29 protein-coding genes, 2 tRNA genes and 1 pseudogene (1 of these 32 only partly in view) are annotated in these 57,671 nt (G+C 29.0%); 11 read left to right on the top strand and 21 right to left on the bottom strand.

The genetic code is table 11. The annotated features are described in order from the left end of the window. Positions 1–751 precede the first annotated feature (751 nt). The 3 genes from uvrD to icd all read right to left on the bottom strand — a co-directional run bounded on the left by uvrD (position 752) and on the right by icd (position 6,663). Positions 752–2,923, bottom strand: coding sequence for a DNA helicase II (gene uvrD, locus ERCIPICE3303_RS00520; protein WP_157990812.1), 2,172 nt, complete (start codon positions 2,921–2,923; stop codon positions 752–754). Between the two features lie 1,213 nt (positions 2,924–4,136). Further along, the gene (gene trhO / locus ERCIPICE3303_RS00515) at positions 4,137–5,123 is read right to left on the bottom strand and encodes an oxygen-dependent tRNA uridine(34) hydroxylase TrhO (protein WP_157990811.1); all 987 of its coding nucleotides are present in this window, start codon (positions 5,121–5,123) and stop codon (positions 4,137–4,139) included. A 289-nt stretch (positions 5,124–5,412) separates the two neighbouring features. Continuing rightward, positions 5,413–6,663, bottom strand: a complete 1,251-nt coding sequence (gene icd / locus ERCIPICE3303_RS00510) for an NADP-dependent isocitrate dehydrogenase (protein WP_157990810.1) — start codon at positions 6,661–6,663, stop codon at positions 5,413–5,415. Positions 6,664–7,938: 1,275 nt separating this feature from the next. Here icd and ERCIPICE3303_RS00505 point away from each other — a divergent pair. From ERCIPICE3303_RS00505 to ERCIPICE3303_RS00480, 6 genes and pseudogenes are all read left to right on the top strand, one after another. Then, positions 7,939–9,129, top strand: a complete 1,191-nt coding sequence (locus ERCIPICE3303_RS00505; RefSeq protein ID WP_157990809.1) for an amino acid aminotransferase — start codon at positions 7,939–7,941, stop codon at positions 9,127–9,129. 652 nt (positions 9,130–9,781) lie between these two features. Beyond that, positions 9,782–11,080, top strand: a complete 1,299-nt coding sequence (locus tag ERCIPICE3303_RS00500) for an adenylosuccinate synthase (RefSeq protein WP_157990808.1) — start codon at positions 9,782–9,784, stop codon at positions 11,078–11,080. A gap of 485 nt (positions 11,081–11,565) precedes the next feature. After that, a pseudogene (rnr, locus tag ERCIPICE3303_RS00495) lies at positions 11,566–13,833 on the top strand (ribonuclease R); the annotation flags it as partial. Positions 13,834–14,175: 342 nt separating this feature from the next. Beyond that, entirely contained in the window at positions 14,176–14,934 is a 759-nt protein-coding gene (gene rlmB, locus ERCIPICE3303_RS00490) for a 23S rRNA (guanosine(2251)-2'-O)-methyltransferase RlmB (protein WP_157990806.1), read from the top strand. Between the two features lie 807 nt (positions 14,935–15,741). Next, positions 15,742–17,130 carry an asparagine--tRNA ligase gene (gene asnS / locus ERCIPICE3303_RS00485; protein ID WP_157990805.1) on the top strand — a complete coding sequence of 463 codons (1,389 nt, stop codon included), beginning with the start codon at positions 15,742–15,744 and terminating at the stop codon, positions 17,128–17,130. A gap of 316 nt (positions 17,131–17,446) precedes the next feature. Continuing rightward, positions 17,447–18,550 carry a porin gene (locus ERCIPICE3303_RS00480; RefSeq protein ID WP_157990804.1) on the top strand — a complete coding sequence of 368 codons (1,104 nt, stop codon included), beginning with the start codon at positions 17,447–17,449 and terminating at the stop codon, positions 18,548–18,550. Between the two features lie 3,183 nt (positions 18,551–21,733). On the opposite strand, the gene fmt is transcribed toward ERCIPICE3303_RS00480, so the two are convergent. From fmt to ERCIPICE3303_RS00465, 3 genes are all read right to left on the bottom strand, one after another. Beyond that, a complete protein-coding gene (gene fmt / locus ERCIPICE3303_RS00475) occupies positions 21,734–22,672 on the bottom strand; it encodes a methionyl-tRNA formyltransferase (protein WP_157991274.1) in 939 nt (312 codons plus the stop codon). 31 nt (positions 22,673–22,703) lie between these two features. Further along, a complete protein-coding gene (def, locus tag ERCIPICE3303_RS00470; RefSeq protein WP_157990803.1) occupies positions 22,704–23,213 on the bottom strand; it encodes a peptide deformylase in 510 nt (169 codons plus the stop codon). Positions 23,214–23,864: 651 nt separating this feature from the next. Further along, positions 23,865–23,949 (bottom strand) — tRNA-Ser (locus ERCIPICE3303_RS00465). Positions 23,950–25,058: 1,109 nt separating this feature from the next. On the opposite strand from ERCIPICE3303_RS00465, the gene ribB reads away from it, so the two are divergent. Both ribB and yihA read left to right on the top strand, forming a co-directional pair. Beyond that, positions 25,059–25,703: a 3,4-dihydroxy-2-butanone-4-phosphate synthase gene (gene ribB, locus ERCIPICE3303_RS00460; protein WP_157990802.1), complete on the top strand. Its 645-nt coding sequence runs from the start codon at positions 25,059–25,061 to the stop codon at positions 25,701–25,703. A 2,589-nt stretch (positions 25,704–28,292) separates the two neighbouring features. Continuing rightward, positions 28,293–28,934: a ribosome biogenesis GTP-binding protein YihA/YsxC gene (yihA, locus tag ERCIPICE3303_RS00455; RefSeq protein ID WP_232515407.1), complete on the top strand. Its 642-nt coding sequence runs from the start codon at positions 28,293–28,295 to the stop codon at positions 28,932–28,934. Positions 28,935–31,962: 3,028 nt separating this feature from the next. On the opposite strand, the gene smrB is transcribed toward yihA, so the two are convergent. The 11 genes from smrB to dnaA form a co-directional block, all read right to left on the bottom strand. After that, on the bottom strand, positions 31,963–32,505 hold the full coding sequence (gene smrB, locus ERCIPICE3303_RS00450) for an endonuclease SmrB (RefSeq protein ID WP_157990801.1): 543 nt from the start codon (positions 32,503–32,505) through the stop codon (positions 31,963–31,965). A gap of 2,064 nt (positions 32,506–34,569) precedes the next feature. Then, the gene (rluC, locus tag ERCIPICE3303_RS00445; RefSeq protein ID WP_157990800.1) at positions 34,570–35,529 is read right to left on the bottom strand and encodes a 23S rRNA pseudouridine(955/2504/2580) synthase RluC; all 960 of its coding nucleotides are present in this window, start codon (positions 35,527–35,529) and stop codon (positions 34,570–34,572) included. Between the two features lie 1,076 nt (positions 35,530–36,605). Beyond that, on the bottom strand, positions 36,606–37,460 hold the full coding sequence (gene rpoH / locus ERCIPICE3303_RS00440; protein ID WP_157990799.1) for an RNA polymerase sigma factor RpoH: 855 nt from the start codon (positions 37,458–37,460) through the stop codon (positions 36,606–36,608). A 290-nt stretch (positions 37,461–37,750) separates the two neighbouring features. Beyond that, entirely contained in the window at positions 37,751–39,397 is a 1,647-nt protein-coding gene (gene yidC / locus ERCIPICE3303_RS00435) for a membrane protein insertase YidC (RefSeq protein ID WP_157990798.1), read from the bottom strand. Between the two features lie 18 nt (positions 39,398–39,415). Further along, on the bottom strand, positions 39,416–39,658 hold the full coding sequence (gene yidD, locus ERCIPICE3303_RS00430; RefSeq protein WP_157990797.1) for a membrane protein insertion efficiency factor YidD: 243 nt from the start codon (positions 39,656–39,658) through the stop codon (positions 39,416–39,418). Continuing rightward, complete coding sequence (gene rnpA, locus ERCIPICE3303_RS00425; RefSeq protein WP_157990796.1) at positions 39,622–39,981, bottom strand: ribonuclease P protein component; 360 nt, start codon at positions 39,979–39,981, stop codon at positions 39,622–39,624. Before rnpA ends, yidD begins: the two co-directional genes overlap by 37 nt. A 7-nt stretch (positions 39,982–39,988) precedes the next feature. Then, positions 39,989–40,138 (bottom strand): 50S ribosomal protein L34, encoded by a 150-nt coding sequence (gene rpmH / locus ERCIPICE3303_RS00420; RefSeq protein ID WP_157990795.1) that lies wholly within the window; start codon positions 40,136–40,138, stop codon positions 39,989–39,991. 731 nt (positions 40,139–40,869) lie between these two features. Then, positions 40,870–41,676, bottom strand: a complete 807-nt coding sequence (gene yidA, locus ERCIPICE3303_RS00415; RefSeq protein WP_157990794.1) for a sugar-phosphatase — start codon at positions 41,674–41,676, stop codon at positions 40,870–40,872. Positions 41,677–41,910: 234 nt separating this feature from the next. After that, the gene (gyrB, locus tag ERCIPICE3303_RS00410; protein ID WP_157991272.1) at positions 41,911–44,319 is read right to left on the bottom strand and encodes a DNA topoisomerase (ATP-hydrolyzing) subunit B; all 2,409 of its coding nucleotides are present in this window, start codon (positions 44,317–44,319) and stop codon (positions 41,911–41,913) included. 90 nt (positions 44,320–44,409) lie between these two features. Beyond that, complete coding sequence (dnaN, locus tag ERCIPICE3303_RS00405; protein ID WP_157990793.1) at positions 44,410–45,510, bottom strand: DNA polymerase III subunit beta; 1,101 nt, start codon at positions 45,508–45,510, stop codon at positions 44,410–44,412. Positions 45,511–45,533: 23 nt separating this feature from the next. Next, entirely contained in the window at positions 45,534–46,925 is a 1,392-nt protein-coding gene (gene dnaA / locus ERCIPICE3303_RS00400; protein WP_157991271.1) for a chromosomal replication initiator protein DnaA, read from the bottom strand. A 602-nt stretch (positions 46,926–47,527) separates the two neighbouring features. On the opposite strand from dnaA, the gene alr reads away from it, so the two are divergent. Next, positions 47,528–48,598 carry an alanine racemase gene (gene alr / locus ERCIPICE3303_RS00395; protein WP_157990792.1) on the top strand — a complete coding sequence of 357 codons (1,071 nt, stop codon included), beginning with the start codon at positions 47,528–47,530 and terminating at the stop codon, positions 48,596–48,598. Between the two features lie 1,207 nt (positions 48,599–49,805). On the opposite strand, the gene folD is transcribed toward alr, so the two are convergent. After that, complete coding sequence (gene folD / locus ERCIPICE3303_RS00390; protein ID WP_157990791.1) at positions 49,806–50,669, bottom strand: bifunctional methylenetetrahydrofolate dehydrogenase/methenyltetrahydrofolate cyclohydrolase FolD; 864 nt, start codon at positions 50,667–50,669, stop codon at positions 49,806–49,808. 1,993 nt (positions 50,670–52,662) lie between these two features. On the opposite strand from folD, the gene ERCIPICE3303_RS00385 reads away from it, so the two are divergent. Together ERCIPICE3303_RS00385 and rsmA are read left to right on the top strand one after the other, a co-directional pair. Continuing rightward, positions 52,663–52,739: transfer RNA gene (locus ERCIPICE3303_RS00385), tRNA-Arg, on the top strand. Positions 52,740–53,830: 1,091 nt separating this feature from the next. Continuing rightward, a complete protein-coding gene (rsmA, locus tag ERCIPICE3303_RS00380; protein ID WP_157990790.1) occupies positions 53,831–54,634 on the top strand; it encodes a 16S rRNA (adenine(1518)-N(6)/adenine(1519)-N(6))-dimethyltransferase RsmA in 804 nt (267 codons plus the stop codon). A 369-nt stretch (positions 54,635–55,003) separates the two neighbouring features. Here the strand turns inward: rsmA and era are convergent, their stop codons facing one another. The 3 genes from era to lepB form a co-directional block, all read right to left on the bottom strand. Further along, positions 55,004–55,906 (bottom strand): GTPase Era, encoded by a 903-nt coding sequence (gene era / locus ERCIPICE3303_RS00375; RefSeq protein WP_157990789.1) that lies wholly within the window; start codon positions 55,904–55,906, stop codon positions 55,004–55,006. Beyond that, positions 55,900–56,583, bottom strand: a complete 684-nt coding sequence (gene rnc, locus ERCIPICE3303_RS00370; RefSeq protein WP_157990788.1) for a ribonuclease III — start codon at positions 56,581–56,583, stop codon at positions 55,900–55,902. Before rnc ends, era begins: the two co-directional genes overlap by 7 nt. A 145-nt stretch (positions 56,584–56,728) precedes the next feature. Next, positions 56,729–57,671: the 3' portion of a signal peptidase I gene (gene lepB, locus ERCIPICE3303_RS00365; protein ID WP_157990787.1), read on the bottom strand. The gene runs 8 nt beyond the window's last position; 943 of the gene's 951 nt are visible here — the last part of the coding sequence; its start codon lies off the right edge, out of view — the gene reads right to left on this strand; its stop codon occupies positions 56,729–56,731.

Genomic DNA, 57,671 nt, shown 5'->3' with positions numbered 1-57,671 from the left:
GACAACAAGAATATACAACTAGAAAACACTCTATATAAAAAATAACCAATAAATATATCAACTCTTTTTCTAATTAAAAATCACATACAGAGATATAATTACAGAAACGAATAGTTCGTATCACAAGAACTTTGCATATCAAATCTTCCTATTAATTTGAATTATTAATTAATTTAATAACCATTAAAAATCAACTGATATATGAATTACACTAGATATTATTTACTAGTTACTACTAATAAAAATTAGTACACTACATTAATATTTATTATCCAATCATGCTAAAACATATACAAAACCTACATAGTTTTCACATAAGTACAAGATATCTATATCACAGTAATTACGTTTGATAAAAGTGTAAATTAAAATACACTATTCAATAATCTGTTTTTCATTCTCCATTATTGAGATAGATATAAAATACATAGATAAATCGCTCAGTAAAGAAATTAAGTACAATAAAGAAGAATAACCATATTATATAATATTTTATATTCTCTACCAAACTGGATACACTCAATTCCATTACATATATCTATAATTATTATAGATCATATTCATTCAAATTAATATTTTATGTAAATGATAGACACCAAAGACCAGGTCCATCATCATAGATGACCTTATAGATTCCCACCTTCTTTCATATAGATGTTAACTAAGAATTATTCTCTTTTTTAAATCATTTTATACTGAATATATGTAAAGAAATAAAATTATTAAAATTTCCTAAAATTATTCTCAAAAATTATTGTACTGATAATCGAGCGTAAACAGCAACTAACCATTTTACATCCTGATTCTTAAAGACCACCTGAACTCGCCTATCTTTACCAATACCACTAATATTAATGACAGTTCCCAGACCAAATTTTTTATGATTTACACGTTGACCAATAGAAAAATAAGTCTCTTTATCTATCAACGAAGACGCCATTGCTTCTTTATTCAAATGTTGATCCATACCTGTATTAAAAACAATTTTCTTAACACAATGATCTGGAAGCTCACTAATAAAACGAGATGGCATATAAGATACTTCTTGACCATATAAACGACGTTTTTTTGCATAAGTTAACGTTAGCCTTTGCATTGCACGCGTAATACCAACATAAGCGAGGCGTCGCTCTTCCTCTAGTTCACCTCCCTTTTTCAGTGAAATCTGACTCGGAAATATACCTTCTTCCATGCCTACAATAAAAACTTGAAGAAACTCAAGTCCTTTTGATCCATGAACTGTCATGAGCTTTACCGAATCTTTTCTCTTATTTCTATCATTTTCTACTCCTAAATCAATCATAGTATAAGACAAAAAATCTTGTAAAGGAGTCATTTCCGAATATGTATGCTGAAAGCTAGCATACTTCCGAGAAAGAGTGACTAACTCTTCAAGATTACCTATACGTGATTGATCTATCTCTTTTTTCGAATCTCTATACATGATCCAAAGACCCGAATTATGTAAAACCTGTTGTGTCTGTACATCAAGTGGAAATTCTTTTGTAGATTGATCTAGCTCATCCACTAATACAATAAAACTCTTGAGAGAAGAAGCAACCATGCTCCCTAGTAATCCTTTTCTCTTTAAGAGCTCCTGAGAGCTTTGCCATAAAGTCAACTTATAATCACGAGATATTTGACGAATACGCTCAAGAGTTTGAGTTCCAATGCGTCGTAAAGGAGTATTAATGACCCTCTCAAATGCCGTATCATCATTACGATTAACAATTAAACGTAAATAAGCTAGAAGGTCTTTAATTTCCTTTCTTTGAAAAAAATGAGTACCGCTATAAAGCTGATATGGTATATTATTTTCTAATAAAATCTCTTCTAATATTCGTGCCTGTGCGTTAGTGCGGTACAAAATTGCACATTGATCCAAGGATCGCTCTTCTCTCACCCATTCTTTTAAAGAAGAAACTATAAATCGCGCCTCATCTAAATCATCTAAGGCATGGTAAATAATAATTTGATCACCATTTCCTTCTTCTGTCCATAATTTTTTACCTAAACGAACATTATTATATGAAATCAAAGAATTAGCAGCTACAAGAATATTATTTTGTGAACGATAATTCTGCTCTAAACGAATAGTCACTGCTCCTGAAAAATCTTGAATAAAACGCTGAATATTTTCTACCTGTGCGCCTCTCCATCCATAAATAGATTGATCATCGTCACCAACAATCACTACTTTACTAGAGACACCAGATAATATACGAATCCATTCATACTGAATATGATTAGTATCTTGAAATTCATCCACTAAAATATTAGTGAATCTTGTTTGATAATAGTCACGAATCTGAGGTTGATCACGTAATAATTCATAAGATCGTAATAGTAATTCAGAAAAATCTACTAAACCAGAGCGTTCACAAGAATCTTGGTAAGTCTTATAGATACGTATCCATGTGCTCTCCGTAAAAGAATCATAGTTGTTAATATCTTGTGGCCGTAAACCTTTTTCTTTTTTATTATTAATATAACAAGCGCTTTTACTAGCCGACCATTTCTTTGAATCAAGATTCATAGATTTAATCAATCGTTCAAGTAAACGAGATTGATCTTCAGAATCTAATATCTGAAAATTACTGGGAAGATGAGCTTGAAGATAATGAGAACATAACAGGCGATACGATAAAGAATGAAAAGTACCAATCCACATATCTTCTTTCGCAATACCAATCAGCTTATCAAGACGATCTTTCATTTCTTTCGCTGCTTTAGTAGTAAAGGTCACTGCCATGATCGAAGTCTCAGAACATTTTTCTACTTCTAATAACCAAGCAATACGATGAACCAATACACGTGTTTTTCCACTACCAGCACCAGCTAAAACAAGAAAATGACTGCGCGGGGCTGAAACAGCTACACGCTGTGGTTCATTTAAACCACTAAGCAACTTAAAAGCGTCCATAAATACCATAATTAATTTAACAGAGGCACATACTCCAAAAAATAACAATATTCTATATTAGAATGAAATTCTATAGAACGAGATTCTCTTCCATCCAAAAACCAATCAAGATATTAATCTCAGAAGGTCTTTATTTTATTTCTAGTATAGTTATCTTATTATTGAATAAGCTAATTTCGTAAACAACTACTCCTTTTAAAAATTAGGAAAAATTGTGTATCTTACCACCTAATCTTTTAATTAAATAAATTTCTATTCAAAGAATGAAATTAAAATGTAACTATTCACAGCTATATTAAATTATGAGAAGAGTCTTCGTTTTAAACTTATCGTAAGCTTATTACATTTTATGTAACAGTGGATTATAATATAAGAATATTTCCATAGTAGATGTAATTCACTAAAAACAATATGATCTACAAATCCTAATTTATAAACACATAACCTAATGAAATTATATATTAAATTGATATACATCGTATGATTTTTATAATATTACAAGCAATTAAGTGAATAAGAAATTAAAGAATGGATATTAATTAAAAAATATGATTGAATAGATATTTTCTATAAAATATAGAATAAAATTCAATTTTATTCTAAAACTTTACTTCTTCATGTACAGGTACACCTCATTCTATAAACATAATTAAAAATACATTGATGAGATAACCTCACTATATGAATATTAAAACAAGATTAAATTCTTTTCTATGCTTCTGAATCTTAAATATAATACTTGAATATAGTAATATAAGATATGAGATTCTTATTTAAGAACATTAATAATATTAAAAATCTAATGCTTCTCCAAAAAATAACCATCCATAATATAACTTCACCAACCATACAATCAGTCATCTTTTTTCTTCAAAATAGAAACCACTTATCACTAAATATTTGATTAATGATCATGTTGAATATTCAAATCTTTACCTCAAGTTCATATTCAAAACATCTACTACAATAAATAAATTTAGATACATGCGTGGTTTATAGTCTAATGTACAATCCAGTATTGATTATAAAATAACAGATCGATTAAATCACAATCCACCATCAAATAATCATCTAAAACTAATACATCCGTAATCAAGGATAAGATGATTTTAGCAAGATATCTTTTTAAATAAAAAAATTAGATATAATACCACTCTTTCTTGTCTTATATTTTAAAAAACTTAAAATAGATAAATAATAAGACACTTATCCACTAAAATGTTGTTTCAGATCTGCCAGTCAAACGGATCACCTTCGGTAGCGAGCTTTCCTTCTTCATACAAGAAGGACTACAAAAACTGTTAAACCGAACGGAGCACTCATAACATTGAATAAATAACTTATGACACATATTATTATGACAATTAATATGAGTATCACAAGACTGACCACATTGGTAACAGTTTGCTATAATATCATTAGAAACACGCTCATACATTCGTTTATCGAATACAAAATTCTTACCTTTAAAACGAATCGGTAATCCTAGTGCCCTAGCACTCCTTACATACTGAATAATCCCCCCATCAATATGATAAACATTTTTAAATCCATTATGACGCATCCAGGCACTAGCTTTTTCACATCGAATGCCACCTGTACAATATAGAACGATTTTTTTCTGTTTATCTTTTTTCAACATCTCAAGAACTATTGGAAGTTTCTGGCGAAAGGTCGATCCTGGAGTGATTAAAGTATTATCAAAATGCCCTACCTCATATTCATAATCATTACGCATATCTATAAAAATGACATCCGGATCATTTTGAAAGGAATTCACTTCACTTGCTGTTAAATAAATTCCAACATCGCTAGCATTAAAACTAGAATCACTAATGCCATCTGCTATAATACGCTGACGAACTTTCAAACGCAAAACCCAAAAAGACTGCCTATTATTATCAAGAGATATATTCATTCGAATATTAACAAGGTCAACGTGTATAGAAGCCAACACACTTAACATAGACGAATAAAAATGAGATGGTACACTTACTTGAGCATTAATACCTTCATTAGCTACATAGATTCTACCAAACACCTTTAACTGAGATAAAGCTAAATAAAGACTATTACGAAAGCTCAATGGATCATCAATAGTAAAATATTTATAGAACGATAATGTAGTTCGTTGGATAGTTTCTGTTAGAAACTGTTCTTTTAACTCTTTATTCTTAATTTTATTAAATAACACTGTCATGAAATTGACTTATACCCTATTCGTAACATTTAAATAAAGATACTTTAAACAAGTATATTATGTATACTGAAGTGACTATGAAAACTTTACAATATGCAATATATTTCATATTACCTTAAACTTGTTATGATAGTTATCATTTTTTAAAAAAACAAAAAACTACAAATTAAGATGCTATACTATTGAGATCAATATTAAATATTAAAAATTAAATTAATAATATTATATGAAAAAATTCAGCTACACACCAGATAGATCGCCCTTTATCTTTCTGCATGATCACTTCTAATTACATATTAGAAATGATAGCTTCTCCAAACTCAGAACAAGTGAGTAACTGAGCACCATCCATTAAACGCGCTAAATCATAAGTTACTTTTTTAGAGGCAATCGCACCCCTAATACCTACATCAATACAATTAGCTGCTTCACACCATCCAATATAACGTAACATCATTTCAGCTGAAAGAATGATTGAACTTGGATTGACCTTATCTTGGCCTGCATACTTTGGTGCGGTACCATGAGTGGCTTCAAAAATTGCACACCGATCTCCAATATTAGCACCTGGAGAAATACCAATACCTCCAACTTGAGCAGCTACTGCATCTGAAATATAATCGCCATTTAAATTCATACAAGCAATAACATCATATTCAGATGGACGCAATAACACTTGTTGAAGAAAAGCGTCAGCAATCACATCTTTAATTATAATTTTTTTGTTACTATAAGGATTTGATATAGTTAACCACTGATCCCACTTAGCTGAAACACCATTAAACTCCTCCATCGCTACTTGATAACCCCAGTCTCGAAAAGCGCCCTCAGTAAATTTCATAATATTTCCTTTATGAACAAGGGTGACTGAATTACGGTTATGGTCAATAGCATACTGGATAGCAGATCGAACTAAACGTTTAGCCCCATTCTCTGAGCAAAACTTAACTCCAATCCCACATTTTTCTGAAAATCGAATATTTTTTACATCCATTTCATTACAAAAAAAATTAATAACTTTATCTGCCTCTAACGTACCTGCTTCCCACTCAATTCCTGTATAAATATCTTCAGAATTCTCACGAAAAATTACCATATCAATATTTTCTGGCTGTTTAACTGGACTTGGCGTTCCAGTGTAATATCGGATTGGTCGAAGGCAAATATATAAATCTAAAAGCTGGCGCAAAGATACATTTAATGAACGAATGCCTCCACCTATCGGAGTTGTTAATGGACCTTTAATAGCCACACAGTATTCTTGAATAAAAGATAACGTTTCTTCTGGTAACCAGATTCCTTTACCATAAATCTCAACTGCTTTTTCACCTGTATAGATCTCTGTCCAAGCTACTTGACGATCATTACCATATGCTTTTTTAACAGCAGAATTAACAACCTTAATCATTACCGGAGATATATCAACACCAATTCCATCACCCTCAATAAATGGAATAACAGGATAATCTGGTACTCTCATCTGATTATTATGAAACGTAATCCTCTGAGCTCCTAGAGGAACATGTACTTTTCTTATCATAACCTCTCCTAACTTACTTCTAATAAGTACTTATTAAATGATACTAATCTAGTTTATTCTTATGTGCCCTACCTTATAATAACTTATCATTTGATGATACCTCCTAATGTCTAAATCCACTACCATAACTGTTTTATCTTAGATAATAATAAATCAGTCAGTATCTAGTTTGATTAGATTTTATGACAATCTTATGCTGTTAATCTCTTATCTGATTAAATCACTCAAAATATTGAAACACAAAAAACATAAATACTCTATAAATATTACCCTTATAATATCAAAATTATTCTTTTAAAAAAGCATATATCAATGATCACTACACCATATAAAATTAGATAACCATATATAATAAATACTATTGGGAATCAATAATGATTACAAATTTAACAAAAAGATTAATTAATCTAACACTCAAAAATCAAAATGAATAAAAACTATTATTATATCCTAACTCAGAAAATATCACGATTTATACTATAAAAATATAACTCTTATAACCTACATAAACACGATCTATCTAAATTTCATAGCAAAGATGAAGAAAAGATTATATGTATCTATTTTTCAAAAAAATTAAACAATTCTTTTTTATAAATCATTCTCTCTTTCTTTAGAAAAGATGATGCAATAACCTTGATATAAAATCATAGATAATTAAGTGTATTTAAACCTTAAACTTACTCCAATATACAATCAGAACAACCTTATAAATCTTTAAAAAAATAAAAACAATCATAAACCATAACTTACAACTATTTTAAAATAGAAATGAAGACTCATAAAGATATAGTAAGATTTATTTAAGAGTCGAAGGAATTCAAAGAGAAATTTTAACCATGAGTTGATAATAACTACATTAAATCATTCTATATTAAACTAAATATTTTATACAACATATAGAATATCTATTAACACAATTTTTATAGAGATGCTTGTAATAATGATACTATATTATAATATGTTTATTATCATTAATACATTTTTACAAAATACACATACAATATTCACTATGCCTAACCATACTAATTATGATAAATTCATATGCTAAATATCTTATAATAGTAAGGGTATATATGAAATCCATATCATCATATTTAAGATTAAAATCTTATAAAAAAACACTAACCCTTCAAAAGATTCTAGTTTTTTATAAAAACCAACCTCACTGATATTTCAAGTAAACAATTTACTAATTTTTTCCTGTATTTTGAGTAAAAGATTTTAATAATTAACACTACCTGACTATGTATATCATCATCATGGATTTCAAGTATGTTTGAACTAATCAGAAAAGCACCTATTGACCCTATTCTTGACTTAGAGAGTGAGTTTCAAAAAGATAATCGTATAGATAAAATCAATTTAGGAATCGGGATATATCAAGATGAAACTGGAAACACACCGATATTATCTAGTATAAAAAAAGCTGAACAACACCTTTTAGAAAAAGAAGAAAATAAAAACTATCTAAATATCGACGGTATTACTGATTTTGGACATTATACGCAAACTCTGCTTTTTGGTTTTTCCAGCCCTATTATCAATCATCGACGAGCACGTACTGCTCAAACACCGGGCGGCACTAGTGCGCTACGTATCACAGCCGATTTTCTTGCTATGTACACAAAAACAAAACGCATCTGGATTAGTAATCCTAGCTGGCCTAATCATAAAAAGATATTCTCTGCAGCCGGATTAATAGTAAATGAATACAAATACTATGATGCTAAACACCATATTTTAGACTTCCATAACATGAAAAAAAGTCTATGTTGCGCTCAATCTGGCGATATTGTTCTATTTCATGGATGTTGTCATAACCCAACTGGGATAGATCCTTCTCAATTACAATGGAAAGAACTTGCTGAAATGTCCCGTTGTCATGGCTGGCTTCCATTATTTGACTGCGCTTATCAAGGGTTTTCCTATGGATTAGAGGAAGATATGAGCAGTGTTCGTTTATTTGCATCTAATCATCAAGAATTCATAGTATGCAGCTCATACTCCAAGAATTTTGGCCTGTATAACGAACGCGTTGGAGCACTTACCTTAGTCGCTAAAAATCACTCAATTGTAAATACTACTTTTAGCCAAATCAAATCAATGATCCGCACTAACTATTCAAGTCCTCCGGCTCATGGAGCTGCGATTGTAACCACTATCCTAAGTGATATTAATTTACGAAAACAATGGGAAGAAGAACTTACTAAAATGAGAGAGCGTACTAAACAGATACGTTGTCTATTTGTAAAATTACTCAAAGAAAAAAAAACAAAAAATAATTTTGACTTTATTTCCTTGCAAAATGGCATGTTTTCTCTTACTGGGCTTACAGAAAAACAGATCATTCATCTCCGTGATACATTTGGTATCTATATCGTTAGTTCAGGCCGAATAAATATAACTGGCATAAATTCACGTAATATCGAACCTCTTTGTAAAGCGATCATCACGGTACTTTAATGAATTATTCATATAAATAACTATTATGATATCATATAAATCTATATGATCTTAAAAAGATAATATAAAAACAATAAAAAACTAAATAATAATTACACTATAGTTCCCATAATCAGAACTAAAACTTTAATTAGCAATATCAACTCGTAACCAATAATGACATCACTATGTCTGTAACTATGAGTTAATATAAGTCTTCTTATTATATGAGATCATATAACATTTTAACTATCTATATAACAAATCTACTTAGTCTGCTAATAATCATTTTAGTAATGACTAGTAACCATATCTTTTTGCATGATTATTATCAAATAATACTATAACTTAAATATTCTTGTGACTTTATAAAAATATAGCATCCATGAACTCTAAACATAAACATTATATTCAACCATAGACACATTATTTTTATAATTAAATATATCTCTATATTATATCTATAATACTGTGAACTAATTCAATAATCCAATTAATTGGATAAACAATATTATGTTTAAAACACATATCATTGACTAACAATATATATAAAAGAAATTAAAAATAATTAATAAAAATACACAATTTAAATCAAGTATTATGTGTGTCCGAAAACTAATGCAAGTCAAATAATGATCATGAAATATTTTTAAAAAATCGGTGATTGAATAAAATGAAAAAAAATATCGTAGTACTCGGTGCTCAATGGGGTGATGAAGGAAAAGGTAAAATTATTGACATTCTTACTGAACGTGCGAAATACGTAGTACGCTATCAAGGTGGTCATAATGCAGGACACACATTAGTCATTGATGGTGAAGAAACTGTTCTTCACTTAATTCCTTCAGGAATCTTGCGTAAAAATGTAATTAGCATAATTGGACATGGAGTAGTATTATCTCCTTTTGCGCTGTTAAAAGAAATCAAAAATCTAGAACAACGTGGTATCTCAGTTAAAAACACTCTATTTATCTCTGACGCATGCCCACTTATCCTTGATTATCACATAGCTTTAGATATAGCACGTGAAACAGTTCGGGGTCTTAAAGCAATAGGCACAACTCAACGTGGCATTGGACCAGCCTATGAAGATAAAGTTGCCAGACGAGGGCTACGTGTAAGCGACTTGTTTCACAAAGCAACTTTATCATCCAAGCTAAAAGATATAATGGAATACCATAACTTTCAGTTAGTCCACTACTATAAAGTTAAAGCAGTAGATTATCACCAAGTTCTCCAAAACCTTATTACTACTGCTGATTTTATCACTAATATGGTTATTGACGTCGCCGATATACTAAAATGTGCACAACAACGCGGCGATATAATCATTTTTGAGGGAGCCCAAGGCGCGCTACTAGATATTGATTATGGTACCTATCCGTATGTTACTTCTTCTAGCACCACTTTAGGTGGCGTGGCATCTGGATCAGGCATAAACCCATGTTATCTTGATTGTGCTCTAGGAGTTATTAAATCCTATTCTACTCGTGTAGGTGCAGGCCCATTTCCAACTGAATTATTTGATGAAACTGGTGACTTTTTGTGTAAACGAGGTAATGAGTTTGGCGCAACAACTGGGCGACGCCGTCGTACTGGATGGCTGGATGCGGTTGCAATTCGCAAAGCAGTTCAGATTAATTCACTATCAAGCTGTTGTATGACAAAGATAGACGTCTTAGATAACTTGCCGGAAGTCAAAATATGCGTAGCATATCATATGCCAGATGGACGAATAGTAGAAACCACACCATTAACTACTGAAGATTGGGAAGGGATCGAACCAGTTTATGAAACCATGCCTGGATGGCAAAATGTAACATTTGGGGCAAAATATTTAAAATCGCTTCCACGTGAAGCATTAAATTATATTAAGCGTGTAGAAGAAATCACTGGAGTACTAATAGATATAATTTCTACCGGACCAGATCGTAGCCAAACAATAATTGTGCGACATCCTCTTGATATCTAAATTCATGAATGCATTTCAAAATCACTGATATCCAGTTTCACTTTAATACTAATGCCAAATATTGTTTTATTCTGTCTTGGTTTATTGTTAATTGATAAATAAATATTATGTATAAAACTCCTCAACTTAAATCAATTAAATACATGAATTTAAATATAAATAAATCTCTTGCACACATTAAAACAATAACAAAATTACCGATAATTAAATCATCAATCCTCAAATACCACAAATCTCCTTTGGCCTAAGATAATTTATAAACAAGAAATGAGTATACTAAGGTTCATGCATCAATACTTATTATCTAGTCATATCACCCTAGGCTTTTTCTTGTAATCAAATGATACTAAAATAATAAAAATATTTCTAAAATAGGAAACGCCATGTTCTTTAATTTTATAGTGCAAAATAAGCGTCTACTTTTCCGTATTATACTAAAACAATACATGACCATAACTTATCAAAAAATATCGGAGAAACCCTAAATGCCACACGACCCTTTTCAGAAACGAGAAGCGCAAAAATATGAAAATCCTATTCCTAGCCGTGAATGCATTCTCACTAACATCAAACAACGAACAAAACCAACCCGACGTGAGGAATTAGCACAAGACTTAGGAATTAGCGGAGAAGAGAAAACTGAAGCACTACGAAGACGATTAAGAGCAATGGAACGTGATGGTCAGCTAATGTTTACTCCTAGGAGCGGTTATGCTATACCAAAACGAAGCCATCTTTTAATCACAGGAAAAGTAATTGGACATCGAGATGGTTTTGGTTTCTTGCGTGTTTTAGGAAGAAAAGATGATTTATATCTATCTAGCGAACAAATGAAAATGTGTCTACATGGGGACGTTATTCTTGCACAAGCAATGGGTGTAGATCGAAAAGGACGTTGCGAAGCATGTGTAGTGCGTATTATTGAACCTCGAAATAGCCATATTGTAGGACGTTGCTTAAATAATACTACAGGAAATTTTGTGATACCTAGCGATAATCGATTAAACTTCCATATTCTAATTCAAGAAAAAAGAAAAATAGGAACAGATATCGGCTCAGTGGTAGTAGTACAGCTAATAGAACGCCCTACTCGTCGCAATCCAGCTATTGGGAAAATAGTTGAGATACTTGGCCGCAAAATGGATACTAACATGGCTATTAACATTGCACTTCGAGCGCATTATCTTCCACATCAGTGGTCTAGTGAAATCAAAAAAGTAATAGAAAAAATAAATACAATAATACCGATAGAAGACAAACATGGACGTGTTGATCTTCGAAAACTACCATTAGTTACCATCGATGGAGAAGATTCTTCTGATTTTGATGATGCAGTATTCTGTGAACCTCAAAAAGAAGGAGGATGGCGTTTATGGGTTGCTATTGCTGATGTTAGTTATTATGTACGACCTGGTACTCTTCTAGACAGGGAGGCAATTAATCGTGGAACCTCAGTCTATTTCCCATCACAAGTAGTACCCATGTTACCAGAAATACTTTCTAATAATTTATGCTCACTAAATCCAGAAGTTGACCGTCTTTGTATAGTATGCGAAATGATAATTTCCTCACATGGAAAATTAATCAGTTATAAGCATTACGAAGCAATTATGAATTCTTTTGCCCAATTAACCTATAATACAGTCTGGAAAATTTTGCAGGGTGACCAACAATTAAGAAAAAAATATAAACCAATCATAAACAATTTAGAAACACTGCACAATCTATATCTAAAATTAGATCAATCGAGGGAACAGCGTGGAGGCATTTCATTTGAAATGGAGGAAGCAAAATTTATTTTTAATATTAATCATAGAATTGAACGTGTTGAAAAGATTGTGCGTAATGATGCACACAAGCTCATTGAAGAGTGCATGATTCTTGCAAACATTGCATCCGCGCTATTCGTAGAAAAATATAATGAACCGGCATTATTTCGAGATCATGATCGCCCAATAGACGATAGCATTAAAAGTTTTCGATCCATCTTAAATGAATTAGGATTAACTTTACTTGGTGGTGAAAAACCAGAACCATTAGACTATGCAGATCTACTTAAAAAAATCAGCGGACGCCCAGATCATGAAATGATTCAGAGCTTGCTTTTACGATCCATGAAGCAAGCAGTATACGACTCAGAAAATCGGGGGCATTTTGGTTTAGCACTAGCATCTTACGCTCATTTTACATCACCAATCCGACGCTATCCTGATCTGCTACTACATCGTGCTATTAAATATCTATTAGCAAAAAACATGGGTAACTTAAAGAATCAATGTACGCCAACTGGCGGATTTCATTACACCATACCGCAAATGCTACAATTTGGTCAGCATTGCTCTATGACAGAAAGAAGAGCTGATGAAGCTACACGTGATGTAATAGATTGGCTTAAATGTGATTTTATTAAAGATCGAGTAGGAGAGGCATTTAGTGGGGTAATCTCCACGGTAACCAATTTTGGATTCTTTGTCCGTCTTAGCAACCTCTTTATTGATGGATTAGTGCACATCTCGACACTGAATAATGATCGATACCGTTTTGATTCAGTTGGACAACGCTTAATCGGAGCGTATAGTAACATAATTTATCGTCTAGGAGATCAAGTAGAAGTACGTATTGATTCTGTACATCTAGAAGAACGAAAGATTAACCTTACTCTTATCTATAACCAAAAAACACCATCTTTAATAGATTCTAAATCTACTAAACCTAAAAGTAGAAAAATAATAAAAACTAAAAAACGATGTCGTCGACCCTTATTTATAAAAGAGATACATGTTAAAAAAATAACAAAAGCATTGGATTAATAATATAGACTAGTATCTAATATTATAGATTATTAATAAATGCAAACCAGCTAGAAAAATGATGGACAATAAAATCCTTTAAACAATCACTAAAGATCCATCTATCATTGTACTTGTTCCTTCAAAACAATTAACTGAATTTCTTATAACCTATATTAAAGAGCAATAACATCAAAAACACTCAATAAACTATAACAATATATATCTTTCTAATCAAGATTACTTCTATTAAGATAAGATCTTAATATTTTAATTATCTTTCATGTCTTTGATAAAGGTATAAATATGAGTCCAATTGTTTTTGGTATTCACGCCATTAATGCCCTGATTGAAATCAAACCAAAACATATTGAGAAAGTATTGATTAGCCTAACACGTGAGGATCATCGTGTTAAAACTTTAATTAAAAAACTCCAATATCATAATATTATCATTATAAAAGTTCATAAATATCAATTAGATGCACAATCAGGAGGAGGGGTTCATCAAGGAATAATTGCATATACACGAACAGAATCTCTGTATAAAGAAAATGACCTCTTAGATTTAATAAAGAATCTAGATAATCCGTTTTTTCTGATCTTAGATGGTGTTACTGATCCACATAATCTTGGCGCCTGTATACGCAGTGCCAATGCTTCTGGTATCCATGCTGTCATTACCGCCAAAGACCGAACTGCACCATTAAATGCTATAGCAAAAAAATCTGCAAGCGGTGCAACGGAATACATACCTTTAATTCGTGTTACCAATTTAGTACGGATAATTCGAGTATTAAAGGAAGAAAATATTTGGATTATCGGTGCAACTGAAAAAGCTAATAAAACTTTATATCAAACTAAAATGACTGGACGATTATCTCTAGTTGTAGGTGGCGAGGAGAAGGGAATGCGCCGTCTAACACTTGAACACTGTAACGAATTAGTTAGTATTCCTATGATAGGTAAAGTTTCCTCCCTAAATTTATCAGTAGCAACCGGAATTTGTCTCTATGAAGCCGTCAGACAACGTATACTTCAAAACACGTGCAAACATCAGAAATAGAATAAACTCAATATTAAGCATTCAATGACAACTACCATTGTAGATTAGTTAGTATCCATTATAAAAAAATCTAATATAATTATTCTTTGATAATGTGCTAACTACATCTTTTATATAGAATCAACTCAATTATAAATACAAATTACATATAAAAAGAAAATTATTTATTTTAAATAAATCTTACTTGTTGTTTTAAAACATACCTATAATAGTATTATTAATATCATGAAAAATTTTATTGAATAATAAAAAATTAAACTAAAATTATAAAATTTGATATTATCTGATATCAATAGATTGAAGTAAGAAAAAATAAAAATAGATAATTAACTTTGATGGAAATATCATAATACAAGTGAAATAAACTTTATAACCGCTGCTTCAATTACCCTAATATCTCGATAAATGACTTAATCTCTATAATTGAAACTCTTAATGACTATCTAAACTAATTATCAAAAACATAATTTTTACTCTCATTGAAAATAATAAAGATGTTGTTACAAAATAAAATCCAACTTTTACATCCAATCTTTCTAACCTATGGTCTTTTCTTTATGTTAAGCTGATTCAGCGACATAATTATATTTTATGAACATTAATATAATATTTTTATCTATAAATATTATATTTACTAAGGTAACCTTGAATAAAGTCATCTAATGCTATTAGATAGCATCTTATATTTCTCAACTAAATATCTAAACAATAGAATAAAACAAATTTTTCCTATTAACTAGTCGCACAAAGATAACATAAAATATAGACTAATTCATCTTATATTAGAAGAAATATTTAGAGGTTCATATGAATGTGATGTCTATAGCTAATCTTATAGAAGGACAGCTTTCTATAGAAAAGGAAGTAACTATACGAGGCTGGGTTCGTACTCGAAGAAAATCAAAAACCGGTGTTTCCTTTATTTCTGTTTATGATGGATCCTGTTTTAATCCAATCCAAGTTGTTGTAGATAAAAACCAATCTGAAATACCGTATCTTACCACTGGTTGTTCATTAGAGGTAACAGGAAAGGTTATAGAATCACAAGGTAAAGGCCAGTTTATTGAAATTAAAGCAACAAATATCAAGGTAATAGGATCGGTAGAAAATCCAGATAGCTACCCAATGGCAGCAAAACCTCATAGTTTTGAATATTTACGTGAAATGGCACACCTTCGACCACGTACCAACTTAATTGGTGCAATAGCACGTATACGACATACCGCAGCTTATACTCTACATAAATTCTTCAATGAACAGGGATTTTTCTGGGTATCTACACCATTGATTACTTCTTCAAACAGTGAAGGAGCTGGAGATATGTTTCGCGTATCGACATTAGATATGGAAAACCTACCCCGAACAAAAACTGGAAAAGTTAATTTCAACACAGACTTTTTTGGTCAAGAAGCGTTTTTAACTGTATCTGGACAATTAAATGCTGAGGCCTATGCAAGTGCTATCTCAAAAATTTATACTTTCGGCCCCACTTTTAGAGCAGAAAAATCAAACACTAGCCGTCATCTAGCAGAATTCTGGATGTTAGAACCTGAAATTGCTTTTTTTAATCTAGAGGAGACAGCCAAGATTGCTGAATCCATGATGAAAGACGTTTGTACTAATATACTTTCTGAACGATCTGAAGACTTATATTTCCTGTCTAAACATGCAAAAAAAAACCTAATACTCCAGTTAAATAATTTACTTATCAATGATTTTATACACATTGATTATTCTGAAGCTATAAAGATTTTACTCGCCTCGGAAAAAAACTTTAGCCACTCTATTCAATGGGGTTTGGATCTGTCATCAGAGCATGAGCGCTATCTCACTGAAAAATATTGTCAATCTCTAGTAGTCATCAAAAACTATCCAAAAGATATTAAAGCTTTTTATATGCGACTCAATCAAGACGAGCTTACCGTAGCAGCGATGGATATTCTTGCCCCCGGTATCGGAGAAATTATTGGTGGTTCGCAACGGGAAGAACGTCTTGAAATTTTAGATAAACGATTACTAGAAATGAATATGAATAAAGAAGATTATTGGTGGTATCGCGACCTACGACGTTATGGAACAGTGCCACACTCTGGATTTGGATTAGGTTTTGAACGATTAATTTCTTATGTTTCTGGTATTAATAATGTTAGAGATGTCATTGCCTTTCCGCGAACACCACGTAATATAGCCTTCTAATGAATCATCAGACAAGATATAAAGATCTGCTTATATATATAACTCCTTTCAATACTTAATAATTTTTTAAAATTTTCAATTTACTTTAAAAACTGAAACATAATTATGATACATAATAGATTTATTCTTATCTGGTTATATTAATAAAATAAAAGATTAGTGTTATTTTCAGACTAGATTAATCTAGATACCAATGATAAGATCTCTATGGATGGAAAAAAGAAAGCGCTAAACTTTCTGAAAATTGTATAAAGAATTATTATCGGCAGGGTTAGCTCTCGGGTGTCCAGACAATCACTCCAATGAGGTTCATAAAATGATCAAGCACAAAATTCTTGCAGTAGTGATACCAGCGCTGATTGCAGCGGGGGCCGCTAACGCTGAAGAAATCTATAACAAAGATGGTAATAAAATCAATCTATATGGTACGATTAATCTACATAATCGATTCTCTAAAAACCAAAATAATGAAGATGATAAATCTTATCTTCGTTTTGGATTGAAAGCAGAAAGTCAAATAACTGATTTATTAACTAGTTATGGACAATGGGAATATAATATTCAAACTAACCTTCCTGAAATAGGCGATACATCAGGTTCTCAAACGCGTCTTGGTTTTGCTGGTATCAAATTTTCTGATTATGGAACAATTGACTATGGTCGTAACTATGGAATAGGTTATGATCCAATCTCATGGACCAATATTCTACCAGCATCTGGTGGCAATGCTGCTTATTCTGATAACGGAATGGTCGGTCGTTCTAATGATCTTGTCACCTATCGAAACAGCAATCTTTTTGGTTTACTTGATGGTTTTGATTTTGCTCTTCAATATCAAAGAAAACATAGTAGCAACACTACCCCTCACAACATTCGTACAGAAAACGGAAGCGGTATAGGCAGTTCTATAACCTATAAAAATCCAGTTGGAGTTGCAGTATCTGCAGCTTATACCCATGCAGATCGAACCAAACATCAGGAGGACGCATTTTTTTCTAAAGGTAAAAAAACTGCTGAAACTTGGACTACTGCAATGAAATATGACGCAAATAATGTTTATATAGCAGCAATGTATGGTGAAACTAGAAATAACACTTATATTAAAACTATAAGTGGTTCTACAACACATGAAGGTATGGTTGCAAAAGAGCAAAAATTTGAAGCAGTTGCACAATACCAGTCCGACTGTGGACTTCGCCCATCCTTAGCCTATCTTCAATCTATCGGAAAACACATTCAAACACATGGAAAGCAAGATTTATATAAATATATTGATTTAGCTACCTATTATAATTTTAATTCTAAACTATTGACCTACGTAGATTATAAAATCAATCTATTAGATAAAAATGAGTTTACTAGCCAAGCATCTATCACTACTGATGATACTGTAGGCGTTGGTTTAATCTATCAATTCTAATATCCAATATACAAGCGGGTCAGTATTCGATCCTAATAAATATTCAACGGGGCCCTGTCCCCGTTGTCTTAATTTTACTAATTGTGTTCTAATAATAGATACAATATCCAGTGAAAAATCATTCTCATCTTCACATAAATAATTATGACATATTTTATAATAAAATACCTTTCAGATTGAATCTAATTTGAAATACTTGAAAGTTATACAAATCATCATTTTGATGTGACATCTATATTATCACAGATAAATTCAATTGTTTACAAATTGAATACTTAGATTCTCAAATCTACAATAGACTGTTGTATAAAATTATTATACTTTATGTGACTGATATAAATTTTAATGATCTATGTATCAAAAAAATAAATTATCATTCTCTATGCAATAATGGCTAAAACATTATGAATCACGAAAGTCTAATTTTATCTGATATAATCTGAATAGAGTCCTATCAATAATATGTAGATACTACAGTATAATATAAAAAATCAACATATCTTTAACTTATCATCATTTTAATGATAAACAGTAGAGATAGTCTCCATAAGAAACGCAACCCACTAATTTTGCATAATCAAAGAAAACTTGTTTTAAAAAAATTTATATATCACTTCTTTGAATTTAAGAAAAGTCAAGTAATCCAAAAATGGATATCTTTTACTACATATATATATCTAAATATTTTAGGATTATACTTTTAATCTATTTAAACCGTCATATAAGGTAAAACCACCGTTCAAAAAGACAACACGAAACGATGAATAAACTATATATTCTTATTAAATTCAATTAATATCCTTAAAATCAACTATAATATATTAGTCTATGTTAAATTAGTTTCCTATCAAAACTTTTGTAAAAAATAATGCATAACATAACAGAATGATCTATGATAAAATAATCATTTTTTAAAAAAAAATAAAAAAATATTTTGTTCTTCTTATTCACCAATTATAATATGCTTACATCCTATATCTGATAAACTTCCAGTTATACAAATACATGTAAAACCAATATTTCATCATCATAATATAATGATGATAACGATATAAAGATTTAAGAAACTAGACTAGTTGTTTCAACCTAAAAATTATAAACTAAGAAGAAATAAGTAGAACTCTTATTTCATAGACTCTAATTATACTTACCATTTACTTTTCACTATCATCCTAGATGAACTAGCAACATTAATTCCATACTAATATTCTAATACTTTTTAATCTATGGATATTAATATATTGGCAAGGATTGCTGTTATACAATAAATTGAAATTATTAAATACATACTTAAGTTTTTTTTCTATGAGAAATCAACTTAAGTATGTATTAAAAGAAACAAGATCCTCCTTTTGAATAATTAAAGTAACCGTAATTACGATATTGATGAGAATACTAGTATATCACTAATACTAAGAATTAAATAAATCAATGAGATCTAGCATGAAAATATGTAAATATGAGAAACATACTATTTAAAAGTAGTTATAAACTATAATAAATGTAGTAATTGAATAAGGTTCTTTCTGACAAAATACTAAATTAATCAAAATAATTAATAATATTGCAGTATCTACAAAGAAGAAAACTATAAAATACATACATCATTATTTTAATATATTTTATTGTTTACTGTAATCACTATTCTGATCATAACTAAACTCTTTGAACTCTATTGATCTACACGTAATATATACCGATTTTAAAAATATTACTATTAATATAAATATACTCTAATAACTCAGTATCTTAGCATAATATCTATGAATATGGTTATCTATACTTGTATTTTAAACGAAATTTCATTAAAAATACTTTATATATCTATATGACTACCTAACTCTCTTTTTCTTAGCGTTACTGGATAAAACTACTACATTCCTTTTACACTCATCGAAAGATAGACGCTCTGCGCGCTATAATATATATATAACGATGTCAATAGAAATAGTTTATTATTACCTTAATTTATACTCATTAAACTATATCATTTAGTTACTATCTAAAATTAAGAGAGAGTCAATTTATTTATTATCTGAAATCTTTATTGTTATTAGCAATGATCTTCTTTGTCAAGTTCATATAGTTTAGAATAAGCAACTAAAATAGCTACCTTATTAATCAAATTTACTGCCAATCAGACTAATCGACTTTATATTGTTCATGATTGATTAATCATCATATTATCAATCATTTATTTAAATAAAAATTAACTGACATGTAGTAATTGCAACCTATTTGAATCGATATTTTCAGATAACTTAAATCATCTAAATCAAAATATCAACCAAATTTTCTAAAATAGAATAACATCACATGCGCCATTATTCAGAACAAATCATCATCTCATTATAAAAAGATTATATATAAAATATCGATTAATTATAAAATTAACAATTTTCAAAAATTCCATGCATTTGAATGATAAGAAAATAAGAATCTTTAGTTAATATAATTTTAATCCATTAAGACATCAAAAATTTATAACTGATTCAGTTAAGCTATAATGCTACACATCAAGAACCAATCTTTAAATATATGACTATTAAACTTTATATTCTTAATCCAAGGTCTTGGTATTCTATGATAACAAAGATGAAATGACTAAAAATACCGGAAAAATCCTAGATTTAATAATAAAATCAAATGCCATGTTTTTATAACATATCAATAAACAACTATTATCAAATATATTACAAAGAACTAGAAAATATATATCACATCTAAATACAAATTGACGATCTTTGTATATACTCTATATAGTCTATTATTTTGATAAACAAACTTAATTTAATTATTTAATACTCCTCTTATCTAAAACAAAGTGTTAAACTTACGTTAAAACTAGATTTTTTCTAACTTAATACAAATAATAGAAGTATATTATATTCAACACACTCTATACTATCAAAATTAATATTAATTAATAAACCACGATCTTCCATCTTTAGCTATAAAAAGATATTTATAAATAATGAAATTAGATCTGTCTAAAACAATATAATTAGTATCAACATACGATTTTAAAATAATATATTCTGTAGTTCACGCTATCTCTTATATTTTATATAAGATTTGTACTCTTTTAAAAACATAAAATTAGACATAGAAGAATAATTAAATTGAATAAAGGATAGAATGTCCACATAAAATATAAGACTATTCAATAGATATATTTTAGTATTAATTCATGATGCTTCCAGGAATAAAAAAATTATAACGAGAGTTAAGCAAGTCCTGAGTTGTTACGATCTTTTTACCAGCTATTTGCAATTCTTCTAAATTAAGTATACCATCAGAAGTTACAACTTGAATACCATGTTTATCCGCTCTTATAATCTGACCTATTAAGTAACCACTGACAGGTGGGAAAACAGAAGCCTTCCATACTTTTATTAATGTATTGTTAATAAAAAAGTAACTACCAGGCCAAGGATTAAAAGCACGAATAAAACGTTCTAACTGTATAGCAGATAATGACCAATTAATACGAGCCTCTTCTACAGTTAATTTATGTGCATAACTAACTTCTTGTTCATTTTGTCTCCAAGACTTATCAGTTTTACTTCCTAACATATCAAGTGTCTTTAGTAAACTGGTCACACCTAGATTAGCTAATTTATTATACAATGTTGCACTAGTATCAAAAGACTCAATTGGACATGTTGCTTGATATAAAATATCCCCAGCATCTAATCTAGAATTCATCCGAATAATTGTAACTCCGGTCTCTCTATCACCAGCACATAACGCACGTTGAATAGGAGCAGCTCCGCGCCAGCGTGGTAACAACGAACCATGTACATTAATGCACCCAAGAATGGGTATATCTAAAATATTTTGAGGTAACATCAGACCATACGCTACAACAACCATAATATCGATATTAAATGTAGAAATTAATTCCTTAATCTCTTTACTATGTAGAGATTCTGGTTGTAAAATAGGAATTTTATTTTTATCTGCTAACTTTTTAACTGAATTAGCAGTCATCTTGTGTCCTCGACCTACTGGCCGATCCGGTTTAGTTAAAACACAGACAACTCGTTTTCCAGCAGACAAAAGTGCATAAAAATGACGTAAAGCAAAATCAGGGGTACCAGCAAACATTATACTGAGCATAATAGAAACAGCCGTTTGTTGAAATAAAAGACTAAACACGTAAATTTTGACGATATATTTTTTCCAATTTCTGACGAATACGATAACGTTTTATAGGAGATAAATAATCAATAAACAATCTCCCTATAAGATGATCTAATTCATGTTGAATACAGATGGACAATAAATTATTTGCCTCTAACTCATAACTTTGACCATTACGATCTAACGCCCTAATTTTAACCTTATCAAAACGCAATATCCGAGCTCTTTGATCTGGAATAGATAGACAACCTTCTTCTGTCATTATCTGAGAGCTCTTTTCTAAAATCTTTGGATTAATCAATACCAGTGGTGAACTTCGGTTTTCAGATATATCGATTACAATAATACATTGATGAATATTAACCTGCGTCCCAGCAAGTCCAATACCCATATTGGCATACATAGTATCAAACATATCATCAATAATACGATTAGTATCATCATTTACGCTTTGTACGGTTTTCGCCAAATAGCGCAGCCGATCGTCAGGAAAATGCAATATCTTTAAAATTGACATAACTTTTTATACCAATATGAATCAGTAATACTTTTGCATTATGCAAAAGTAATCATATCCAATGATAATAAAACTATTAAAAAATTTGACCTTTTAATAGATAAAAACACTTATTCATGAGATACAAAGAAACAATACTAATTGATAAATTCAATCAAGTTGAACTAATTATATTCGCTGAATATAAAAGAAAAAGAAAACTTCTATCCTAACGAGTAGGAACTATATCAATATCTATAATTTATCTTAATATAATCCTCATATCGAAGATTCGATCTTATTTATAATATTCTACTATAAAATTGCTTTACTAATATTAGAAATACACGAAAAATGAATACCAATTTTAATTATAAAAATAGATAATTCTGAATTAAATAAAAATCAAAAAAAATAATTTTAATATAGATAGCATTTATTTTACAGTATAATTGATTTTTAAATAATCTAGCATCTATAGAAATGTGAATTACATAGAATCCAATCAAATATAAACATACTTCTATATGCATGAATTATATAAAATAATACAAAATCTCTACCTATTACATGGATTAAGCTAAATCTTAATAATAATTAACTAAATCAGATCTTTTTACTTTATATAAAATAAGATCTTGATCTTCTAAAAAAATTATTATCATTGAATGATGGAGGAGCAGAGATTCGAACTCTGGAACGGTCACCCATTTCCGGTTTTCAAGACCGGTGCCTTCAGCCACTCGGCCACTCCTCCAAATCAACATTACTATAAACATCAAAAACCAACATGTAAAGAAACTTTTAGAATTGTAAAAAAATAAATAAATGACGAGAACCTAAACCTATATTTTTATTCTATACATTAAATTAATTTATAATTTATACTTTATAAAAATTAGTATTTTAACATATAAATCATTATGATATATCATATATAAATATTTTTACTTTTCCAGATTCCACTACATTATTATCTAAATGTGATAATCAAGCATTAATTATTCTCTATAAAAAATAGATATATTTATCTATACACATGATATTGAGAACAGATAATGCATGTTATGTTCATGTAAATCTATACCACTAATTACGTTTTATTTTCCAATAACCTACAATAGTAGGTTCTTAAAAATCTAAAATTGTTCTTCTTCAAAGCAGAATTTATTTATAAATCTAACTATCAACTATTATGTTTCACTATAGAACATTAAGACACATCCAATATATTCACTTAATGTTTCTCAATACACATACTTCTTCTCTTAGTAATTATCATAATTATTTGATGATCAGAATTACACTAAAATTTTATGTATATTTGCCTAATCGTATTAAGTATGTATCCTCTGTTATAGCAGCTAAGGCTATAACCAAATTTTATTTTTTATATTTCTTTATCATAAATAAGTGTTATTCATAATAAACCTAAAACTTACAGATCAGATTATATAATTACGAACTATATTCCGATATATTAATCAAAAATCATATTATAATATTTAGGTTGTATGAAGATAATTTAATCACCTTTCTACTCTATCTAAAAATTAGACTTTATTGATAATATATATAAAAATAAAAAGACTCTAAATTATTTTTTCATTGCTCTATTTCTTTTTCAGAGCTATGATTATTTTATAATACTTAAATGTTCTTTATAAAAAATAAAATCTTATTAATAATCAAGAATATCTGATCTCCTTTCTAAAATAAAATTATTTTTAACATATATGATCATTAAAAATCAGCTTAGATTGATATAATCATACCAAATATCTCAATATATCGTATTACTTTTACCTTATAATCATCCATAATAACCCTAACTTAAGTCGTCTAAATGTCCATAAAGGTTTTATCATGATTCAATTACTACTTTCTAAATTTGGTACACCTGCACAGCGTGTACACCAAGCCATTCAGGCAGTACACTCAGGTCAAGGTGTAATGGTATTAGATGATGAACTTCGTGAAAATGAAGGGGATATGATCTTCGCTGCAGAAAAAATGACTGTAGAACAAATGGCAATGATTATTCGATATGGAAGTGGCATCGTCTGTTTATGCCTAAATGAGAAACGACTAAAACAACTTGATCTTCCTATGATGGTAGAGAATAATACTAGTGCTTACAGAACTGGTTTTACAATTAGCATTGAAGCAGCAGATGGTGTAACTACTGGAGTATCTGCTTCCGATCGTTTAACTACTATTCGAGCAGCTATTGCCGATAACGCAAAACCGAGTGACCTAAATCGACCTGGACATGTTTTTCCTCTACGAGCCCAATCCGGTGGTGTCTTAACTCGATGCGGACATACTGAAGCAACCATGGACTTAATGAGACTAGCAGGTTGTAAACCAGCAGGTGTATTATGCGAACTCACGAATGATGACGGCTCTATGGCACGATCTATGGAAGTAATTTTATTTGCTCATCAAAAAAATATGCCAGTAATGACTATTCAAGATTTAATAGCGTATCACCGTAGCATTAAAGCCTAATCAAGATAAAAAATTAAAACTTTAACCTCTATTAATTTATATAACTTGATTAAATATTATTGAAACAAAAGGAATAATAATAACCGAATCTATTAATATAATTTCATCTATTAATTTAATAAACTGTACCTATTACACATTACTTTATAATTATTAAACATAATAATCCATATTATTATGTTTAATAATTATTAATATAAAATTTTTTATCAACTATCATTCTGTTTTTTAACTTAATATACTATGTCTAATTTATACTTTAAACATACAGAAAGATTAGTATTGAATACTAAATATTCAATTATCCTACTTTTCTACCAAAAATAAACAAATGTATAAAAATATAATCTAAAACTAAATCCTCATATTGATTAACAATCAATACATTGACAATTATAATTATATTATATAAATTAAAACAATTCAAATCTAAAAAATAATAGAAAGTCCTTTCTACAAGAAGGACTATTACTTTATTAAAGTAAAACTAATTAATATCAATTATTCATCAACCATTTTTTATACACTTATCTAATATTCATTGGATCAATAAGCTACCTAATGATAAAGATCATATACTCATAATACTTATATATAAACTATCAAACATGTACATAATCAATTAAATCCATAATCATCTCTTTTCTAGCAACTAGAATATTTCATTCTATATAAATATTCTATTGAGATCAAGTGTAAACAACTAATCTAAATTACTACACTCTGCAATGCTACATAGTAATTGAAAACATTAACTAATTATTTAAATCAACTATCTACCTTCTATTACAGATCATTTGGTCATCAACCCTGTAAAATCATGAATACATCTCTTACTTTGATCAGAGGTTTATTTATTATAGAATTCAGATAATTTATCTTGTCGCTCTGGCATTATAAAATATAATTAACAATATTTTATTTATACAATAGCTAATAAAAAATTAATAATTATTCTTTACAATGATCAACTTGTCTAATTAGCACCACGAACCGATTTATTAAACCATCAGTCATTCAACAACTGATAAAAAATATATACAAAATTAGAACTAAACTCAAATAATTTATGCCATCCTATGGATGGCTATTCAAACACTTAAATAAACCCTAATCTAAAGACTAGAAACAGAACAATTACCCATACCTTAAAATTACTATATTTATAGTAACTGTGAAATACACTTAAAATACTACCTTGATTGTAATCACATTAATAAGCTCATTCTAGCGATTGCTTTTATAATATTGTTTACTAAAATCGTTTTTAAAAAATTTCACTTCAATCGTTTTTTCTCAAACTCCATTTTATTAAAAAATGAATTAAAAGTTCTTTCAATATACATCTTCTTATTAAGCGATAAATACAACAAATGATATTTTAATTACTCTTCTATTATCTAATATCATTAAATATTATGACTTAATTAATGTACGACTAGTTTGCCCTGTCTTTATTATTTATTCCTTTTCACTAGTTTCTATTCTATAGATAAGAATACTTGATTATATCAATCTTATACTGAAACATAAAAACTACCAAAATATATCTAAAAAATATATGATGTATTATTCTAGAAAGAATAGGAAACCAATGGTCTGATCTATTAATCAATAAACTTATAATATTATAACAAGGACCTATACGTTAATTATATAACACACCTCAAAAGATTTATTTTATAAATATTCAATAATAAAACAATCCATCAATATTCTATAAAATTAATCAAATAAATAACTAACCTACTCAAAAAAATGACATGCTACAACGTAATTACCATATTCTATATGATTCTATTCTACTAGATGAAAATAATAAATATTAATCCTGATCTGTCTGAATTCTAAATTATGATCTAAAATTACTCAGCAATGAAAAGTAATTATAACATCTTTTTGTACATCTTTTATTATGTTAGTAAACTAATAACTTAATTTAATAAAAATATTTTTAGAATATATAATCATTCTTATATATTATCAGAATCTTCTTAGAACAGTGAACAGATCGTAATATAGAGATTATACCTATAATAACCATAATAGATATAATCGGATTTATCATCTAGATACGATTAAAATAAAATAATATCTCTCTATAGAAATCTATTAATCCATAAAATTATTCTACAAATCATAAAATATTCAATTTATAAAAATAAAGAAGGTATAACAAAAAGACAATAATCTTTGAAGAAAGAATACAAATTCTATAACTTATACAATTCTTTATTAGAATAAATTAATTGGTAACTTGTAGATAACACATCAAAGAAAATTTTTATTCGTCTCTTGATTATAAATATTGATTTTAATTAAATTAATTAAATGATCTATGCAATACTATGTATAGTTATTAAAATATTTTAGAATCAACACCATCTGCCTTATTACTTACTATTTGATTAATATAGTTTTTAAAAAAATAGAACCAACATGTTCAACTATAAATGCATAAATTTCAAAAATAATACCTAATGCACTGAAAAATCATGAATTGAAAACTTGATCTGCATTACATACAAGTCACCTAAATGACTATGTATTTTCAAATCTTCATTATTAGATATAATCATCTATGATTTTATGAATTTAGAGACCATAATTATGCCTTATTGTCATTATAACCTTACGTCTTTTCTAACCAGTGCTCCTAATATAAATTACTTGCCAAATGATCTAGGTATAGAAATCGCCTTTATCGGTCGCTCAAATTCTGGTAAATCTAGTGCACTTAATGCACTAACGAATCAAAAAAAACTTGCACGAACAAGTAAAACACCTGGTTGTACGCAATTAATAAATCTCTTTCAAATTACTGAAGACTATCGACTAGTCGACTTGCCAGGTTATGGTTACACAAGCATTTCAAAAAACCTAAGGGTTACATGGGAGTATACTTTAAAACAATACCTAAGAAATCGTCACTGCTTACAAGGGTTATTAATCCTAATGGATATCCGTCATCCTTTAAAAAACCTTGATAAACAAATGATATTATGGGCAGAAAAAAGCAACTTAAAGATACTTGTCCTTCTTACTAAAGCAGATAAACTAACCGATAAAGCGAGTTACAAGCAACTGATTACAGTACGTCAAGAAATGAAACAATTTCAACAAATTATAGAAGTTGAGATTTTTTCTGCAAAAAAAAATATAGGAATCAATCTGTTACGACATAAGTTAGATAGATGGTTTTATATATCCTCTCAACTAAAAACTGATTAATTAATAACCATGTAACTAATAAAAAAAATACTAAAAAATATTTTAGTCTTCTTCGTAAGAAATTTTTATTTTTTAACATAATTTTTTAAAACAATCTAATTCTAGTCATTATAAACTAAAATACTTACTTTAATAAAATTGAGATTTTAGCATCTATCAAAAATAAAAAAATTCTTATAAATTCCTACTCTGATGTCAACAGAAAATAAAAAATATTATTTACAAAAAATGACCACCTCAAACAAAAGACAATAAATGAACGTTAAATCTAAAATTTCAACTACGTCCAGTTTTTCCATTTTAATCTCAATGTGCACAAGCATGCAATGCAATCAATATTGATTGTACTTTTATCTCCATTTAAATGAACAGATAATCTTAATAATTAGTTATTGCAGATTGTAAACAATACATATCTGTTTCAAAAATAATCAAGAACATAATAACTAGAACTAAATCGTAAAATTAGATAAGAAGGCTTGCTTTCTAAGCAAAAAACTAATGTTTTCTAAAAAATCTAGATATTTTTATATCAAAATATAAAAATAAAAAAATTACTAAAAATATTAAATTAGTCATAGATTTTAATATAGAAAATTCTTGCTTCTAAGAAAGAATTAATTATTCAGTCAAGATTTAGTAATCTATCATCAAAAATATCTATTTTATCTATTAAGATAGATATATAGGTAAAATAATTTTTAATCACAAAGATTAAAATAAAAATAAATATCTCACCATCATTAACAATGATACTAATAAACAATAATTTTACTGTTTCTGAAAATATATTTTAATATCAAAAATAATAAACACTATTAAGCAGTTAGATAAATAACTATACTATACTGATCAAATAAAAGAGTAAGTATTAAAACATAAAGTACTAAAACACATGATCTATTAAAATATTATACATTACTAATAAAATCTGTTATATATTAAAACAATCACCTCTATTCTCTAATTAAATTTATTAAATATTAAATAAAAATTAATTTTATTTAACATCATAAAATTAACTATACTCAAAGATAACTCATTATATGACATCTAATCAATTTTATTTCTTATTTAATAATAAATATTAAACCCTTATAATATTCAGGGGTATAACTAAAAAATAAATAAAAAATTACTTTCTAAAAAAAATTTATTTCATTAAATATCTTTTATCCATATAAAAAAACCATATTCATGGTATTATAAAATATAAATAAAACTAATTACATACTATATTACTAATAATCAAAAGGATACATTTTGTTTTTATAAACACAATATATTTTCTATCATAATTACTCGATGAGTATAGAATATTAAGCATTATTTAAAAATGCTTAGATAAATATCTAAAAACAAATAACCTAGTAATATATGTATATTTATGATATCTATCATTACTTATACGAGATCACATTAATTAATATTAAAAATGATTTTAATAATCTAATACCAAAGTTATCATCATTCATTATATTTACACAATACTAATGATTATATATGCTTCAATACGTATAATAAAAAAATATTAGAACAAACAAACCACACCGTTAGTCGACTTTTCCCTCATAAACTGATAAATGATTAAGATCATTGTATAAATAAATTATAAAACTATCAGTAGCTAATTGATATAAGTTTACTTTTTTACAAATAAAAATGTTCTATGATCTAAGATCATAGAAAGGCTGTGTATAAAATTACAACTAATTCAAAGCGTAGTTTAAGAGATACTATAAAAACATCCAAATATCAACATCTATTAGCAATACAAAATATAGTAACCTAGAACAACTTATTCTTCACCCTTAATGTTAGATCGGATAACAACTATATTAATACCAACATCCATGATCTTTTCACCTGATTACTATTCTATACAGAATATTATAATAAAGCATCATCACATATTATACATACTTACAATCTAAAAACCTTACTCTACATTTAATATAATATTTTTGACTTCTGGATATCTATTTCTTTTTATAAAAATCCACTATGCAATCCGATATACTTATAAATTCAATCTTATACGATTTTAGTAATTATAATTACACTATATTTTATTGAAAATATGGAATAAGATCCCTTACTGTAAAGTAAAATCAATATCATATCTGTCTATACAGATATAATAGAACTACGTAATACCACTCAAAAAACCTGAAATCAAGATTAAGAATTGACAAATAAATATGGAGTCCATTCTAAATATTAATGGACTTCATTACTCAAACAACTAGATAATAGTCTAATAATAATTAAGATACTAACCTTAAACATATAATCGATCTTTTAGACAAAGATATTGAAAAACTTTCAATATAAATAAATAAAATAAAATTTACACAAAATAACTTAATAATTATGAGTCAGATATACATGATCCAATTAATAGTAATAGATTCCTATATTTACTCATTCATATAGTCTATAAAATATCAAATATATATATCGTATAAAAAATTAATACACCACTTCTATCTAATAATATTATTATAAATATATCAATAATATAATATATAACTAAAAAGTTTATAAAAATTCTACAAACAATTATACATAATAATAATTATACACTTATTTTTCAAAAAATAAAATCAAGACATTACAACTAAGATAAATTACAGTCCATATTTCTATAATATAGAATATAGTCATTAAAAAATAAAAACACAAACTACTCTCTATTTAATATTTTTAAAAACGAAATTACTAAAATTAATTATTCATTAAAAAATATATTCACGCAATATTATAAATAAAATATAGATCCTCTATTATAGGATCTTCTAAAAAATTTACCACTACACAGATAAGAAGTTTTATAAAAATAAAAATAACGATTTTTCACTAAATAAAAATAATAACAAAATCTTAAAATCAGATAAAATAACTTAATAAAAAATAAAGATTTAATCATCGTATTAATCATTATGTAAATAATTCAATAATTAATAAATTATAAATATAATATCAGTATAAAATCCAATGATAATAAATAAAATAATATATAGATAAGCTATCGATACCAATCGACTACTTCAATTAATACCAATAAAGCAGCATTACCACCAAACTGTTTAGGTGCTTGATGGAATGCCATCACCAATGGATGCTGTGCTAACCATAGAGGAGTCCTTGTTTTAAGTACATTTTTACCATGACCATGTATGATATTTGTACAATTAAAGTTCTCCCGATGACACATTGTAATTAAAGAACCTAGTTCATATTTTGCTTGAACTTTCGTTAATCCATGCAGATCCAAAAAAATATCTGGAATATAATCTCCACGACATAATTTTTTTAACTCATAACAATTTACATCATTACGCACATAACGTAATGCGCCTTCAGTGGAAATAAGAGGATAAAATTCATCAGAAAAGTAATAAGTAGAATCTACTTTTTCTGACTGAGAATCTTTACCTCCTCTATAATAAACTTTATTCCGTGGAGATGTATGAGCTATCGTATCCTGAACAAGTTGACGTGTATCACACATCAAACTACGAAATAACATATATTCTGATTCAGGATTTATCTTATCTTTTTGACTCATTAATAAACCACTCTTATTAAAATAACAACTTTAAGATAAAATCACACCTATAAATCTAAATTTATCAATATAGATGAATTCAATCCAAATTAGCTGTATATATAAATCAATATTTATTAAAATCGTAAAAACAATAGTCCTATACTCAATATAGAGATATTACGTGTTTTTATATTAATAAAGTATAAAAATTAAATTGACTAAACTAAAACATCAATGTTGATTACAAATATATTGATGCTTTTATTGTCTCTAAAATAATTGAATATAAAGATATAATCTTCCTTCTATTTAAAATACCTAGCATTGCTCAAAACAAAACAACTACAATAAATAACATATATTTAATATCGTTTTATATACAAGATCTTCTATAAAAAGTTATCTATACTAATTTATAAATTTAGTAATTATTGTTATGTTATTGTTTAAAATATATAAATTATATCCCTCTCTTTATTAATAAATCATCCTATTGCATCCAAAAAGATGTACCTTAAGTATCCAAACATACCTAATTCTTCTTATTAAACTTCAGAATAAAGATAAAAAACAACTCTAATGATTATTATAAACAATTATATAATAATTAAAATGATTATACTAAATCCCAATTCTAAAATAAAAATAGAAAAATAACCTACTGCAGACATAATCAGTGATCCTTCTATCTCCAGGAGATTAGTTATTTTATATATAACAAACACTAGCCTCTACTATATAAATAGACTCATGATAATCCCAATCTACTATAATATCTACTATAATGAAAACTATATTCCCTGAATCATAGAATAAATATCAATTCATTCTAAAAAATCAGATATGATTAAAAATATAATTTCTAATTCCCTGAAGGCCCTAGATTATCTTATCTCTTCTTGATATTAAGAAAAAACAACTTATAACGCTCATCCTACTGACTAAAATATAAATTTTTATCTAATTAAAAATTTTACTAACCAAATAGATTAACATAGAATTTAATGTTATTAAAACCTTAACTTTTTTCACATAAGTTGATATATTGGTATATTATAAATATTAATAAATATCTATCAAGAACACTACATACCAGCCTATCAAGGCTCTGGTAATAGATAAGTAATGGTATTTTGATTTATAACTTTTATTAAGTTATTCCTATAAATTATATATAGATTATTAATCTATATTTTTATGTTCGATACATGATTACTATAGGTGATCTTCAATCACATATGGTAAATAAGAAATATACAATTTTCCAATACAGAACCATTATAAACTTTATGTCTAGCACATATTTAATTCACTTAAATTCTAATAACTTCTACTCAAAGCATATTAATCACTTAGATAACATATCTATTAGAAAGATCTCAGACCAAATAAAACTTAACATTGTTATTTAAAGATACAAAATGAATTTCTTTTACATAACGAAACACTGAATTACCAAAATATATTCAATCCCAATATAATTAAATATAATTATCATATTTTTGATAATAATGTTACTAGTGAAACTAAAATAATAACAAATTTATCTACTATAAATGATATACATACCGAAAAACATATTCTTAAATGATAAAGTCAAATTAAAAAATTAATCTTAATACAACACTGAATAAAAAATCATTTAAAATCATATAAAATATACAATCTATCATTATTTTGATAATTTCTTATAAAATATGATTACAATAAGCACAATTATATATAACATATAAGCCAATCATTCTTATGTAACTAAATATAGATAATATTAAATAAACATGTAGACCTAGATAAAAACTAAATAAAATATCACTTAGTATCTCTATTCATCAATAGCAATACTGTTAAATCTAGATTAACTACTAAATTACTTTCTTATATTAATAAGCTAATCTAATTATTATTAATTTTAATTCAGAATTATCTCTTATAACAGTAGTTGTCTCTGATTAAATTATCAATCTATATATTTATGTTAATAAATGATCACTAGACACCCTATATAATTACATATAATATATCAACTATTTTCTTGTAAAGCTTAGATATACCTAAAAACTAAGACTGATGAAATATTAGTCCTTATAATTGACGAAGTATCATCAAAAAATCTTCTAACTTCCTATCAATTGGCGCTTCTATACGCATTACTTTTCTAGTATTAGGATGAGTAAAGTATAAGGTAGAAGCATGTAAAAATAGTCGTTTTAATCCCAATCCTTTTACGTATTCGTTGAATACGGAATCACCATAAAGATTATCTAAAGCAACGGGATGACCAATATGACACGCATGCACACGAATCTGATGCATCCGACCGGTAATAGGACGAACTTGAATTAAAGTCGCCTTTTGTGCATAAAACTCTTGTACTTTGAATAAAGTTTTAGATATTTTTCCTTCTTTACATACTCTTGAAGTTCGCTGACCCTCTCGTCGAAAATTATTCAAAAGAGGACCATTTACCATTGTAGCACCTAGAGGCCACTGACCTTTTACTAATGCTAAATAATATTTTTTTATCCTCTTTTCGCGTAATTGTTCATGTAAATCACGTAGTGATGAACGTTTTTTTGCTACTAATAAAAGACCAGATGTACATCGATCAAGACGATGAACTAACTCAAGAAAATACTCTTTTGGCCTAGATGCACGTAAAATTTCAATAAGACCAAAACTTAAACCACTTCCACCATGTACAGCTATACCTGCCGGTTTATTAAGTATCAATATATACTCATCTTCATAAATAATAGATTTCTCTACTAGAAGTATCTTAACTTGATCTATCTTATCTGAAGATAATCCTCTATCCTTTGGTTCCATCCGAATGCGAGGAACTCGTATACTATCTCTATTTATTAATTTATATTTTGGTCTAACGCGTTTTTTATTAACTCGTACCAATCCCTGACGTAGGATTCGATAAATCATACTTTTAGGCACACCCTTTAACTGGGTGAATAAAAAATTATCTATACGCTGTCCTGCTATATCCAGCGATACAATAATAAGTTGTACAGAATAAATCTGATTAGACATGATAGAAAACTATGAATAATATTCAGTAATATAATTTTATTATAGATAACAAAACACGAATTCACTTAACTGATCTTTACGATCATTCTTTTAAAACTGAAAATCTTATAAACGGAGAGCTATGAAATAATAGTAAACTATCAACTTCTTTCATTTTTATGAAAACAAATTATACAGAATCCAACTTCTGTTATCTGCTCAATAATTTAAATATCTTTCAATACTATCATGTTTAATGAGCATACTATTTATATCAAACTATAAGTTTGATAGAATATAATTCTATATAACTATTTATTATCATTCTCTTATAAATAAATAATAACAATTACTTTAATATCAAAAATAAAAAATGCTATTAAAGCATAATCACATATTTATAAACTAAAAATACAACTCATATTTTAAATAGATGATCATCTTATGATTTTTAACTACTTCAAATTATATATTTTTTAAATTTAGATGCTTTGACATGACAGGGAATAACGAATCCCATTCATATATACAATATATATTGTATACTTCTTATTAGAGTGATATAAGTATATTTTCTTTAAAAATAAAAATTTATGAAAAATAAATTATTAGAAAGATTGTTCCATAACAATATATATTTTGTATGATGTTACTACTTTTCCTCATGAATAAATCTACTTTTTCTTCTATTTATCTTAAAATAGCATATTAAAAATAAAATATCTATCCTTTCTATTTTTTGTATTATTATCGACAATAAAACTTAAAAATGAATTTTTCATCTTCTTTATAGATAGCAGTTAAGTCATTCTATATTTTACTATAAAGTGTATGATTGTAATCTGATACAAATAAATGACTCTATTTATTTAGATGACTATTTTGCTACATATCAATCATCTGATTTAATTTTCACCAAAAATATTGTTTAGATTACTCATTTTAAGATCACTATCCATCACTTAAAATTACTATTACTTCAATTTTACAAAAACACTAATTTTATCGTCACTCTATATGTTATTTTATAGAAAATGTAAATAGTATTATCAAATTATAATAAATATTTTATTTTCTAAACGAAGATTTTAGATATATTATTTTTCAATAGCTCCTCGTAGTTTTTTCATAGCGTTCTTTTCAATTTGACGAACCCGTTCAGCAGAAACACCATACTGATTAGCTAAATCCTGTAAAGTAGTCTTATTATTATCATCCAGCCATCGAGAACAAATAATATGCTGACTACGATTATCTAATCCCTTTATTGCTAAACCAAGTTTATCAGCCGCATAATCACCCCAGTTATCTTCCTCGATATCATTAGCAAAATCAGAGGACCTATCCTGTAAATAACCAATTGGAGAAATGAATCCAACCTCTGTTTCATCATCTGGTCGTGGATCAAAGGTTAAGTCTTGAGCAGCCATACGAGATTCCATTTCACGAACATCTTTACTACTAACGCCTAATTCTCGTGCAACCATTTCAACCTCATCTTGATTAAACCAACCTAATCTCTTTTTAGTTTTTCGTAAGTTAAAAAACAACTTACGCTGTGCTTTAGTAGTAGCAACCTTAACGATACGCCAATTTCTCAATACGTATTCATGAATTTCAGCTTTAATCCAGTGAACTGCAAAAGAAACTAATCTAACTCCTATTTCTGGATTAAAACGACGCACAGCTTTCATGAGACCAATGTTACCTTCCTGAATTAAATCTGCTTTCGGGAGACCATAACCAGAATAGTTACATGCTATATGAACTACAAAACGAAGATGAGATAAAATTAACGTTTTAGCTGCTACTAAGTCACCCTTATAATACAGTTGTTCAGCTAACACTTTTTCCTCTTCTGAGGTCAACATTGGCCAAGTATTAGTTACCCGGATATATGAATCCAAGTTACCCAAAGGATAAATAGTGAAAGTTTGTATTTCTTTAGTCATTCAAACCCTCTCTGTGTCTTACACAATACAAGACGATTCTATAGATAGAATATCTACAATTTTATACGAATAAAAACTCATTATACACTCTTTACTTCACATTCTCGTATATTAACCAAACTGATTTTGTTACAACCTTCTAAGAGATAAACCAAATATTTCTCTGTTATAAAATTCACTATCTATACAAATATTGTATAGATTGAAAAAAAATCAGAACATGATCTGTAATACTTATTGAATAAAACCAAAAACATCACAAAGTTGTTGTAACATCTAAATCTACTAACTTAAATTTTATTTTTATCGCGGCTATGTAATCCACGTTTTTCTAAGTCACGATAAATAATATGTTGTTGTAATATTGTAACTAAATTACTGACGATGTAATATAAAACTAAACCAGAAGGGAAATATAAAAAAAAGAGAGTGAATATAGCCGGCATAAAAGTTATAATTTGTTTCTGCATCTGGTCAGTGACAGTGGTCGGTGACATCTTCTGAATACAAAACATCGTAACACCCATTAATACCGGTAGTATATAATAGGGATCTTGCGCAGACAAATCCTTAATCCATAAATAAAATGACGCATGACGAAGTTCTACCGAAGCCATAAGCATATAATAGAGACCCAAAAAAATAGGCATCTGAATAAATAATGGCAAACATCCACCCAATGGATTAACTTTCTCTACTTTATAAAGCTCCATCATATCTTGACTTAAACGCTGTTTATCATTACCACAACGCTCACGCATAGCCTGAATCTTTGGCTGTAAAATACGCATTTTTGCCATAGAAGTATACTGAGCTTTAGTCAAAGGATACGTGATACCACGTACAATAAAAGTAATAGCAATAATTGAAACACCCCAATTATTTATAAAACTATTTAAAAACTTTAGAAGTTTAAATAATGGCTGAGAAATGAACCATAACCAACCGTAATCAACAGTAAGATCTAAATACAAGGCAGTCCTTGCCATGCTTTCCTGAATTTCTGGACCAATCCATAATGTCGCGACTAGGTTCTTAGTTCCACCTGGGTTAACAATAACCGGTTCAGAAGTATAACCTATAGCTGCTATGCCATGACCTAAATTACTTGTATATAACGTATTCCTTCCGATAGTCTGTGGAATCCAGGTTACAGAAAAATACTGTTGAAGCATAGAGACCCAACCATTCATAGTAGTTATATTAAGATTTTTATTATCTCTAATCTTATCAAATGAATATTTCTCATACTTTGTCTGTGTACTAGAATAGGCCGCACCACGAAAAGTCTGTAAAGCAAAATTGTTGCTAGTTTTATCACGATCCTCTGGTAAATCTATACTTTGTTTTATTTGACCAAACATTGATAGTTCTAAAGGATTTTTAGTTGCATTATTGACTTGATATTCAATCCTAATGGCATATTGACCACGATGTAAAATGAATATTTTAGTATATGTAACACCATTGTCTGTCATAAATGTCAACGGAACACGCAACTCATCCTGACCATCACCTATCTTAAAATAGTGATCTGCACTAATATACAGAGGCCGCACTCTACGACTCAGGCTATCTGGCCCATTACGACCAATTAACCCACTTTGCACCTGATATACGAAATCCGGTCTAGATTCTAAAAGTAAAAAGGGACATGTTGACCCCAATTTATCCGGATAAGATAGTAATGCCGCCTGGTTAATATCCCCTCCACGCGTATTAATTTTTAATGATAATACATCTGTTTCAACAGTAATGATTGGATCCAATCCAATGCTAATCAGGTCATCATTGACACTATAATCAACCTTTTTATTAACGATGTCTACAGGACTAGATTCCCATTGTTTTGGAACATGATTCCTATCCCATATTTGCCAAATCATAAATAATACAAACAAAAAAACGATAAAAAAAAGATTGCGTTGAAAATACATCATTAATATTCTCTAGTATCAATTCTTTGGTGGAGAGACTGGATCATGGTTACTACAATTATAAGGATGACATTTTAAGATCCGCTTTATTGCTAACCAACTTCCTTTTATCACTCCAAACCTTCGTAATACTTCAATAGTATATTGCGAACAAGTAGGATGAAAACGACAGCACGGACCTGTTAATGGGCTAATTAGGAATTGATATAGGCGTATTAAAAAAATCAGGATCTTTGATCCAAACGATAATGATAGCACCATAATCTCTCCAAGATCCCAGTTAATGTATTGTTGTCAATCTTATTAATACCACTCTTCGCTATAACTATAAAATCCATCTCCAGCAAATGATATTGATGTATACGAAAGCTATCTCTCATTAATCTCTTAATTCGGTTACGCTCATAGGAATGCTTTATATGTTTCTTAGAAATGGTTAATCCGATTCTTGGGTGAGCTAACTCATTGAAACGACTTAAAATAGTTATATATCTAGTACTTATCCGCTTTGGATGCTCAAAAACAAAATTAAAGTGCCTAGCGGTCAAGAGTCTTAAGTCCCTTGAAAATCTAAATCGCATCATAGAGTCATTATCGTGTACTGTTCACGATAGTAAGACGTGATCGACCTTTAGCTCGTCGACGAGATAAGATATCACGACCATTTTTATGTTCCATGCGCATACGGAAACCATGTGTACGATTTCTCTTTAGTATCGATGGTTGGAAAGTTCGTTTCATTCAAATTGCTGCCTAAATTTAAGTGGAACAGAGATTCTATCCTTAACAAATAGTAAATATGTAGCATATTAACTTTGATGCATCTTATTTATTATAATCAAAATCTAGCATGGAGTCAATCTACTTCAAGTTTTACCCAAGATAGGGTAAAACTTTATACCTAATTAATTTATCAATGTAGATATTTATACAGAAATAGATCATATCTAATCTTAATCTAACATCCCCCTATAATAGATCTACATAAGTATTAATTTAGAATTTAATTCCAAGATTCAAAATCTTTATTTAATACCAACAGTATTATCTATCAATCTATATTCTAACAAGATAGCAATATGTTTTATCTATATGAATATAAGAAGAAAATCTCTAATTACCTAAACATCATAGTATTAATATTCTATCTTTCTATTGAAGATAATAACTATACCTCTTACTATCGAAAATATGATATCAAACTAAAAGTAGTAGTCGCTCTTATTGTCTGAATCATAAAACTTACAACAATTACTTTATCTAATAAATTTCTAGATCTAATGTATCTATATACAATACAATCAATCTATATCAACTATCTTTTATCTATGAAACATCTCATTATCATACAAAATTTTAATAATCTTAATATTAAATCTTTACTCTCTTACTAGAGAGAGTAAAGAAATAGAAATTAACATAGAAAAAGATACAATCAAACAAAAATATTAAATATTTATTAATGAAGAAATCTATAAAAAATCCTCAATAACCCTAGCTACACCATCTTCTTGATTGCTTTTAGTCACAATCTGTGCCACTTTTTTGACTTTTTTAATACTATTACCCATCGCAACACTGATGCCTGCATACTCTAACATAGATAAATCATTTTCCTGATCACCAATAGCCATTACCTCTTCTCTAATGAATCCCATTCTCTTAGCTAAGAAACAAAGACTAAGTCCTTTATTTGCTTGTTTATTCAAAATCTCAAGATAACAAGGCGCACTTTTCATTATATTAAAACGTTCAACTGCAACCTGAGGTAAACTAGAAACTACAGAATCCAAACGTTCTGAAGAACCAATCATCATTAACTTAGGGAAAGTTAAATTAGAATTCATATCATTTACTGCACAATAACTAAGAGGAATACCAGTCATCCAAGCTTCACGAATAGTAAATTTACTAATATTTTTATTGGAGGTAAACATCTCTATCTTACTAAATGCTTGGAAATGAATATCCAATAGGCGGGATAATCGTTCAAAATAAAGATAATCATCAAAAGTCAATAATACCTCTAACAGGCATTTTCCATTAATTGTTGTCTGAACTAGTGCGCCATTATTAGTGATGCAATACTGACCTTCCCTATTTAATTCCAACTCTTTTAAATAACGCTCTATACCAATAAATGGGCGTCCAGTAGCTAAAACCACAGCCACTCCTTTTTTATGCGCTGTTTGAATAGCCTGCTGTACTCGTGGTGTAATCTCACATTTTGGATTTAAAAGTGTGCCATCCATATCAATTGCAATCAACCTAATCGCCATACTATCCTCAAAATAAGATGATATTTATATATATTCATACTATACTCTGAATCATCACTAACTCAGTACTGCTTAATATAACAATAGCACCACTAGTCTTTACTGTTGATAAAGACTATGGAAACATATACCTATCTCTAATATATATGATTCTTAGTATACCGATCTTACTATTGACAAAATAACTCAATGAGGAATATAAACACACCGAATCTCTTCAGTAACCCATTCTGTTCAAATATCAAGATTAGATACCTTTAGTGCATTTTCTTCAATAAACACACGACGCGGTTCTACTATATCACCCATTAAAGTAGTAAAAATCTGATCAGTAGCAACCACATCATCAATAGTAATCAATAACATCCGTCGCTTCTCTGGATTCATCGTAGTTTCCCATAATTGATCTGGATTCATTTCTCCCAAACCCTTATATCTTTGAATAACAAGACCACGATGTGACTCATTTTCTAACCAATTGACAGCTTGCTCAAAACTAAAAATATATTGATACCGATCACCACGTCTAATATATGCTTCCTTTCCCAGCAAACCGCGAACCTGTTCACCAAAAAAACAAATTCTACGATACTCATCACTAAAAATAAATTTCTGATCAAAAAAATAATCTATATCAATACCATATATACGTCCACGTATTATAGGTATAAATACATTCGATGTATGATCTTCAGATATAATCCCTCTATATTTACTACCATCTTGATCATGAGAATTCAGATACTTTACCAAAGTCTCTAACCAATGATATACTGTTTCTTTATCTATCAAATTATGTAAGGTGGAATGATAAATAAGTGCATTCAAAATCGATAAAGGATAGAGATACTCCAATTTTTCTATTATTTTCCGTGTACGATAAAAAGAAGAAACTAAATTTTCTAATTTTTCGCCAGTGAATGATAACCCTTCCCTTCCAACATAAAGGATAGCAGATTCAAGAGCTGTGGCCATTTGATACCGCTCCATCTCCTCATCATCCTTAATATACTGCTCTTTTTTACCTCTCTTTACCTTATAAAGTGGAGGCTGTGCTATATAAAGATGCCCACGTTCAATAATTTCTGGCATTTGTCGATAAAAAAAAGTTAATAGTAGTGTGCGAATATGAGCTCCATCTATATCGGCATCAGTCATAATTATAATATTGTGATATCGTAACTTATCTGGATTATATTCATCTTGACCGATCCCACAACCTAAAGCAGTAATCAAAGTAGCCACTTCCTGAGAAGCTAACATCTTATGAAAACGCGCCTTTTCTACATTAAGAATCTTCCCCTTTAAGGGAAGAATAGCTTGAGTTTTACGATTACGTCCTTGCTTAGCAGAACCTCCAGCGGAATCCCCTTCTACTAAGTAGATTTCAGAAAAAGCTGGATTTCTCTCTTGGCAATCTGCTAGCTTACCAGATAAACTAGAAAAATCGAGCATACCCTTACGACGTGTTATTTCACGTACTCGTCGAGCCGCTTCGCGTGCTCGTGCGGCATCAATGATTTTCCCCACTATAATTTTTGCATCAGATGGATGCTCTAGAAGGTACGCAAAGAGAAGTTCATTCATTTGCTGCTCAACTACTACTTTAACTTCAGAAGATACAAGTTTATCTTTTGTTTGTGATGAAAATTTTGGATCTGGTGCTTGAATGGATACCACTGCAATTAAACCTTCTCGAGCATCATCCCCTGTAGTGTTCACTTTAGCTTTCTTTGTATATCCTTCTTTATCCATATATAAATTAAGAGTACGGGTCATAGAAGTACGAAAGCCAGCAAGGTGAGTTCCACCTTCACGCTGTGGAATATTGTTGGTAAAACAATAAATACTCTCCTGAAAACCATTATTCCACTGCAATGCTATTTCTATACCAATATTGTTTTTCTTGGTAGAAAAATAAAATATATTAGGATGAATTGGCGTTTTATTCTGATTGAGATGCTGAACAAATGCTTGAATACCTCCTTTATAATGATAAAGATTCTTTTTCCCATCACGAAGATCTTCTAATTTAATAATCACCCCAGAATTAAGAAATGATAATTCTTGTAATCGTCTTTCTAAAATTTGATATTCAATATCAAGTATATTGGTAAATGTTTTATGACTTGGCCAAAATCGTACACAGGTTCCTGTTAACTCTGAGTCTCCTATAACATCTAACGGAGCTTGTGGAACACCATGCATATAAATCTGATGATACACCTTACCTTCACGCCAAATTGTTAGCTCTAATTTTTTAGATAGAGCATTGACTACAGAAATACCTACACCATGTAACCCACCAGAAACTTTATAAGAGTTATCATCAAATTTACCACCAGCATGAAGAATGGTCATAATTACTTCAGCAGCAGAAATTCCTTCTTCCTCATGTAATCCAGTAGGAATTCCTCGCCCATTATCTTGTACAGATACAGAATAATCAGGATAAATTGTAACAACAATACTTGAGCAATAGCCGGCAAGAACTTCATCAATAGCATTATCTACGACCTCAAATACCATGTGATGCAGACCGGTACCATCATCTGTATCACCAATATACATACCAGGACGTTTTCGTACTGCATCTAACCCCTTTAAAACCCTAATACTAGAGGAATTATAAATATTCGGCATCAAATTTTCTCGCATTTTTATCTTCCGGTGAAATCACCGTTTCATTGCCTGTATCTTAAACAGATACTGTTTAACAGTATAGTAAATAACTTACAATCGCATTGGCATAATAATATAGCTAGCAGATGGGCTCATTGTATCTTCAATTTTAACACCAGAAATAGAATCAGTTAGCAGGAGACAAACATTCTGACACTTTAAAACATTGAGAGCATCTAAAACATAACTAACATTCAAACCTATTTCAAGATCAATACCACTGTATAGCACATCTAACATTTCTTCTACTTCCTCCTGTTCAGGATTGTTAGCTGTGATCTTCATGTGATTCAGACTAATATATATCCGAACCGCACGCGATTTCTCATTGGAAAGAATTGCTGCTCTAGATAAAGATTGTTTCAGTAAATTACAATCAGCATACAAAATTTTATCAGGATCATTTGGTAATACACGCCTATAATCTGGAAATTTACCATCAACGAGTTTAGAAGTAAAAACAAAATGACCGACATGAACACGAATATTGTTCCTACCCATTTGAATTCTAATAAGACCTTTTCTGCTATCTAAAAGACGTGCAAGCTCTATTACACCTTTGCGTGGAACAATCACTGAGTAATTTGGTAATGACTCTTCAACTAACATAGAACATATTGCCAACCGATGTCCATCGGTAGCAACGGTCCGTAATACTTCACCTCCAGTTTCAAATAACATACCGTTTAAATAATAACGGACATCTTGATGAGCCATAGAAAATTGTGTTGCGTCAATTAAGCGTTTTATAATAACTTGTTGCACTGAAAATTCAACCTCACTCCTCAAGTCCTCTAAATTTGGAAAAGAACTAGATGGCAAAGTTGAAAGAGAAAATCGACTACGCCCAGACCGTACTAATATTCTTATATCTTCCAGTATCACTGTAATATTAACACCTTCCGGAAGACTACGACAAATATCAAAAAATTTACGACCTGGAATGGTAATCGATCCTATTTGGTGTTCTTCCTTCAAAGCAAGTCGTGCTACCATTTCCATTTCTAAATCAGTACCAGTAAGAACCAAGCTACCTTCTACAACTTCTAGTAACAAATTATTAAGAATAGGTAGTATAGGACGTCCACTTAAGAGACTGATGACTTGTTGCAAAGGTTTTAGTAACAAGTCACGTTCAATAATAAATTTCATAATTTAAGCAACTATCTTCTAAATCAAGAGGATAAAGTTCTAATAAGATTTGAGAAATCTTCTTGAATATCTAAACTTTCTTCATTCAACTGCTCAATTTTTCGACATGCATGTAGAACAGTTGTATGGTCACGACCCCCAAAGGCATCACCAATTTCCGGTAAACTGTGATTTGTCAACTCCTTAGCCATGGCCATTGCCATCTGGCGAGGACGTGCTACCGAACGCGATCGACGTTTTGACAAGAGATCACCTACTTGAATTTGATAATACTGAGCTACCGTCTTTTGAATTGTATCAATAGTTACTAGTTTGTCTTCTAAGGCTAGTAAATCACGAAGAGCTTCACGTACAAAATCAATGGTTATTGAACGCTGCATCAATCTAGCGTTAGCAATCACACGATTAAGTGCTCCTTCTAGTTCTCGTACATTAGACCGTAGCTTTTTAGCAATAAAACATGCAACTTCTACTGGCAAAGAGATATTATTTTCATTAGCTTTCTTCATCAAAATTGCTATCCGTGTTTCAAGTTCTGGTGGGTCAATAGCTACTGTTAACCCCCATCCAAAACGTGATGTCAAGCGATCCTCAACTCCATTAATGTCTTTTGGATAACGATCAGAAGTTAAAATCACCTGTTGATTACCTTCAAGTAGCGCATTAAATGTATGAAAAAACTCTTCTTGAGATCGTTCTTTATTAGCAAAGAATTGAATATCATCAATTAATAGTGCCTTTACTGAACGATAATAACGTTTAAACTCTTCAATTTCATTATTTTGTAGCGCCTTCACCATATTTTGAACAAAACGCTCAGAATGCATATAGACTACTTCGGAATTAGATTTACTAGAAATAATACTGTTGCCTACCGCATGTAAGAGATGAGTTTTACCAAGCCCTGTCCCACCATAAAGAAACAAAGGATTATATAATCCACCAGGATTAGAAGCAACCTGATAAGCTGCAGCACGCGCTAGTTGATTTGATTTGCCCTCAACAAAGTTATCGAAATTATGCTTCATGTTCAAATTAGAACGATTAAAACAACGAGATAACGTGGCACAAGTATCCCAACTACTACAGCTTGATATCAGAAACTTACCTGTCTTAGCTCTTATCATCTCTCTATCAGAAATACTCGATTCTCTAATTATTTTAGGGGTAGGTTTTCTCCCTACTTCAAAACGTATAAAAGGAACATTCACACCACCAAAATTATTTAGAAGAGCATTGATGTTAGATAGATACTTATCCCTAACCCAATCGAGTACAAAACGATTTGGTGCATATAAAGCTAATGTATTATCATTGAGCTCAGCCTGCAAGGGTCGTATCCACATACTAAACTCAGTGGCAGGTAATTCATCCTGCAGACAGGTAAGACACTGTTGCCAAAGTATAAGTGACACGGCGGGCCCCATTGAAAAATGCAAAAAAATAAAAAACTAACATAAAAATTCATTATTATTTACGTATTTTCAAGAAATACACATAAAATTTTTATCCTATTCTACCCATTTCTAGAATCTGTAATGTTTATAACAATAAATCTCCTTTTGTAACTGTTTAACGAGAAAATACTAACGTAAAATACATTAGAGATCATAAATTTATCCAAAAATTATCCTATAGATAAATGACTATAAGAATACAGATCAGTATAGGTTCAACTGTTGTATCAATAATTCTAATAAATTCATCATTGATTCTGAATCATCTAAGTATAAATAATATAAATATACTCCAATCTATTAGAAACTAATTCTAGTTCTATATGTTTAAAAAATAATTTTCAGTATCTAGAAACAGAGTGAATCTATTAATTATTATGAATAATAGATTTAAATAATTAGATTCTATGTATAATATTTAATCAATACTGCTCTTTAAATAACTAATTCATATGTATCTATATACATAAATTACAATATTTAACATAACGCTATCTATTCAAAATGATATTAAATTGTAGACATATCACTATATTAATTTACTCTAAAAAGGAAACTTTATGCCTCGTCCTATTATAGCTACGATTAGTCACAATGCATTAAAAAATAATCTTGCTATAACGCGCCATTTGGCCCCTACTTCACGTATTTGGGCAGTAATAAAAGCTAATGCCTATGGACACGGTATTAAGAATGTCTTGAAAAGTTTAATCAAAGCAGATGGTTTTGCCTTACTCAACTTAGATGAAGCAATTTTAATACGTCACCATGGCTGGGATAAACCAATCCTACTATTAGAAGGTTTCTTTGAACCAGATGATCTAAAAATTATTAATCAATATTCCTTAACCACTACTATACATAGTCAGTGGCAGATTAAAATATTAGAACAATCTAAACTCTCATCTCCAGTTGATATTTATCTTAAAATTAACTGCGGCATGAATCGTCTTGGTTTTCATCCTCATGAAATCAATAAGACCTGGCATCAACTACAGTCATTCAAAAATATTGGCAAACTGACTCTCATGTCACATTTCCCTACAGCTGAGAGCCTTTATGGCGTTACTGAATCTATGCAAAAAATAAAAAAAGCAGCGATCGGATTAAAATGCCAACAGTCACTAGCTAACTCTGCTGCAACTCTATGGCATCCTAACACACATTATGATTGGATTCGCCCTGGAATTATGCTGTATGGCGCCTCTCCAGGAGGTTCCTGGAATCATATTGCTCATACTGGTTTAAAACCTGTTATGAACCTAACAAGCAAAGTTATTGCCATACAAGAAATTCCAACAGGAGCAACTATAGGTTACACCCATCACTATCGTGCACCATATAAACAGCGTATTGGGATAGTTGCATGCGGCTATGCTGATGGCTATCCACGCCATGCTCCGTCTGGAACACCAATTAGAGTAGGTGAAGAGATTACACATACTATTGGATCAGTGATGATGGATATGTTAGCTGTTGATCTAACTCACTGTCCTCAAACTGGTCTTGGTAGCCCAGTGGAATTATGGGGAGACAATATAAAAATAGATGATATTGCCTCAAAAGCGGGGACCGTAGGATATGAGATTATGTGCTCATTATCCCAACGAGTGCCAATCAAAATACATTAAACTTATATCATATTATTTCATTCCTAATTAATTAAAATTATTTATTATAAGGAATTATACCAAGATCCATTAGAGTTTATAAAATCTATATTTTAGATACTATTAGTATAGATAATAACGACAATAAACATTATTTCTTGCATCGCTGCTTAATAAGATTATTTTTATTTTTTCAAAAACAATAATCCTTATCATATTTCTAAGATATATCGATAGATATAACTTATAACATCTATATTCTCAGACTAATATACATGCGCTACTAATTATTTACTTCAAACAGTGCAATAAATAAAATACTTGATTAAATATGACTAATTGCTACTTTATCACTATACACTCTATATTTATTAGCAATGTACTAAGATTTATTTAACCATAATTAATTTTATGTTTATATAGGTTCTAGTAAGAATGTATAACGATACCATCGTTGTTGTATAGAACTGTATATTAAACATTATATTTCATGCATTCATTAAATATTGTAATCTTAAAACTAATATAAATAAGCACAAAATATAACATTAATCATTCAACTTTATTCCACTTGCGATCTTATCTTAAAATTAATATGTTTAACTTATAATAAAAACAATAAGATTATGGAATCTATCTCTATCCTAAAGATAGAGTATATTTATTTAATAAATGACAGAGTAATCTATATAACCATATAAATATAGAGTTTTTCTAAAATAGAAAATTGAAAACTTTTAAAAAAGAAAAACATATATATAACCTTCGTTATGCTATAAAGGATAACCTCACACAAAATAATTATATATTTATCAACATAACTCACTCAGAACTATTTAAATAGTTATATCACTTTATTTTATCGTGAAAAACCATTCTTTATTCCTATTATCATAGAATAAACTATTTAACTAAAGTATTATCAGTAATATATTCTGACTCTTTAAAATTGAAAATAAATAAAATGACTTTCATCTTAACAAAGATTAAATAAGATAAAAGTTTATTCTTATATTAAGATATAAAAATTTAATACACAAAAAATTTAATAAACAGTGAATATCCGCTCTATTATCTCATTGGATTAGATTAAAATTCAAATTTAATTCCATTCAATCAATTCAATAAGGATTACATAATAAATTGTATAAATAAATAAAGTAAATATCTTTAGATATTATTAAAATAATTAAATATTCACTCTTATATATAAATAACTAAATTTTTATTACACGATTTTATCATTCATTTCACAAATATTTAAAGTATTTTGAATTAAAATAGCCACTGTCATAGGACCTACTCCTCCTGGAACTGGCGTAATCCATCCTGCTATCTTCGAAGCCTCTTCAAAATCAACATCACCAACTATATTACCGTTTTTTAAACGATTAATGCCAACATCAATAACAATAGCCCCTGATTTAATCCATTGACCAGAAATAAAATGAGGCTTCCCAACAGCTACTATAAGTAAATCAGCATCTTTAACATAACGATATAAATTTTTTGTAAATCGATGTGTCACAGTAGTTGTACAACCAGCAAGCAAAAGCTCCATACTCATTGGGCGCCCAACAATATTAGAAGCACCAACAACCACAGCATGCAAACTACAGAGATCAATGTTACAGCGATCTAACAAGGTGATAATACCTAGCGGGGTACAAGGTCTTAACATTGCTGGTGAGCGCGTGCATAAACGACCTACATTATAGGGATGAAAACCATCAACATCCTTTAAAGGAGAGACTGCCTGTATAACATGCAGCGTATTAATAGAAGGAGGTAATGGCAGCTGTATTAGAATCCCATCAATGTCTTTATTATCATTTAATTCTTTAATTAAACTTAATATTTGTGTCTCACTAGTAGTAATAGGCAAAAAATATGAATATGAGAGAAAACCAACTTCTTCACAAGCATGACATTTATTCGTAACATAAATTTTAGAGACAGGATTTGAACCTAGTAAAATCACTGCAAGAGCAGGAACACGCTTACCACATTGAATACGACGCTGAACACGCTCTGCTACCTCTTGACGAACTTGTTTTGCAATTGCTTTACCATCAATAATTTTTGCAAACATCGGACAAACTATTCCTCTATAATCATATTAAGTTAAGCTACCTTAAATGAAACAAAATAAACATACTGGAAATCAGAAGCTTCCAGACTGATTAATAGCATTCAAAATTGCAAAACTATAAAATATTACTCAGTAACACCTTCCAAGGTAATACTACACACTTAATATAATTTAATACACTTCTATATAGTTACTTCATTAACTAATAAAAACTCTTAATCAAGAGACAAATACAAAAAATAAAAATATATCTACTGATAATATTGTAATAATATAGTTATTCATTACTAAATCTAGTTTATACTATCAGAACAATTATAGATATAAGATATTAGATCTATGATAAAAATCAAAAAATCATAGAATATTATCTGATTATTTTGTAGCATAGAAATCAAGTTTTCTGTCTCTTTCTAGAAACTTTTTCTGTAAAGACTTCTCTCCTAAGTCATTTCAAGTCATTAGTATATATCTTTTTCTACTCTAACTTCCTCTACTATATTACGACAATACTTAGATTATCTTTCGTAATTATCAAGAAAATAAGCATATAAAAATAATAATCATATTAGTTAATATAATTTTATAAATTAGTATTAAGAATACTATTAATCTAATATATCATGGTATAGATATAGAAATCTAAAAAACTTAATTTTATAATCTATAATTTTATTAAAAATTACTATCTTAGATTATATAAATCTCAAATAAAGAACTATAATACAAATTATATTATATTAGGAATATTATTCCTATCTATATGATATTCATCAGATATAAATATAAATCAACAATATTGCTCTACACGAATTATGTTAAATAACATGAATACTGTAACGGTTAATTATTAAGACTATAGCAGTAAATATAAATAAGTCATTGTTTTTTCTACATCTTACTATAAAGCCTTACATCAAGTTATTCCAAGTAAAATAGATTATTACTATTCTTTATTGTTTTAGACTCTTGAAAAAGGGAACCAATTTATGGTCTCATATTATAGGAATAAAAATATAAAAAATAATTGATCTAATTAGTCTCTATCACAGATAATCATATAGATATGTGACTATATACTGCTATTTGTAAATCATCATCTCTAAAGAGATCTACTAAATTCTTACTGTTAATCATAGATTTATGATATATGAATAGCATTATCTATAATAGATATATCTAATATCTAACACTATTGTACGCTATTGGAATAATCATGGAAGAGCTACACAATAAGAGATAGCTATACCGATCTTCTTGTAAGTGTTAAAATAATCATACTACAGATATTATTATTGTACTCTCTACTATTCTTTACCTCTTTCTGTAGTTCGTAATCTCTAGGAACTAATAAAAAATATAGATTAGATTAAAACAATAAATCAATAATTAAGATTGTAGTATCTAGTATGAATAGCTTTCATTATTTATACATGATAACTATCCAGTTATATCAAATTTAAATATAAATATTGAATTACATGAATTTAATTACAAAATTCTACCAATTGATAATAATAAATATTATTCTATTCTATAGAATATTTCAAAAGAATAAAATTCTTATTAGTTTTAATATAAAATAATTGTATATTAAATTCATTTACTTCTATTCTGTTTTCTACAATTTTCTATTCTTCTGAGTTATCACTTATCATTTTTATACATAAAATAACACAGATTTATATAAAAATTACACTAATACGATATCCTATCGTAACTTTTCACTAAAAATCATTCAAGCCTATAGCTAATCTCACACGCATATTAAAAAAATAATAATTCTCTATACATACTTAAATTCTTAAAACTCTTTGATTGATTAATATTAATAAAATACCTTATTTTAAAACTGTAAAACATCAAAACAACTAAATAGCTATAGCAAACACAATATATTAAAATTAAACATCTAGATCTACTAGTCTAGATATTGATAGAGTAAATGCTTGACTAAACAAAAGCTAATCGTTTATGATCTTAAACTTATTAAGCGCCCTTAGCTTAGCTGGATAGAGCACCGGCCTTCTAAGCCGTAGGTCACAGGTTCGAATCCTGTAGGGCGTACCATTAATCTTTTTAAATAATACATATATTACAAATTTTCAATTTTCAGTCAATTTATAGAATCCATATAACAAAACTAACAATGTGATTCAAAAGATCTTTTTACTATCAAGTATCCACCTTTCTTACCTATAATTATATCAATAAAAAATCGATCATATAAAGTTTATATAATAATGCATCTGAGAGTATCAATTAAATTTTATAAACATATTGACAAATTCTTATATATTTAAAGAGCACATGATGCAGTAATATACTTATGATCATGATCTATTAACGATAAACATCATATTTATACTTCTACATAAAACCTTTAATATCTTGATATGTAAGCATACATTAATCAGACACTCACTAAAATACTATTATTTTCTATGTGATATAGTAGATATCAACATAGAAAAAGAATTGATGAAATATAATTATTTAACCTATCTTAATTCTTATAAAATTTAAAAACACTCTCGAGAAAGATTAAAATCTAATAAGATTCTAATATTAAACTTCTAATCACGAATATGCAGTAGATGGATTATATACATTCACTCTTTTAAAATAAAAATTTACAATACAAAATTATATTACAGAGTGAATATGATTTTCTATCTTAAATAAAATGATTTTTATAATTAAATAAATTAATGTATCCCCCTATTTATAGTTATAAATTCATCCTAATAGATCATAATCACTTCAATAACAACTAGTAGAACACCATAACAATTAATATTCAGTCCACCTATTTCTATCAAATGTTAGATCTTAATCAAATATACTATTTACTACTTAATAGAACTAATTCATCAACGATGATATATTCTAAAAATCTATATATTAACAAAATATAAAAATGACTATCGCGTTAATAAGATTAAATTAATTATATGAATTATAGATATAGAACCAATATAAAGTAATAAATTATAAGTACAAAAGATATATTAATCATTTATCTCATACTCTCTTATTCATGTTCCTTTTAAACACAATAAAATATATATTTATCAAATTATCTGTCTTTAACTATAATAAAGAATCTAAAATATAACATGCAGATTACTTCTTAACGTCATTCATATGAGAGAACATAAATGAGATATCAAATCTATCAAGGTCACTGTGTTCGTAAACGGTTTGGACAATGCTTTCTACAAAATCAATATTACATCAACGAAATTGTTGACGCAATTAATCCACAATGCAATGAATTACTACTTGAGATAGGACCTGGTCTTGGTGCCCTAACTCATAAGATAGGAGATAAACTCAATCATCTAGCCGTAGTTGAAATCGATAAAGATCTAGCACTTTATCTAAAAAATAACCCAATTCTTGGACCAAAATTGATTATCTTTCAACAAGATATCCTAACTTTTGATTTCGAAAATTTTTCAAAAAAACAAGGTAATCCGCTTCGCATATTTGGTAATTTACCGTATAATATTTCCACTCCGTTGCTTTTTGAGCTTTTTAAGCATATGAACGTTCTTCAAGATATGCATCTTATGGTCCAAAAAGAAGTGGCAGCGCGTCTTATAGCTAGTCCAGGGAATAAAAACTATGGTCGACTTTCAGTAATGGCACAGTATTATTGTACAATCACCCCAATTATCACAATTCCACCCAAAGCTTTTACCCCTTCACCAAAAGTACACTCTACTATGATACGATTACTTCCTAGAGCACAGAAGTATGACTCGAAATTTAACACCACAATACTTAATTCTATAACTACAGCAGCGTTCAGTCAACGTCGTAAAACATTAAAAAACAGCCTATCTAACTTCTTCTCTAGTCATCACTTATTATCAATAAATATTTCACCAACATTACGAGCAGAAGATATCAGTGTAGATCAATATTGTGAGCTAACTAGCTTATGGTTATCACATTAACATCATGTATCTAAGATGACTTTAATAGATAATCAATTATATGATAGGTTTAAAAAATCGAGAAAATTTTTAACAGATTTCATCTAAATATCTTTAATTTTTTATTAGAAAAATAAAACATATATTAATATATTTTAAATACTATAATAGTATATATTAAATATAAGTAAATTCTATGAAAGAAAACCCTATTGTAAGTTTCTATTATACAACAACACATATTAGATCATATATTTAAAAACTATAGCAATCAACTAGATACCATTGAACTAAGTTCTTAGTCCAATAGATCTCATTGCAAATCTATTAAAATTAATAACAGATTAGATATAAAATTAATACTATCAAAAATTTGTACCACTAAAAATTTTAAGAAGTCTCAGAACGGCTGATGTGCAATTTAGAATCTTGAGCATCCTCTCCACCGTATTTTACTTGTACCCATAAATCTAGATACACAGAAACTTGAAATAATGACTCAATATCTTTACGTGCTCTCATTCCAATAGTTTTAATCTTACTCCCCTTATGCCCAACTACTATATTTTTTTGACTTTTATGATTAACTAATATCATACTAAAAATATTAAGATGACCATTTTTGCCAACAAAAAATCTATTAATTTTAACTGTAGCAATCGAAGGTAACTCATCACCAAGAAAACGTATAAGCTTTTCACGAATAATTTCTGAGCACATAAATATCTTAGAACAATTCGTAATAGATTTTTCTGGAAAATAATGTTCTGATTCCGGAAGATTCTTTTTTACTATATTAGAAATAATATCTATATTACTACATTTTTTAGCAGAGATAGGTACTATCTCTAAGAAGTTTCTCTTTTGGAAAAGAAAATGCAGATGTGGTAACAAAACATGTTTATCAGATATCTTATCCACCTTATTAATAACTAATAAAACTGATTCTTGTTCTTTTAATTTGTTCATAACCATTTGATCAACAGTAGTCCAGATAGTCCCCTCTATTAAAAAAATAACCAAAGACACACCATCTAAAGCTCGCATAGAAATATGATTGATAGTGTCATCATCCATGTGATTGTCTTTACAATAAAATCCAGGTGTATCAATATAAATTGATTGATATGATCCTTCGGTGTTAATACCAAAAATACGATGACGTGTAGTATGGGGTTTAGATGATGTAATAGAAACTTTAGTCCGCACAAGACGATTTAATAATGTGGATTTACCAACATTTGGACGACCTACAATAGCAACAAATCCTGCATAAGTGGTAGAACCTAACATTCTACACCTAAATGGCTTAAAGCCTTTTCCGCTGTTGCTTGCTCAGCTTTACGTCGACTAGATCCAGTACCAATCACCGGTTCTAATATACCACTTACCTGACAGTGAATAATAAATTGCTGATTATGATCTTGACCGTTCACTTCTATTAGAATATAAGATGGTAAAGGAAGATGTCGAGCTTGTAGAAACTCTTGCAAGAGAGTTTTTGGATCTTTTTGTTTGTATTCAGGACGCATATTATTTAAACGAGAAGAATACCATTTAAGAATCATTTTCTCTACTGTATTTATATCGCTATCTAGAAAAACCCCACCAATTAACGCCTCAACCGTATTAGATAGAATAGATTTACGTCGATATCCACCACTTTTCAATTCACCACGACCAAGACGCAAACAAGATCCCAAATCAAAATCTATTGCCAGATCAGATAAAGTATCACCACAAACCAAAGAAGCACGCATCCGACTCATATTGCCTTCATTTACAGATACAAATCTATGATATAAAGCAAGAGTTATCACATAACTTAAAATGGAATCACCAAGAAATTCTAATCTTTCATTATTGTGACTACTACTACTCCGATGTGTTAAAGCTTCTTGTAATAATTGAATACTAGTAAAAGTATATCCTATCTTTCTTTGAAGATGATTAATTTTTTGTAGATTCATGCTTTACCAACTTCTATTTATATTATTTATAATCTCATAAATCTAAAAACATTGCTAGTACAATAGCTCCTATTTCTTGTTCAAGATTTTCTACTATTCACTAACAATCTGACCACATATTATGTTTGATCTAAAAACCAAAATACTATTGAATAATACCAGTACGACTAAAAGTCAATCCAGTGGGCCATTTTCCTTCCTGTTTATCCATACTCATCCAAATGACAACTGCTTTGCCAATAAGATGATCCTCAGAAACAAAACCCCAAATACGACTATCAGAACTGTTATCGCGATTATCACCCATTACAAAGTACATGTTGTCTGGTACTAACCAGCTTCTTGTAACTGCTTCACTCCCCTGGTAAATTGATCTCAAATTACTCTGTTCCCAATCTGATAACACAATATTATGAGATACATGACCAATAGTTTCATTGCATATTCCTACATGCGACTCTTCTAAAGAGGAGTCGTTCAATAATGACTTATCAAGCATATTATCTGAGGTATTACTACTAAATCCAGTTAAAATCTGATTATATTTTCTTACATTGGAATAGATTACTGGAATTGAACTATTACAGTTCTGATGATTATCACAAGACGATAAAATTGATAATGTCTTTGTAATAGGATTATAATCTACTCGGTCACCTGGTAACCCAATTACTCGTTTAATATAATCCTGTCTTCGGTTTTTCGGGTATTGAAACACTACAATATCACCACGCTGTGGATTACCAGTGTTAACAAGAATAGTATTCGTTATAGGATCTCGTAAACCATAAGCATATTTTTCCACCAAAATAAAATCACCTATCAATAAAGTTGGAATCATTGATCCAGATGGAATATGGAATGGCTCAAAGATAAATGAGCGAACGATAAACACTATAAGAAGAACCGGAAATACTGATGCAATATTCTCTATCCATCCATCTTTTTCTCTCCCTCTAATGGTCTGAATGCCTTTTCTCTGTCCTTTTCTATTAATCCTGCATCTATATTGAACAATTTTTACTCTATGAATACACCAAATAACCCCAGCACTAAAGGTACTAAGTGCTAAAAATACAGCAAATATA

The organism is Candidatus Erwinia haradaeae, assembly GCF_900699015.1.
GTDB lineage: Bacteria > Pseudomonadota > Gammaproteobacteria > Enterobacterales > Enterobacteriaceae > Erwinia_E > Erwinia_E haradaeae_E.
Note: the sequence above shows the minus strand (reverse complement) of the source record. Positions and strands in the feature narration are given on the sequence as shown.

What these genes read in the sequence shown, in the direction of transcription:
- folD (WP_157990791.1), bottom strand. Translation starts at nt 50,669, where the DNA reads ATGTTTGCAAAAATTATTGATGGTAAAGCAATTGCAAAACAAGTTCGT.
- era (WP_157990789.1), bottom strand. Translation starts at nt 55,906, where the DNA reads ATGTTAGGTTCTACCACTTATGCAGGATTTGTTGCTATTGTAGGTCGT.
- rnc (WP_157990788.1), bottom strand. Translation starts at nt 56,583, where the DNA reads ATGAATCTACAAAAAATTAATCATCTTCAAAGAAAGATAGGATATACT.
- rnpA (WP_157990796.1), bottom strand. Translation starts at nt 39,981, where the DNA reads ATGATGCGATTTAGATTTTCAAGGGACTTAAGACTCTTGACCGCTAGG.
- uvrD (WP_157990812.1), bottom strand. Translation starts at nt 2,923, where the DNA reads ATGGACGCTTTTAAGTTGCTTAGTGGTTTAAATGAACCACAGCGTGTA.
- alr (WP_157990792.1), top strand. Translation starts at nt 47,528, where the DNA reads ATGCCTCGTCCTATTATAGCTACGATTAGTCACAATGCATTAAAAAAT.
- icd (WP_157990810.1), bottom strand. Translation starts at nt 6,663, where the DNA reads ATGATAAGAAAAGTACATGTTCCTCTAGGAGCTCAGAGGATTACGTTT.
- rluC (WP_157990800.1), bottom strand. Translation starts at nt 35,529, where the DNA reads ATGTCTAATCAGATTTATTCTGTACAACTTATTATTGTATCGCTGGAT.
- rlmB (WP_157990806.1), top strand. Translation starts at nt 14,176, where the DNA reads ATGAGTCCAATTGTTTTTGGTATTCACGCCATTAATGCCCTGATTGAA.
- dnaN (WP_157990793.1), bottom strand. Translation starts at nt 45,510, where the DNA reads ATGAAATTTATTATTGAACGTGACTTGTTACTAAAACCTTTGCAACAA.
- ERCIPICE3303_RS00480 (WP_157990804.1), top strand. Translation starts at nt 17,447, where the DNA reads ATGATCAAGCACAAAATTCTTGCAGTAGTGATACCAGCGCTGATTGCA.
- ERCIPICE3303_RS00500 (WP_157990808.1), top strand. Translation starts at nt 9,782, where the DNA reads ATGAAAAAAAATATCGTAGTACTCGGTGCTCAATGGGGTGATGAAGGA.
- gyrB (WP_157991272.1), bottom strand. Translation starts at nt 44,319, where the DNA reads ATGCCGAATATTTATAATTCCTCTAGTATTAGGGTTTTAAAGGGGTTA.
- rsmA (WP_157990790.1), top strand. Translation starts at nt 53,831, where the DNA reads ATGAGATATCAAATCTATCAAGGTCACTGTGTTCGTAAACGGTTTGGA.
- smrB (WP_157990801.1), bottom strand. Translation starts at nt 32,505, where the DNA reads ATGAGTCAAAAAGATAAGATAAATCCTGAATCAGAATATATGTTATTT.
- yidC (WP_157990798.1), bottom strand. Translation starts at nt 39,397, where the DNA reads ATGTATTTTCAACGCAATCTTTTTTTTATCGTTTTTTTGTTTGTATTA.
- trhO (WP_157990811.1), bottom strand. Translation starts at nt 5,123, where the DNA reads ATGACAGTGTTATTTAATAAAATTAAGAATAAAGAGTTAAAAGAACAG.
- fmt (WP_157991274.1), bottom strand. Translation starts at nt 22,672, where the DNA reads ATGCTCAGTATAATGTTTGCTGGTACCCCTGATTTTGCTTTACGTCAT.
- yihA (WP_232515407.1), top strand. Translation starts at nt 28,293, where the DNA reads ATGAATTTAGAGACCATAATTATGCCTTATTGTCATTATAACCTTACG.
- def (WP_157990803.1), bottom strand. Translation starts at nt 23,213, where the DNA reads ATGTCAATTTTAAAGATATTGCATTTTCCTGACGATCGGCTGCGCTAT.
- rpmH (WP_157990795.1), bottom strand. Translation starts at nt 40,138, where the DNA reads ATGAAACGAACTTTCCAACCATCGATACTAAAGAGAAATCGTACACAT.
- rpoH (WP_157990799.1), bottom strand. Translation starts at nt 37,460, where the DNA reads ATGACTAAAGAAATACAAACTTTCACTATTTATCCTTTGGGTAACTTG.
- asnS (WP_157990805.1), top strand. Translation starts at nt 15,742, where the DNA reads ATGAATGTGATGTCTATAGCTAATCTTATAGAAGGACAGCTTTCTATA.
- yidD (WP_157990797.1), bottom strand. Translation starts at nt 39,658, where the DNA reads ATGGTGCTATCATTATCGTTTGGATCAAAGATCCTGATTTTTTTAATA.
- ribB (WP_157990802.1), top strand. Translation starts at nt 25,059, where the DNA reads ATGATTCAATTACTACTTTCTAAATTTGGTACACCTGCACAGCGTGTA.
- ERCIPICE3303_RS00505 (WP_157990809.1), top strand. Translation starts at nt 7,939, where the DNA reads ATGTTTGAACTAATCAGAAAAGCACCTATTGACCCTATTCTTGACTTA.
- yidA (WP_157990794.1), bottom strand. Translation starts at nt 41,676, where the DNA reads ATGGCGATTAGGTTGATTGCAATTGATATGGATGGCACACTTTTAAAT.